Origin of the sequence: Nocardiopsis sp. JB363, from assembly GCF_900143625.1 — a bacterium.
Classification (GTDB): domain Bacteria; phylum Actinomycetota; class Actinomycetes; order Streptosporangiales; family Streptosporangiaceae; genus Nocardiopsis.
The window spans coordinates 1-57,671 of sequence record NZ_FRFF01000126.1 but is presented as its reverse complement, the minus strand read 5'-3'; the positions used below and the strand labels follow the sequence as shown (position 1 = coordinate 57,671).

Annotated in this window: 51 protein-coding genes, 4 pseudogenes and 1 other annotated feature; of the genes and pseudogenes, 33 read left to right on the top strand and 22 right to left on the bottom strand. The window is 65.6% G+C overall.

Annotated elements, in window-relative coordinates; all coding sequences use genetic code 11:
• The first annotated feature begins 115 nt into the window (after positions 1–115).
• The 3 genes and pseudogenes from BQ8420_RS32360 to BQ8420_RS31505 all read left to right on the top strand — a co-directional run bounded on the left by BQ8420_RS32360 (position 116) and on the right by BQ8420_RS31505 (position 2,442).
• A complete protein-coding gene (locus tag BQ8420_RS32360) occupies positions 116–535 on the top strand; it encodes a transposase (protein WP_087100483.1) in 420 nt (139 codons plus the stop codon).
• Between the two features lie 26 nt (positions 536–561).
• Positions 562–1,572, top strand: a pseudogene (locus BQ8420_RS19020) (IS3 family transposase); the annotation flags it as partial.
• A 117-nt stretch (positions 1,573–1,689) separates the two neighbouring features.
• Positions 1,690–2,442 (top strand): hypothetical protein, encoded by a 753-nt coding sequence (locus BQ8420_RS31505; protein ID WP_160049357.1) that lies wholly within the window; start codon positions 1,690–1,692, stop codon positions 2,440–2,442.
• A gap of 165 nt (positions 2,443–2,607) precedes the next feature.
• On the opposite strand, the gene BQ8420_RS19010 is transcribed toward BQ8420_RS31505, so the two are convergent.
• The 3 genes and pseudogenes from BQ8420_RS19010 to BQ8420_RS32840 form a co-directional block, all read right to left on the bottom strand.
• Complete coding sequence (locus BQ8420_RS19010) at positions 2,608–3,633, bottom strand: protein NO VEIN domain-containing protein (RefSeq protein WP_143847404.1); 1,026 nt, start codon at positions 3,631–3,633, stop codon at positions 2,608–2,610.
• Between the two features lie 587 nt (positions 3,634–4,220).
• Positions 4,221–5,402, bottom strand: a complete 1,182-nt coding sequence (locus BQ8420_RS32845; RefSeq protein WP_235006363.1) for a hypothetical protein — start codon at positions 5,400–5,402, stop codon at positions 4,221–4,223.
• 241 nt (positions 5,403–5,643) lie between these two features.
• Positions 5,644–6,447 (bottom strand): annotated as a pseudogene (locus BQ8420_RS32840) (thiopeptide-type bacteriocin biosynthesis protein); the annotation flags it as partial.
• Positions 6,448–6,985: 538 nt separating this feature from the next.
• On the opposite strand from BQ8420_RS32840, the gene BQ8420_RS18995 reads away from it, so the two are divergent.
• From BQ8420_RS18995 to BQ8420_RS18985, 3 genes are read left to right on the top strand one after another with little or no spacing between them, the layout of a single operon-like run.
• Positions 6,986–8,563, top strand: a complete 1,578-nt coding sequence (locus tag BQ8420_RS18995; RefSeq protein ID WP_087100478.1) for a type I restriction-modification system subunit M — start codon at positions 6,986–6,988, stop codon at positions 8,561–8,563.
• Positions 8,556–9,743: a restriction endonuclease subunit S gene (locus BQ8420_RS18990; RefSeq protein WP_087100477.1), complete on the top strand. Its 1,188-nt coding sequence runs from the start codon at positions 8,556–8,558 to the stop codon at positions 9,741–9,743. The genes BQ8420_RS18995 and BQ8420_RS18990 overlap by 8 nt, the downstream gene beginning before the upstream one ends.
• Positions 9,744–9,746: 3 nt before the next feature.
• A complete protein-coding gene (locus BQ8420_RS18985; RefSeq protein WP_087100476.1) occupies positions 9,747–12,824 on the top strand; it encodes a type I restriction endonuclease subunit R in 3,078 nt (1,025 codons plus the stop codon).
• A 23-nt stretch (positions 12,825–12,847) separates the two neighbouring features.
• Here BQ8420_RS18985 and BQ8420_RS18980 read toward each other — a convergent pair whose 3' ends face one another.
• Together BQ8420_RS18980 and fxlM (BQ8420_RS18975) are read right to left on the bottom strand one after the other, a co-directional pair.
• Positions 12,848–13,177 (bottom strand): hypothetical protein, encoded by a 330-nt coding sequence (locus BQ8420_RS18980; RefSeq protein WP_087100475.1) that lies wholly within the window; start codon positions 13,175–13,177, stop codon positions 12,848–12,850.
• Positions 13,174–14,433, bottom strand: a complete 1,260-nt coding sequence (fxlM, locus tag BQ8420_RS18975) for a methyltransferase, FxLD system (RefSeq protein WP_235006361.1) — start codon at positions 14,431–14,433, stop codon at positions 13,174–13,176. Before fxlM (BQ8420_RS18975) ends, BQ8420_RS18980 begins: the two co-directional genes overlap by 4 nt.
• A gap of 435 nt (positions 14,434–14,868) precedes the next feature.
• Between fxlM (BQ8420_RS18975) and hisG the strand changes: the two genes are divergently transcribed.
• From hisG to BQ8420_RS18920, 11 genes are all read left to right on the top strand, one after another.
• A complete protein-coding gene (gene hisG, locus BQ8420_RS18970; RefSeq protein WP_235006360.1) occupies positions 14,869–15,726 on the top strand; it encodes an ATP phosphoribosyltransferase in 858 nt (285 codons plus the stop codon).
• A gap of 176 nt (positions 15,727–15,902) precedes the next feature.
• Entirely contained in the window at positions 15,903–16,847 is a 945-nt protein-coding gene (locus BQ8420_RS18965) for a phosphotransferase (RefSeq protein WP_087100473.1), read from the top strand.
• Positions 16,848–17,200: 353 nt separating this feature from the next.
• Complete coding sequence (locus BQ8420_RS18960; protein WP_087100472.1) at positions 17,201–17,764, top strand: AAA family ATPase; 564 nt, start codon at positions 17,201–17,203, stop codon at positions 17,762–17,764.
• A 107-nt stretch (positions 17,765–17,871) separates the two neighbouring features.
• Complete coding sequence (gene hemC, locus BQ8420_RS18955; RefSeq protein WP_160049355.1) at positions 17,872–18,735, top strand: hydroxymethylbilane synthase; 864 nt, start codon at positions 17,872–17,874, stop codon at positions 18,733–18,735.
• Positions 18,736–18,897: 162 nt separating this feature from the next.
• A complete protein-coding gene (locus BQ8420_RS18950) occupies positions 18,898–19,551 on the top strand; it encodes an HAD-IA family hydrolase (protein ID WP_087100471.1) in 654 nt (217 codons plus the stop codon).
• 176 nt (positions 19,552–19,727) lie between these two features.
• Complete coding sequence (locus tag BQ8420_RS18945; RefSeq protein WP_087100470.1) at positions 19,728–20,213, top strand: hypothetical protein; 486 nt, start codon at positions 19,728–19,730, stop codon at positions 20,211–20,213.
• A gap of 46 nt (positions 20,214–20,259) precedes the next feature.
• Entirely contained in the window at positions 20,260–20,913 is a 654-nt protein-coding gene (locus BQ8420_RS18940; protein WP_087100469.1) for a C39 family peptidase, read from the top strand.
• A 95-nt stretch (positions 20,914–21,008) separates the two neighbouring features.
• The gene (locus BQ8420_RS18935) at positions 21,009–21,899 is read left to right on the top strand and encodes an aminoglycoside phosphotransferase family protein (protein ID WP_087100468.1); all 891 of its coding nucleotides are present in this window, start codon (positions 21,009–21,011) and stop codon (positions 21,897–21,899) included.
• 328 nt (positions 21,900–22,227) lie between these two features.
• Complete coding sequence (locus BQ8420_RS31500) at positions 22,228–22,560, top strand: hypothetical protein (protein WP_143847400.1); 333 nt, start codon at positions 22,228–22,230, stop codon at positions 22,558–22,560.
• 1,094 nt (positions 22,561–23,654) lie between these two features.
• Complete coding sequence (locus BQ8420_RS18925) at positions 23,655–23,975, top strand: MazG nucleotide pyrophosphohydrolase domain-containing protein (protein WP_200815988.1); 321 nt, start codon at positions 23,655–23,657, stop codon at positions 23,973–23,975.
• A gap of 323 nt (positions 23,976–24,298) precedes the next feature.
• Positions 24,299–24,811 (top strand): hypothetical protein, encoded by a 513-nt coding sequence (locus BQ8420_RS18920; protein WP_235006358.1) that lies wholly within the window; start codon positions 24,299–24,301, stop codon positions 24,809–24,811.
• A gap of 121 nt (positions 24,812–24,932) precedes the next feature.
• Here BQ8420_RS18920 and BQ8420_RS18915 read toward each other — a convergent pair whose 3' ends face one another.
• Positions 24,933–26,150, bottom strand: a complete 1,218-nt coding sequence (locus tag BQ8420_RS18915; RefSeq protein ID WP_087100465.1) for an RNA-guided endonuclease TnpB family protein — start codon at positions 26,148–26,150, stop codon at positions 24,933–24,935.
• The gene (gene tnpA, locus BQ8420_RS18910) at positions 26,147–26,569 is read right to left on the bottom strand and encodes an IS200/IS605 family transposase (protein ID WP_143847398.1); all 423 of its coding nucleotides are present in this window, start codon (positions 26,567–26,569) and stop codon (positions 26,147–26,149) included. The genes BQ8420_RS18915 and tnpA overlap by 4 nt, the downstream gene beginning before the upstream one ends.
• Positions 26,570–26,724: 155 nt before the next feature.
• Between tnpA and BQ8420_RS18905 the strand changes: the two genes are divergently transcribed.
• Positions 26,725–27,504 carry a hypothetical protein gene (locus tag BQ8420_RS18905; RefSeq protein ID WP_087100463.1) on the top strand — a complete coding sequence of 260 codons (780 nt, stop codon included), beginning with the start codon at positions 26,725–26,727 and terminating at the stop codon, positions 27,502–27,504.
• A 72-nt stretch (positions 27,505–27,576) separates the two neighbouring features.
• Here BQ8420_RS18905 and BQ8420_RS32005 read toward each other — a convergent pair whose 3' ends face one another.
• Positions 27,577–27,759 (bottom strand): hypothetical protein, encoded by a 183-nt coding sequence (locus BQ8420_RS32005; RefSeq protein WP_087100462.1) that lies wholly within the window; start codon positions 27,757–27,759, stop codon positions 27,577–27,579.
• Between the two features lie 264 nt (positions 27,760–28,023).
• Between BQ8420_RS32005 and trpD the strand changes: the two genes are divergently transcribed.
• The gene (gene trpD / locus BQ8420_RS18895) at positions 28,024–29,079 is read left to right on the top strand and encodes an anthranilate phosphoribosyltransferase (protein WP_235006357.1); all 1,056 of its coding nucleotides are present in this window, start codon (positions 28,024–28,026) and stop codon (positions 29,077–29,079) included.
• 566 nt (positions 29,080–29,645) lie between these two features.
• Here trpD and BQ8420_RS18890 read toward each other — a convergent pair.
• Positions 29,646–30,134, bottom strand: a complete 489-nt coding sequence (locus tag BQ8420_RS18890) for an NUDIX domain-containing protein (protein ID WP_087100491.1) — start codon at positions 30,132–30,134, stop codon at positions 29,646–29,648.
• Positions 30,135–30,684: 550 nt separating this feature from the next.
• On the opposite strand from BQ8420_RS18890, the gene fxlM (BQ8420_RS18885) reads away from it, so the two are divergent.
• From fxlM (BQ8420_RS18885) to BQ8420_RS18860, 5 genes are all read left to right on the top strand, one after another.
• Positions 30,685–31,959 (top strand): methyltransferase, FxLD system, encoded by a 1,275-nt coding sequence (fxlM, locus tag BQ8420_RS18885; protein WP_087100460.1) that lies wholly within the window; start codon positions 30,685–30,687, stop codon positions 31,957–31,959.
• Positions 31,960–32,265: 306 nt separating this feature from the next.
• Positions 32,266–33,108, top strand: coding sequence for a 5'-3' exonuclease H3TH domain-containing protein (locus BQ8420_RS18880; RefSeq protein ID WP_200815987.1), 843 nt, complete (start codon positions 32,266–32,268; stop codon positions 33,106–33,108).
• Between the two features lie 497 nt (positions 33,109–33,605).
• Positions 33,606–34,355, top strand: a complete 750-nt coding sequence (locus BQ8420_RS18875; RefSeq protein ID WP_160049353.1) for a bifunctional 2-polyprenyl-6-hydroxyphenol methylase/3-demethylubiquinol 3-O-methyltransferase UbiG — start codon at positions 33,606–33,608, stop codon at positions 34,353–34,355.
• Between the two features lie 665 nt (positions 34,356–35,020).
• Positions 35,021–36,022: a hydroxymethylbilane synthase gene (hemC, locus tag BQ8420_RS18865; protein ID WP_235006356.1), complete on the top strand. Its 1,002-nt coding sequence runs from the start codon at positions 35,021–35,023 to the stop codon at positions 36,020–36,022.
• A 125-nt stretch (positions 36,023–36,147) separates the two neighbouring features.
• Positions 36,148–36,828 carry an HAD-IA family hydrolase gene (locus BQ8420_RS18860; protein ID WP_087100488.1) on the top strand — a complete coding sequence of 227 codons (681 nt, stop codon included), beginning with the start codon at positions 36,148–36,150 and terminating at the stop codon, positions 36,826–36,828.
• 214 nt (positions 36,829–37,042) lie between these two features.
• Here the strand turns inward: BQ8420_RS18860 and BQ8420_RS18855 are convergent, their stop codons facing one another.
• From BQ8420_RS18855 to BQ8420_RS32000, 4 genes are all read right to left on the bottom strand, one after another.
• Positions 37,043–37,669, bottom strand: a complete 627-nt coding sequence (locus BQ8420_RS18855) for a PolC-type DNA polymerase III (protein WP_235006355.1) — start codon at positions 37,667–37,669, stop codon at positions 37,043–37,045.
• A gap of 282 nt (positions 37,670–37,951) precedes the next feature.
• Positions 37,952–38,752, bottom strand: a complete 801-nt coding sequence (locus BQ8420_RS18850; protein ID WP_160049351.1) for a class I SAM-dependent methyltransferase — start codon at positions 38,750–38,752, stop codon at positions 37,952–37,954.
• A gap of 68 nt (positions 38,753–38,820) precedes the next feature.
• Positions 38,821–40,014 (bottom strand): helix-turn-helix domain-containing protein, encoded by a 1,194-nt coding sequence (locus tag BQ8420_RS18845; RefSeq protein ID WP_087100455.1) that lies wholly within the window; start codon positions 40,012–40,014, stop codon positions 38,821–38,823.
• Between the two features lie 338 nt (positions 40,015–40,352).
• On the bottom strand, positions 40,353–40,526 hold the full coding sequence (locus BQ8420_RS32000; protein WP_160049349.1) for a hypothetical protein: 174 nt from the start codon (positions 40,524–40,526) through the stop codon (positions 40,353–40,355).
• Between BQ8420_RS32000 and fxlM (BQ8420_RS18840) the strand changes: the two genes are divergently transcribed.
• The 8 genes from fxlM (BQ8420_RS18840) (at position 40,525) to BQ8420_RS18805 (ending at position 48,976) form a co-directional block, all read left to right on the top strand.
• Entirely contained in the window at positions 40,525–41,742 is a 1,218-nt protein-coding gene (fxlM, locus tag BQ8420_RS18840; RefSeq protein WP_235006354.1) for a methyltransferase, FxLD system, read from the top strand. The two genes, BQ8420_RS32000 and fxlM (BQ8420_RS18840), sit on opposite strands and share 2 nt — an antisense overlap.
• A 50-nt stretch (positions 41,743–41,792) precedes the next feature.
• Complete coding sequence (locus BQ8420_RS18835) at positions 41,793–41,936, top strand: FxLD family lanthipeptide (RefSeq protein ID WP_087100453.1); 144 nt, start codon at positions 41,793–41,795, stop codon at positions 41,934–41,936.
• Positions 41,937–42,013: 77 nt separating this feature from the next.
• Positions 42,014–45,025: a lantibiotic dehydratase gene (locus BQ8420_RS18830; protein WP_087100452.1), complete on the top strand. Its 3,012-nt coding sequence runs from the start codon at positions 42,014–42,016 to the stop codon at positions 45,023–45,025.
• Complete coding sequence (locus BQ8420_RS18825; protein ID WP_087100451.1) at positions 45,022–46,266, top strand: lanthionine synthetase C family protein; 1,245 nt, start codon at positions 45,022–45,024, stop codon at positions 46,264–46,266. Before BQ8420_RS18830 ends, BQ8420_RS18825 begins: the two co-directional genes overlap by 4 nt.
• A 29-nt stretch (positions 46,267–46,295) precedes the next feature.
• The gene (locus BQ8420_RS18820; RefSeq protein ID WP_235006353.1) at positions 46,296–47,114 is read left to right on the top strand and encodes a thiopeptide-type bacteriocin biosynthesis protein; all 819 of its coding nucleotides are present in this window, start codon (positions 46,296–46,298) and stop codon (positions 47,112–47,114) included.
• Positions 47,111–48,226 (top strand): hypothetical protein, encoded by a 1,116-nt coding sequence (locus BQ8420_RS18815; protein ID WP_235006352.1) that lies wholly within the window; start codon positions 47,111–47,113, stop codon positions 48,224–48,226. Before BQ8420_RS18820 ends, BQ8420_RS18815 begins: the two co-directional genes overlap by 4 nt.
• Positions 48,227–48,330: 104 nt before the next feature.
• Entirely contained in the window at positions 48,331–48,582 is a 252-nt protein-coding gene (locus tag BQ8420_RS18810) for a hypothetical protein (protein WP_087100450.1), read from the top strand.
• 214 nt (positions 48,583–48,796) lie between these two features.
• Complete coding sequence (locus BQ8420_RS18805) at positions 48,797–48,976, top strand: hypothetical protein (protein ID WP_087100449.1); 180 nt, start codon at positions 48,797–48,799, stop codon at positions 48,974–48,976.
• A gap of 268 nt (positions 48,977–49,244) precedes the next feature.
• On the opposite strand, the gene BQ8420_RS18800 is transcribed toward BQ8420_RS18805, so the two are convergent.
• The 9 genes and pseudogenes from BQ8420_RS18800 to BQ8420_RS18760 all read right to left on the bottom strand — a co-directional run bounded on the left by BQ8420_RS18800 (position 49,245) and on the right by BQ8420_RS18760 (position 56,784).
• On the bottom strand, positions 49,245–50,042 hold the full coding sequence (locus tag BQ8420_RS18800; RefSeq protein ID WP_087100448.1) for a class I SAM-dependent methyltransferase: 798 nt from the start codon (positions 50,040–50,042) through the stop codon (positions 49,245–49,247).
• A gap of 738 nt (positions 50,043–50,780) precedes the next feature.
• Positions 50,781–51,101, bottom strand: a pseudogene (locus BQ8420_RS32835) (IS30 family transposase); the annotation flags it as partial.
• A pseudogene (locus BQ8420_RS18790) lies at positions 51,017–51,349 on the bottom strand (DDE-type integrase/transposase/recombinase); the annotation flags it as partial. The pseudogenes BQ8420_RS32835 and BQ8420_RS18790, both read right to left, overlap by 85 nt.
• Positions 51,350–51,455: 106 nt before the next feature.
• Positions 51,456–52,934, bottom strand: coding sequence for a group II intron reverse transcriptase/maturase (gene ltrA / locus BQ8420_RS18785; RefSeq protein WP_200815986.1), 1,479 nt, complete (start codon positions 52,932–52,934; stop codon positions 51,456–51,458).
• A gap of 512 nt (positions 52,935–53,446) precedes the next feature.
• Positions 53,447–53,806 carry an IS3 family transposase gene (locus BQ8420_RS18780; RefSeq protein ID WP_369825519.1) on the bottom strand — a complete coding sequence of 120 codons (360 nt, stop codon included), beginning with the start codon at positions 53,804–53,806 and terminating at the stop codon, positions 53,447–53,449.
• A 36-nt stretch (positions 53,807–53,842) separates the two neighbouring features.
• Positions 53,843–53,949 (bottom strand) — a sequence feature (AL1L pseudoknot).
• A gap of 20 nt (positions 53,950–53,969) precedes the next feature.
• Positions 53,970–55,064 (bottom strand): IS110 family transposase, encoded by a 1,095-nt coding sequence (locus tag BQ8420_RS18775; protein WP_200815985.1) that lies wholly within the window; start codon positions 55,062–55,064, stop codon positions 53,970–53,972.
• Positions 55,065–55,267: 203 nt separating this feature from the next.
• Positions 55,268–55,573 carry a transposase gene (locus BQ8420_RS18770; protein ID WP_160049346.1) on the bottom strand — a complete coding sequence of 102 codons (306 nt, stop codon included), beginning with the start codon at positions 55,571–55,573 and terminating at the stop codon, positions 55,268–55,270.
• A gap of 138 nt (positions 55,574–55,711) precedes the next feature.
• Positions 55,712–55,906 (bottom strand): DUF397 domain-containing protein, encoded by a 195-nt coding sequence (locus BQ8420_RS18765; protein WP_369825518.1) that lies wholly within the window; start codon positions 55,904–55,906, stop codon positions 55,712–55,714.
• Positions 55,903–56,784, bottom strand: coding sequence for a helix-turn-helix transcriptional regulator (locus tag BQ8420_RS18760; protein WP_087100443.1), 882 nt, complete (start codon positions 56,782–56,784; stop codon positions 55,903–55,905). The genes BQ8420_RS18765 and BQ8420_RS18760 overlap by 4 nt, the downstream gene beginning before the upstream one ends.
• Positions 56,785–56,995: 211 nt before the next feature.
• On the opposite strand from BQ8420_RS18760, the gene BQ8420_RS18755 reads away from it, so the two are divergent.
• Positions 56,996–57,671 (top strand): ATP-binding protein (locus BQ8420_RS18755; RefSeq protein WP_235006351.1); only part of this gene is annotated, 676 nt, incomplete at its 3' end.

Below are 57,671 nucleotides of genomic sequence, written 5' to 3'. Positions count from 1 at the left end.
ACCCTCACCCAGGCCCGTGCCGGTACCCTCTGTGTCAGGGTCAAGTGGGACACCAGGGGATAAACTCCACTAACTGACACAAGCAGGGCGAGGACAGGCAGTAGCGACGGTGACGATGACCAACCACGACCTCCAGGCCACCGACCAGAAGCCCCGAGCCGACCGGCCCAAACGCCGGACCTTCACCTCCGCCTACAAGCTGCGGATCGTGGAGGAATACGACAGCGCCCCCACCGGAGAAAAGGGCGCACTTCTGCGCCGGGAAGGGCTCTACGGCTCCAGCGTCCAACTGTGGCGCAAACAGCGCCAGACCGGTGAACTGAACACCTCCCAGACAGCCAACACCACCACGAATAAGAAAAAACCGGAACAGGCCGAGCTGGAACAGTTGCGCAAGGAAAAAGCGCGACTGGAGCGCGCCAATACTCGGATGTCCAAGAAGTTGCAGCAGACCGAGGCCGCCATGGAGGTGCTGGGAAAAGCACACGCGCTCTTGGAAATGGTGTCCGAGAGCGCGGACTCGGAGAACTCGTAACCCAGACCCGCCAGGATGTTCGCGCACAGCTCGAACCCTTGGTCGGGATCAAGACCTCCTGTCGCCTGTCGGGAATCAACCGCTCGACCTACTACCGACACCGCGACCCGTCGCCGAAAGCGCCACGGGAAGTATCCACGGCCGCGCCGCCGAACCGTTTGTCGCCCGCTGAGTGCCACCACATCATCACGGTGCTCAACAGCGCAAGGTTCCGTGACAAGGCGCCCCGGCAGGTGTGGGCCGCGCTGCTGGACGAGGGCGTCTACCTGTGCTCGGTCTCCACGATGTACCGGCTGCTGCGTGCTCAGGGCCAGACCCGGGAGCGGCGTGCTCAGGCCCGTCACCCGGCCAAGATCAAGCCGCAGCTGATGGCCCAGGTCCCGAACCAGGTGTGGAGTTGGGACATCACGAAATTGCGCGGTCCCGGGCCGGGACGGTTCTTCGATCTGTACGTCATGATCGATATCTATTCTCGGTATGTGGTGCACTGGGAGGTGCATTCCAGCGAGTCTGGGGAAATCGCCAGACAGTTTATGCAGAACTGTATCCGAGCCAACAGCGGGATCGCTGCCGAGGTGATCCATTCCGACCGGGGTACGGCGATGACTTCACAGTCGGTGGCCGATTTGCTATCCATGCTCGGGATCACCAAGTCGCACTCTCGACCGAAGGTCAGTAACGATAACCCTTACAGCGAAGCTCACTTCAATACATTAAAGTACTGCCCGGTGTTTCCTGGCAGGTTCGGGTCCATTCAGGATTCCCGGCAGTTCTGCCGCAGGTTCTTCGAGTACTACAACCACGAGCATTACCATTCCGGGATCGGGCTGCACACACCTTTCGCGGTCCATATCGGTACCGCGCACGCGATCCAGGACAAGCGAGCTCAGACGATCGAGACGTTCCGGGCGACCAACCCGTGGCGGTTCACCCGCCGGCCGACGTTGCCCGGACTGCCTCAGGCCGCGTGGATCAACGAGCCCAGCGAGCTCGGCGCCGCCGAGCGGCAGGCTCCTGACCAGCGCAAAGCATCCTAAAGATCACTGGTCCGTGTCCGATTGGACTTGACACATCCCGGTATCGGCCGCGGATCCTCCCTCCACGGCCTGGACCACTGCACGCCCACCCAACGCGCTCTGCGTGCCCTGATTGCCATGGGAGTGTTCAACGACGGCTACCGGGGTGCACCTCCCCGGGGGTGGGGCGCCCACCGGCTCATCGTCTACGGGTTCCACCTTTCCCCGCGCTACGACGACCTGGTCATCTTCACAGACTCACCGGACAACGTCGCACGCTGCTTCGCGTCTTGGCGTGCGAAGCGGCCGGCCTTCCCCGGCTGGCGCGCGGTGTGCGTGACTACACATGTGCGGCTGGTGCACCTGCCCACGGGTGCGGTCCTGGGCGTCGAAGCCGTCGACAGCGATCGACGACGCTCGCAATGTGCCAGCCCTTGTCCGGGGAGTCGCCACGCTAAGTACATGGCAACCGATGCACCCCTCACCGAGGAGGAGGACACGGAGCTGGGTGCGGTGCCGCCCATGAGCGCGAGCGCGAGCATGCTACTGGCCGGGTTGTTCGCCCGCATGACGCTCACGGCCGCAGACGGGTCCTGGGCCACGGGCGGCTGGTTCTCGTGCCCGCCCGAGGTCAGCGCGCGCCGCTCCTTCGTTCCCGAGACCGGGCGGGTGCTGTGGGGCTCTCACGACCGGTGGTCGTTGAGCTGGGGCGGCTTTCCCGACGCGGAGTTCGTCGCGGCGGCCCTGACCGATCCACACGTGGGGTTGGCCGGGGCAGCAGCTCACGATGACGGCCGTGCGATCGTCGTCAGGTACGGCACTGCATCTCTGACCTTGGCCGAGGACTTCCGCGTCTCTCCTCCGATATCGCTAAGCACGACACCGGACTAAGCCTGATTGCACGGGGAGCCGCTGTGTGTGATGCTCCTGGCACGGTGTCTGAGGGCGCCGCGGCTCCCCTGCACTGCCCGACGGATGGGGCATGAGACCCAGACGGCGGAACCGCCTACCCTCTCAACGACCAGCTACACGTTCGGCCGGGCTCTACCCCTCAGATCAGGCAGGTGGGAGCCGGTATTGGTATTCGGTAGGCGTGAGGTCTTCCTCCTGTGGTGTCCAGTTCTCGTACACGCTGAAGGCACCCCCGCTGGCTTCGTAGACGTTGGAGACCCGGATACCGTGCACCACGAACAAGTCGATGTTCGCGAAGGCCCGAGCGTGGCGCCTCTCGTTAACCGTGAGACGAACGTTCACCGGAGGCCCGGACAGCCCCTTCACCTCGACATGTTTGGTTTCATCCCCCCGGACGCAGAGCAGGTCATAGGGTCTGCCCGGTCGGCCTCTTTCCACCACACGCCACCCCTGTGCCTGGTAGTAGGCGATAGCGACATCCTCGGCGTGTAGCTCCACTGCTCGTCGTCTCCGGGGGTCTGGCTGCCGTGGAAGCCCTCCTCCCCTACTCTTTTCGGCGCCATCCAGCTGCTCGGGAAGATCGTGCTTCTTCTGGAGCGGTGCCTCCGGTCCGAAGGTGGACGGCAGCACCATGCTGTCCGCGGGCCCGATGCGGAACCCCGGCCGGCGCTCAGGTGGGTCCTCCTGGAAGTTCAGGCGGGGATGCTTCGACAGGTATCTGGCGTGGTCGAGGACCAGAGCACACTCTTCTACGGGTAAAGAAGCGTCCAAGTGCGCAAAGTAGCCGACCCCGGTCTCGTTGGCCTCATGCCAGAACAGATCGGCGGCCTGGAGGTCCAGAACATCTAGGTGCTCCAGCCTCCGGTCCACGTCGATCGTTCGCCCCTTGATCGTCTGCCCGTGGGCCATGGCGAGTTCACCCATCACCGAGCGAAGGACCTGCGGGCCCCACACGACCAGACAGGAGTATCTGATCTTGCGGCCCCTGAGTTCCGTGTGCGAGGAGGCGCTGGTGACGAGTGTGCTGTGGTGGTATATGAGCAGGGATTGAACGGTGGCGGCCCAGCGTGTGAAGGTGCCATCACCTGGTTCGTGCTGGTCGGCACAGGGCCAGGGTTCCCGGGCGTCGACAGGGGTTCCGTAGGCGGAGAAAACCTTGTCGAATAGCACGCGGCCGTCCCCACGGGTAATCGCCAAGCGTTGGAGGCGTCCGCAGCACTGCGCTGTCCGGCCGGCCACGACCACGGCGGGGCACTGGGAATGGACCACCTCTTCTCGGATGTCGAGAGCCAGTTCGTCGGGGCCGCGGAATAAGCGGGGTCGTTCCCTCTCCGGCTCGGTACGGGCACGGGACGTGCGGTACAGCGGTGTGAGTGCCCGGCCGCCCCAAGCAGTGGGGTCGTGCTCCAGGTACGCGTCAGGTCCCACACTCTCGGTGTTGGGGACAAGGACATAGCTGCGACCCGCTTGGGAGAGTTCGGCGTAGGTCGCCAAGCCCTCGGGAACAGACTCGTCCGCGTACGTCGGAGTTGACAGCAGGCGGCGAAGGGGAATGGTCGGCGGCACCGGACCAGCCTAAGGTCCTGCGGCGCAGGCAGTGCCGGTCCAGGCCTGGGATCCTGCGAGCGGCCGGAATGGACCGGCTTTTTGCCCGGTTCGGCGCACATCGCGCCGGGAGTCCTCCATGCTCCCAGCCAGCCCACACCCGCGGAGGCCTGACTTGGGGCGGGATCCCAGTCGCGGCACATGTGCACGGGTCAGCAGGCAGGGTGCACCACGAAGTCGACCCCCCTGACCCGGACGACTTCGCGCCCGTCGTAGAAAACCGCCGTGTCCTCGATATCCGCTGGCCACAGCCCTGGGTAGGTGCGGGAGAAGGCCAACTTACGCAGATGCTCCAAGTACCCGAAAGCGGTCGTGGGCGGATACAGGTCCCACCCGCCCTGAGCTCGACGCGTGACGCGGAGTTCTTCTGTGGTGAACTGTCCGTACTCGCCGGTGAGGGCATCGATGACCTGGACCAGGACTCTGGAGTCCTCCTCGTGGGCTGGACGCAGGACGGGTGGGCGGTGAGGGCCGCGGTCCGGGATCGCAACCTCACCAGGCAGCGCGAGGTCCTCCAAGGGGTTGTGGCGCAACAGGATCTGGTTGCCCAAGGCGGTGTGGAGACGCACCCACCCCGTGGTGGGGTGGACCTGTGTGCGTTGGCGCAGGTGTGCGGGAAGGGCGATCGCTGACCGTGCGTCGGTCAGCATCCGGGCGAGCTCCTGCGCGTCTGGGTGACTCCCCCATTCCAAGTGCATCAAGCGCGATCCGTCCGAACGCGTATAGCGGGGGTTGGACCACAGCTTGTAGAAGGGCCAACAGCCTTTTACGGGTGTGCCACGTAGCAGTCCCAGACGTCGTAGGAACGCTGATCCCAGCTGGGCGGCTTCGGCCGCCACCGGTCCTGGACGCGCCGGTGCGCGCCAGGCGAGGGCGTCGTGTTCGATGGGCAGCAGGTTCTTGGGGTTCTCCGCCCAGGGCCACACGGTGCCCGTGGGGCTGCCGGTTCGCAGCCACGTGTGTGCCCACATCCACTGTTGTTGGGAAGCCTCGATCAGGATCCGTCCCGCCAGGTTCAGGTGGTGCAGCACGAGGTAGCGACCGCTCCTGTGCACTCTCAGGCCCGGGATTCCCATGAAGTCCTGATCGGGGACCGCGCAGGGCAGGCAGGCGTTCAAGACCTGGGTCAGATGGGGTCGGGCGATATGCACGATGAGCGCATCGTGGCCGGGGGTGCATCGCTCGATCGCGAAGGGCGGGTCCTCATGGTGCTCGACCTTGTGCAGGTGGTCGAGGCTGCTGAGGAACAGGCTCTCCAGGCGGGCCTGGCCATCGGTAGCTTCGGGGATCACCTGGTTGCACAGGGAGAGCGTGGCGATGGCGCGGCGGGCCACGCTGTGGGGTTCGCGCGTCGCGGTTGTTCGAAGCTTGGCCAGCAACTTGTGACGGGACATGGCTTCTCCAGCGTCCCGGCCACGCTCGAAGATCAGTCCTGTCGAAGGCATCACTGGAAGTGGGGAGGGTGGGCGAGGCCGGTTGCCGACATCCAGCATCAGCCAACCGTCCCTGGTAGTCAGCATGCTCCAGGCGCTCGATGCCCGGGGCGGCCACACGATCCTGGAGGCCGGGCTCGGCGCCCAGTTGCTCCAGCTGCGTGGCCACGATCGAGGGAGCGGAGATGCAGGAGATCATCTCGCCTGTCTCGTCATGCTTGATGGGTACGGCGTCCTCAACGTAGGTCTTCTGGAGCTCGACGCCGGGGAGGAAGCGGTGGCGTTCGATGCTCTGGAAGGCGTCGATGATCTCGGGGGTGCGCAGGGTGTTGTTGTCGGCGAGGCGACCCACGAGCGTGTGGCGCAGGTCGGCGGGGGCGGTGGTGGAAATCAGGGTGTTCTCCATTCGGGTCACGTTAGAGGCTGAGAGGGCTGGGCGGTGGGTGGACACGGCAACGTCCTCGGTGTTGGCGAAGGCGACATAGTGGCCCAGCCAGGCCGCCGCTGCCTGTTCGTCGGGGGGCACCCCGGCGCGGTTGAAAGCGAAGATAGCGTGGTGGACCAGGACCGCGCTCAGACCCCGCGTGAGGTGCCCGCGGGCGGAGAGGTCGCGTAGCTGGTGACCGGCGTCGGTGAAAGCCTCCACGCGCTCGGCCCAGCCGGGTTCGGTGTCGGGTCGTTGGGCGGCGTCGACGTTCATCAGGCGGCGCATGGCTGAGAGTTTGACCCACACGTCGCCGACCTCGAAGGGGTCCATCCCGGTGGCTCGGATCATGGTGGCGATCAGCAGGATGCTGCGCTCTCTGCCGCCGGATTGGCCGGTCTCGGTGAGGGCTGCTCGGCTGTCGGCGCAGAACAGTTCGTGGGCGAGATCCATGCCCGCTGTGCCGCCGAAGGCCTCGGTCTCCGGCTCGTAGACGCCCCCGGTCCAGCCGGTGATGGTTCCTTCGGTGACGAGGCAGCCAAAACATCAGACACGGATTGTTCCGTGCGCAGACGCAGTCCCCCGTCCTTGCGCAGGAAGTGGAACCGTTGATCACCCAGCGTCTGGGCCATCGCCTGAGCGACCTGAGGGCTGATCCCGGATACTGTCGCCTGGGCCGAGGTCTTCCACGTGTGAGGGCCTGCTGTTGACCTTGAGTATCTGCGGGTAGGAGCTTCCAGCCTGGGCGGGGACCGCCGCAGTGTGTGCTTAGTCGAGGAGTTCCACGACGTAGCCCAGGCGAGCAGGCCCCTGGAGTGAGAAGAGGCTCTACACAGGGGGTGTCGGTCACAGCCGTGGATCCGTTGTTGCCATCTTTTGTGACTCTGGGGAGGGATACCGTTGGATAGTCGCCCTCACAGGTGATGCGGCACCCCGCTTACTCACCCAGCAGGACACCGCCCAGGTTGTATATGCCGGGCACGCCCGAAATTAGGGTCGCCAGAAGGAACACCACGGACTTCAGGTCGCCCCCTTTGACAAGCAAGGACACCCTCAACTGATGGCAGTGACACAACAGGAAATCGAGAGCCGGTTGTGGGACGCCGCCGATGAGCTGCGCGTGGCGATGCCCGAAGCGCAGTACTCCTCGGTCGTCTTCCCGCTCATGTTCTGGAAGTACCTGTCGGACACCTGGGAGCACAAACACCAGGAGTTCCTGAAAGACAATGCCGAGGTCTTGAGCGCTCTCTCCGCTGAGGAGTCCCAGGAGATCGAGTACCGCGACTACCAATCGTTCGAGATCCCGTTCATCCATCCTGGCGCCGTTCGGGAACGTCGCGCCTCATGGGCGTCCATCCTGGCCACCATCACCCAGCCCGGCCTCGGGCAGCGTGTTCGCGCCTCACTGCAGGCCATCGAGTCCGCCAACCCTGACAAGTTCTCCCGACTGTTCGGGTCCATGACCTGGACCTCTGAAGAAGTGCTATCAGGAGATGTGTTGGCCTCGGTCATGCAGGCGATGGACCGCGCCCCGAAGATGCATGAGGGCAACATGTCCCACGACGTGCTCGGCGGGGCGTACGAGTATCTCCTGAAGCGGTTCTCCGATGGATCAGGAACTCGCGCGGGCCAGTTCTTCACCCCGCGCGAAGTCGTCGAGCTGATCATCGAGGTCCTGGACCCCAAGGGCTACGAGTCGGTGTACGATCCCACCTGCGGGTCAGGCGGCATGCTTATCGCCTCGGCGAACCTCCTGAAAGCGCGCGGTGGCCGCGGCTACACCCTCCGCCTGCACGGGCAGGAGGCCGTACCGGACACCGCCGGTGTAGCACGCATGAACCTCTTCATGCACAACCTGACCCAGTTCCAGGTCGAGGTCGGCGACACTCTGAAGGACCCGCGCTTCAAGAAGCCGGATGGATCCATGGCGCAGTTCGACGTGATCGTCGCCAACCCGCCCTACAGCCTCAAGTGGAAGCCCTGGGCCAAGGACCCGCGCGCCATCGGCGGAGTCGCCCCGCAGTCATCGGCGGACTGGGCGTTCGTCCAGCACATGATCGCCAGCATGAACCCGAAGAAGGGCCGCGCCGGTGTCGTCCTACCCCACGGCGTTCTGTTCCGCAGCGGCCAGGAAGCAACCATCCGCCAGCGTGTCCTGGATGACGACCTCCTGGAAGCCGTCATCGGGCTGCCCTCCAACCTTTTCTACAGCACCACCATCCCCACAGTGATCCTGGTGTTCCGAGCGCCCGGTACCAAGGCCCCGGAGCGACAGGACGGTGTGCTGTTCGTCGACGCCTCCAAACGGTTCACCAAGGCCAAGAAGCGCAACGTCCTGACTGACACTGACATCGTAGATACGGCAAAGACCTACCATTCGGCTTTCGATGCCGCTGGCAACCCGGCAGACCCGGATGGTCACGGTGGCCTCTCCGCACGCTTCGTTCCCACCTCAGAGATCATGGCGAACGAGTATGACCTCAGCATCGGCCGCTACATCAAGCAGGCCGTTACTGAGGCCGAAGACCTCAGCACCATGATCGAGGCGTACAACCTCGCCCGAGCGGAGCGCCAGAAGACAGAGCAGCGGATGCTCGACGTACTCGACGCAGCTGGGGTCGGGGGATTCGATGAGTGAATGGGAGCAGACCACTCTTGGGGCAATCGCGGACCTCTCGATTGGCCGTACGCCCGACCGTAAGAACCCAGATTACTGGACAACAGACACAACGTACCCGTTCTGCACCATCGCAGACATGCCTGAGCGGTCATGGACGGTGAACCCAACGCGCGAAGGGGTCACTAGTGCCGCAATCACGGACGGCAAGGCCAAGCTGGCCCCTGCTGGCTCATTGCTGATGAGCTTCAAGCTCACCATCGGCCGTGTCGGCTTCGCTGAGCGGGACGTCTATCCGAACGAGGCCATCGTTCGCATTGATCCACGTGACCGTTCCACAGTCTATGACCGGTATCTTGCGGCCTGGCTGGAGTCCCATGACCTCATGGAGAACGCACCTCGCGCGGTCAAGGGCAAGACGTTGAACTCCAAGAGCCTCGCGCTCATCTCGGTGGTCCTGCCGCCGTTGCTGGCGCAGGAGCAGATCGTCGAGGTCATTGGCACGGTAGAAGACCAAATCACTGCATTGGACACAGAGGCCGCCGCGCTGGAAGGCGTCTACCTGGCAGCAACATCCCTGCTCTGGCTTACTTCTCAAGGCGACGAGGCCGAGACCAGAGCCCTCGGTGACGTGATGCACCACGATGTCGTTCGGACGCCAATGGAATCGGGAACTACCTACCATCTCGCCGGAGTGCTCAATTCTGGCAAGGGTCTCGTAGACAAGGACGTGTTCGACGGGGCAGATACCGAGTACACCGCAATGAATGTCCTTCGGGCGAACCAGGTGGTAATGCGAAAGTTGACTGCTTGGGAGGGACCGATCACCGTGGTTCCCGCAGAGTTCGACGGCTTCGTAGCAAGCAACGAGTTCCCGACCTTCACCCTTGCCGATGACATCGCCCCAAAGTGGATGAAGCACGCCTGCCGAACACCTCGGCTGTGGGCGGAGATGCAGAGCAGGGTCGTCGGAACCGTGCAGCGCCGTAAGCGGCTCAACCCCGACCAGCTACTGTCGGTGGCGCTTCCCGTCCCATCTCGGCCTGAGCAGGAGCAGGCGGCGGAGGCACTGGACGCGATGGAGGCGCAGGCCACTACGATCCGCGCCGAAGCCGACCGGCTCCGCAACGTCCGTGCCAGGCTCCTGTCGGGGCTGCTGGACCGCACCATCGACATCAAGTCCGCTGAATTGGAGTTCTGATCTGTGGCGAAGGGCATTCAGGAGCGTGAATTTCAGAATCTGATGATCCAGTGGTCTCTCCCCATGAGCTGGGAGTTCACTGCGGGCAGGTCGCTGGCCCGTGAGACCACTCAGACGGTGGTCTCCGGGCCTCTTCGGGAAGCCCTCATCCGACTCAACCCCGGAGTGATCGCCGGATTCGCTGTGGACACCGTGGTCGAGGAGATCGTCGCTACGGTCAACGCCGTCGAAGGCGGGTTGGTACGGGCCAACGAGCAGGTGCTGCACCTGCTGCGTGGGCACAAGGAGTTTCGAGACTCCGAGGGTACGTGGCACGCCCTGAAGGTCATCGACTTCGAGCACCCGACCGCCAACACCCTCATCGTCTCGGACGAGGTGTCCATCTCCGTGCCCGGCAAGCCCTCCCGCCGGTTCGACCTCGTGTACTGGATTAACGGCCTGCCCCTGGTCGTAGTCGAGGTGAAGTCCCCGACCGCGAAGTCCGCGTGGGCCGATGCCGCACGCGAGATCAACAACGTGTACGCCACCGAGTACCCCTGGTTCTTCACCCCCAACGTTTTCGCCATCGCCTCGGACGGGCTGAAGCTGCGGTTCGGTGCCGCCGGGGCGCCCACGAACCTGTGGCAGCCCTTCCGCTCCACTTCCGACGACGAGAACCTGTCCGGGCAGGCCGACGTGCAACGCTCGGTCGAGTTGTTGCTCAATCCGGCCACGATCCTGGACATGCTCGCCAACTTCGCCCTTTTCGACACCTCCGGTGGTGGGGCGGATAAGAAGTACCTGCCCCGCTACCCGCAGTTGGAAGCCGCCCACTTGATCCACGAGCGGGTCCTCGCTGGCGGCCGGAAAGGGTTGATCTGGCACCACCAAGGCAGCGGGAAGACGCTGCTGATGGTGTTCACTGCCTCCCTTTTGTTGGCCGATGCCCGCACTGACTCGCCCACGATCATCCTGCTCTCAGACCGGCTCCAACTCGTCCGGCAGACCTCCGGAGTCTTCACCTCCGCGATGGGAGACGCCTACTTCCACCAGCCCTCGACCGGTCGGGAGTTGCGTTCGCTGTTGTCCGACGATGTGCGCGGTGTCATCTCCACGACTGTCCACAAGTTCGCCGATGCCGGTAAGAATCTGTCGAGGCGGGGTAACATCATCGTGTTGGTGGACGAGGCCCACCGCACCCAGTCCACCCGGGATGCGTCCCTGGCCGGGCGGATGCGCGCGGCACTGCCAAACGCGAAGTTCTTCGGCATGACCGGCAGCCCTGTCAAGAACTTGTCCACCGACACTTTCGCCCTGTTTGGTGACCAGGAGGACCCGGGGCGGGTGCTGCACCGGTACTCGGTGTCCCGGTCTTTGTTGGACGAGGCGACCGTCCCGGTCATGCTGGATCCGCACCCGGTCCTGTTCGAGATGAACGACCAGGAGTTGCAGGCCGAGTTTGATCAGTTCGCCGACGACTTCGATCTCGACGATCCTGATCGTGAGGCATTGTCCCGCAAGTTTGGTCGTCTGACCTCGGTGTTCGCCAACCCCGATCGTATCGGCGCGGTTTGTCAGGACATCATGGACCACTACTTGGCCGGCGCCTACCGCAACGGCCTCAAAGCGCAGGTTGTCGCGTACAACCGTGAGATGGCCGTGGCGTACACGGACAAGATCAACGAGCTGCTAGCCGGCTTCGAGGCCTCTCAGGTACTCGCTGAGGTCAGCAAGCATGACCGGATCACCGCTGAGGTGAACATCTCCGTCTCCGATGCCAAGAGCGAAGACCCCGCGATGCGGAAGTTCCAGCTCTCAGAGGCCGAGGAAGAGGAGCAAAAGCGGCGTTTCCTCGCCCCGGACGACCCCCTGTGCTTCCTGGTGGTGACCGCCAAGTTGATGACGGGGTTTGACGCTCCCAACGAGGGTGTCCTGTACCTGGACAAGCCGCTGAAGGCCCACAACCTGTTCCAGACCATCACCCGACCCAACCGCACCTGGGTCTCCCCGACCGGGTATGTGAAGACCTCTGGCGTGGTCGTGGACTACATCGGCCTGGCCGAAGAGGTCCAGCGAGCCGTCGTCGATCCCACCGCGAACGGCGGCAGCAAGGGCGGTGGGTTCGTCACCGCCCTGTCCGAGCTGGTTTCCGAGTTCCGCACCACGTTCGCCCGCATCGAAGACCTCCTCGCTGACGTGGAGGACCTGGACCTCACAGTCCACGGCTACGAGTCCGTGCGCGCCATCAACACCTTCCTGGACCGCAACGAAGGCGCAGTCGAGGTGTTCAGTAAGGACTTCCGGCTCCTGGCCCGCTTGTATCCGCTCATCAGCACTGACAAGCGCATCGCCAAGTATCGGGACGGCTTCGGGCTGTTCGGTTCGGTGTACACGACCCTGTTCAAGAAGTCCTCCGGCGAGGAAAGGAAGGAACGATTGGGCGCGCTGGGGCCGATGGTCCTGGGGATCATCAACACCCACGTCCACTCCTTCTCTGTGGCCGCATCTCAGGAGGAATCCCTGGTGCTGGACGCCCAGGGCATCGCCATTCTGAAGGAGTTGCTGACTCTCGTCCATCCCAAACCCGGCAAGGACGACGGCGAGGACAAGACGCCGCCGTCCGCAGCGGAGATCCTGGACCGTATCAAGGCCGCCCTCGACAAGGGCGTCGAACCAGGGTCAGCGAAGTACACCGCCCTGGCGGAGCGGATCAGGCTGCTGCGGGAGCGGATCATCCAGAACTCCCAGGACGCGTTGGCGTTCTTGTCCGAAGCACTTCGTGTCGCCAAGGCCGTCGTAGATGCCGAGAAGCACCCCAACGAAGCCGTCGTTGTCCTGGACGATGACCACGTGGGCGTGTTGTCACGGATCATCCATGACCACGCACCGTCCGGCCTCACCGTCACCGAACGGAACCTGGCCGAGGAGATCGACAAAGTCGTCACCCGCACCCTCAGCCAGTCATGGGACAACGCCGACGAACGCAACCGAGGCGTCCGCCGTGCCACCGCCGCAGTCTTCCGCAAATACGCCTTGAAGCCCGTGGGCGAACCATACAACTCCACCGTCGCCTACATCAAAGCCCACTACCTCGTCGACTAACGACACACAGACCCGACACTTGACTAGCGATCCACATGGAAAGCTACAAATTTCCAGAGTGTGGGGGGCGGTACCCCAGGTGTGTGCGGCCAGTAGTCGGGGCCGGGGGATGTGCGGGGCAGGAGTTCCTCGGCGAGCCGGTTGCCCTCCCACATCCGTCCGCCCGGCTTGGTTGCGGACTCCACCCGCAGCCATGCCGGGGAGCCGTCGGGGCGGGTGACCGGTCCGCTCAGGGTTCGGCCGCTCACTCCGCGGTGCCGTTCCCCCACCGGCAGGGTGGTCAGGTCCAGGGCGGTGACCGCGTGCCCCCAGGCGTGGTCCAGGTCGGGTGCCTGGGGTGGGGGTGTGCTCATGCGTCCCGGTCGGCTTCCCAGTCCACCTGGGGGCTCTCGCGCTGATCCCACAGGGGGAGAAGGCGGGTGTGCCGCGTGCGGATTACTTCGGGTGCGTCGGGGAGAGCGGGGTTGGCGAGGAATCGGGGGCCGGGGCCGTGGCGATGTTCGCGGTCCCACCGGCGGACGTGCTCGACCAAGCGGTGGACCAGTTCGGTGGCGTTGGGGCCGTGGCCGCGGGCGAGGAACTCCCACTGGTCGGGGTCGGTCGATGTTTGGGGCAGTACCAGGTAGGCCAGGCCGGTGCCATCCCAGACCGCTGGACTCTGGTGCACGCCAATGGTGGCGTGGCCCAGGGCCTCGGCATCACCGGACAGGGTGGCGAAGCCGGGCAGGGTGGTGGCCAGCCACAGCTGCAGACCTCCGAAGTATTCGTTGCGGCCTATCCGTACCCCGGAGCGCTCCTCGTAGGCGGGCTCGGCGAATACCTCAGGCAACCGGCCAGGGGAAGGGACGGGGTCGGCGTCGGTGGTCAGCGCCACCTGGTCCGTGAGCGACACGATGGTAGGCGCTGGCGCGCCCAGCCCTTGCATGGGTACGAACCCGGTGTGGTCGCCGGTCTCCCCTACCAGCAGGTCCTGTCCGTGGTGGGTGAAGGCGTAGACGCGCTGAAACCCCCGCACGCCCAAGGGCAGGACCAGGCGTCCGCCCTCGATGAGCTGTTCGGTCCAGGCCGGGGGCAGGTCGGTGGCGGCGACCGTGACGATGATCCGATCGTAGGGGGCGCCGGCGGGGTGTCCGTGTTCGGCGTCGCCGAGCACCACCTCCACTCGGTCGGCGTACCCGCTCTGGGCCAGGCGGCTGCGGGCCCGGTCGACGACCTCGGGGTCGATGTCGATCGAGGTCACCTGTCCGTCGGGGCCGACGACCTCGGCGATCAGGGCGGCGTTGTAGCCGCCACTGCCGATCTCCAGCACCCGCATCCCCGGCCGAAGGTCGGCGCGCTCCAGCATCAGGGTCTGGATCCAGGTGGCCGAGATGGAGCTGGTGGCTTCCCCGTTGCCGTCGAACTTGGTCCGCAGCACGGCCTGGGGATCGTAGACCTCCTCCAGCGGAAAGTCAGGTACGAAAAAGTGGCGCGGTACCGCGCGCACGGCGACGGCTACCGGTTCCGACCGTAGAGCGTTGACGGCCCACAGCCGCTCGATCATCCGCTCACGCAGAGCGTCGACGTGGTCGGTGCTGCGGTGGGCGGGGGTGGTCTCAGAGGTTGTCACACCGGCAGGTTAGCCGGGCAGGATGTGGCAGGTGGTGTTCTTCCCGAAAGCAGTGAGCAAAGGCCCTGTGGGCGGCTCGCCTGCTGGTGGCGTGTGTCTCAGGTGTGAGGTCTTCCCCGCCGTCGGTCGCATGTTCACCACGGAGGCTGGTCGTCTAGGTGAGGCTTCGTGGTGCTCACTGCGCCACCGCCCTGGTGACGGTCGTCGCCGCGCAGGATCAGCCGATGGCGGCACTGTCCGACTGCAACAGCGCGCTCGGGCTTTCGACCGCCTCAGCGCCCGGACCCGATCCGAAAAGGGGGGTCGGTGCTGGGCGCAGATCTGGCGAGGGCAACAGCCCGGCCCTGGCTCGTGGGTGGCCTCAGCGAAGAGCCAACACGGGCCTGGCTGGTTTGAGACCATGAGGGCACCGCGCTTCCACACGAGAGGTCACCCATGTCGTCCCTGCTCCGTGTCGCTGTACCCAACAAGGGGTCCTTGAACGCCGAGGCGGTCGCGTTGCTGCATGCGGCCGGGTACCAGCAGCGCACCGACTCCAAGGAACTCGTGGTCACCGACGAGACCAACGGGATCGAGTTCTTCTACCTGCGCCCCCGCGACATCGCCACCTACGTGGGCTCGGGGCAGCTGAACATGGGTATCACCGGCCGCGATCTCCTCATCGACTCCATAGCCCCGGCCCAGGAGATCCTCGCCCTGGGGTTTGCCCGCTCCACCTTCCACTTCGCGGGCCACCCCGAAACCGCTCAGAGCGTGCAGGACCTGGACGGTAAGACCATCGCGACCTCCTACCCCGCGGTAGTGGCCAAGCACCTGGCCGACCTCGGCGTTGAGCCAGCCGGGATCGTGCGCCTGGAGGGTGCGGTCGAAACCGCGCTACGCCTGGGCGTAGCGGACGTGATCGCGGACGTGGTGGAAACCGGTGCGACTCTGGCGCACCTGGGGCTGGAAGTCATCGGTGAGCCCATCATGCGTTCAGAAGCCATCGTCATCCGAGGGCAGTGCGACCCCAGCACCGACACCTCGCAACGCTTCCTGCGGCGTCTGAGCGGCGTTTTGGTGGCTCGTGACTACGTGCTGCTCGACTACGACATCGAGGCCGCTCACCTGGACCGGGCCCTGGCGGTCAGCTCCGGCAAGGAGGGCCCGACCATCTCACCGCTGCACCGCAAGGGCTGGTCGGCTGTGCGGGTCATGGTGCCTGCCGCGCGAGCGCACACGATCATGGATCAGTTGGAACAGGCAGGTGCCCGGGCCCTCTTGGTCACCAAGATCCAAGCGTGTCGGGTATAGCCCCGCCCGCGGGGCGATCGTGACATTGCGAAGGAGGCCCGGACCAGGCCTGCACCAGGGGCGGGCCTCCGGCGTCGGTGACCAGCAACCCGACCTCTGCTTCAGATAGCCCGGCGCGCTTCCTTCCTTTTTGCCGTTCACCGGACCAGGTTCAGACCGCACCTAAGGATCACGCGATGGCCAACTCTGCTCATCGGCTCGGCTGGGGTGAGCTGCCCGACCACCTCACCACCGCTTTCATCGACGTGTTCGGCGCTGCCGTGGTCGACGAACAGCGCCAGGTCGGGGGGTTCAGTCCGGGGCTGGCGTCCCGGTTGGTCCTGGCGGACGGGCAGCGGGTGTTCGCCAAGGCCATCCACTCCAGGCGCGATCCGCACGCTCCGGGCCTGTACCGGCGCGAGATCCAGGTGAACCAGACGCTTCCCCTGCAGGCCCCTGCGCCCCGTCTACGCTGGTCTTTTGACGACGATCACTGGGTGATGCTCGTCTTCGACGACGTCGCCGGGCACACCCCGGCCCAGCCCTGGCAGCAACACGAGCTGGAGCGGGTCGTGGCCACTCTCGCTGATATGGCCGATGCCCTCACCCCCGCCCCCGTCGGCACGGTGCCAGCCTCCGAGGACCTGGCCGTTGCCTACTCCTCATGGAGCCGGTTGAGCTCCGGTGCAAGCTCAGCGCACGTTGAGGCACTCCCGGCCTGGGCCAGGGAGAACCTGGGGCTGCTCACCGACCTGGAGAAGGACTGGGCAACCGCGGCCACCGGCGACACGCTCGCCCACACCGACCTGCGCGCGGACAACATGCTCCTGACCCCAGAGCGGGTGGTGCTCGTGGACTGGCCCTATGCGGTGGCGGCGGCGCCGTGGCTGGACCTGCTGATGCTGTTGCCGTCCGTGGCCGCTTCCAGCCCCCAGGTCGACCCCGAGCAGGTATGGCACCACTACCCCCACGCCTGCGGGGTGGAGGCAGGTGCCGTCAACGCGGTGCTCGCCGCGCTCGCCGGGGACTATCTCACCCAGTGCCAGCAGCCCGCCCCGCCCAACATCCCCACTCTGCGCGCCCACCAGCACGCCAAAGGAGAAGCGGTTCTTCGGTGGCTGCGCGCACGGCTGAAGTGCTGACCCATCGGCCAGTACTGGAGTGTCGCCTACGGTTGCGCCAGCTTGATGAGGGCGGTCTCGAGAGCCGGGCCAGGTCCCGCCTCACGTGCCCACCCAGCAGGTCCGGACCCTGGTTTGCGTGACAAAGTCCAGGCCTCGGGACCCACCGGTTCGCTCCTGCTTCGAACGCAGCGCGCGGACTGACCGCAGCTGGACCAGCAACACCCCACCACCAGGGGCGGCGTAGGAGGTTGTCGCACCGGCAGGGTAGCCGGGCAGGGCCCAGTGCGTGGAAGGTTCAAGTGTGCAGCGAAGGTAAGGAGCCTGTCCGTTTCGGCCTGCGAGCGGATGTGGTCTCGATTAGAGTCGTGCCCATGACCTCGTTGGAACGCCACGATCAGGTCCAGCCCGGCTCCCCTTCCGCACCGCGATTGGTCGTGTTGAGGGGTAACTCCGCCTCAGGCAAGTCCACCGTGGCCCAGACCCTACGGACGGAGTACGGGCGGGGACTCGCGATCATCGGCCAGGACGTAGTACGCCGCGAGATCCTCAGGGAGCGGGACCGCCCAGGCGCCGCCAACGTCGAACTCATCGACCTCATGGCCCGCCACGCCCTGATCCACGGATTCCACGTGGTGCTGGAGGGCATCTTCTACGTGGCCCACTACGGGGACATGCTCACCCGCCTGATCCGCGACCGCCCGGGGGTGGCCCACTGCTACTACTTCGACATCCCCTTCCCCACCACCCTGGAGCGCCACGCGACAAAACCCATCGCAGATAAGGTCGGTGAGACCGTGCTGCGTCAGTGGTGGCGGCCCCGTGACCTGCTCCCCGGCGGGGTGGAGGAGGTCATCGACGAACACAGCAGCCTCGATCAGAGCGTGGCGCGAATCCTGAAGGACAGCGGCCTGGCGCCCCGGGAAAGTCAGGTCTGAGGGCCCCTTCGCCTCTGAGAGCCGGTGGGCTCGCCGCCGTGTCCTGGTTGTCACCTCAGCTCCCTAAAATGCCTGCCTACCAGCACCAATGCAGGCGGGAGGGCCCCATGCCCCTGACCCCGACACAGGGAACGATTCTGGCTGCGATCCACGCCCTGACCGCCGAACACAAGTACGCGCCGACGCTGCGGGAGATCGCCGACCGTGCGGGCATGGCCAGCCCCTCTGCTGTCTCCCGTCAGATCGACCGCCTGGTCGAACTGGGCTATGTGGACCGTCAGCCCGGAACCCCTCGCAGTATCCGCCTGGCCCACGGTCTCACTCGCGCAGCAGTACCGACCCGCCCCGAAGAGGCGGTCGGGGCCGTGCGCGATGCCCTGTGCGGCACCACCCTGGGTGCGCTGACCGTCGGGCAGCGGGTGAGCACCAGCGCGCCCCGCCGGGTGGGTCAACTCCACCACGCCTGCCCCGGGGTGGAGGCGGTCCCGATCCGAGGCAACGTCCCCCCACGGCTACGGCAGATGCGCGAGCGGGGCTTGTCCGGGGTGGTGCTGGCCGCAGCCGGGCTGCACCGGCTGAGTCTGCAGGAGAACATCACCCAGTACCTGGACCCCACCCAGTGGCCGCCTTCCCCGGCCCAAGGGGCGATCGCGGTGCAGGTGCGCTCCGCCGACACCGCGCTGGCGCGGGTGGTAGCCGCAGTGCACGACGCGGAAGCTGCGGCCACCACACAGGCCGAACGTGCGCTCATGCAGATCTTGGGGGGCGGCTGTCACGTACCCACCGGCGCCTACGCCAGCATCCACGCCGGGCAGCTGCACCTGCTCGCCCAGGTGACCTCAACCGATGGCCGTGCCACCATCCGCGCCGAGGCCACCGGCGAGACCGATCACCCGGAGATGGTGGGTGAGCGCGTGGCCCAACTGCTCCTTGAGAAGGGGGTAGAGGCCGTCCTGGCTTCCAACACCTGAAGCACAGGCCGTGGACAGGGCCCACACCCGATGGTGTGAGTGCGGCGGGGCTGTTCGGGCGGTGTAAAAGCGGGCGAGCAGGGAAATCACTGTTCTGGCTGAAGACTCGCCGCAGCCCGACAACCCGGCCGTGTTCTCCCCCTCCACGAACGGACAGACCCCATGTACTCCGCCCCTGTTTCCCCCCGGTTTCGCGGGCTCATCCTCGACTTCGTCGGCGTCCTGACCACCGAGGTGGGCCCCTCATTGCGGCGCTGGTGCGTGAGCCAAGGCCTGCCCGCCCACGCCTGGAGCCACACCCTGGGGCGCCATCCCGAAGGGCGCCGCCTGTACCAGGAGCTGGAGGCCGGGCGTTTGGCCCAGGCCGAATGGAACCGGCTGACGGCCCCGCTGCTGCAGGTCGAGGATCACGACAACCTCATGGGCCGTGTCTGGGCGCAGGCGCAACCGGCTGCGGAGATGATCGAGCTGGCGCGCGCAGCACGTCGCGCCGGCCTGCGCACGGCGGTGCTGTCCAACAGTTTCGGCCGCGACCCCTATGACCCCTACCAGGTGCTCGGTGTGAGTGGGCTGTGTGAGGTGACGGTGCTCTCGGAGGTGGAAGGTATCGCCAAGCCCGACCCTCTGATCTACCAACGCACGGTGGAGCGGCTGGGCCTGGACAGCACCGAGTGCGTGTTCGTCGACGACCACCCCGACAACCTCACCCCCGCTCAGGAGCTGGGGATCACGACCGTGCACGCCGACGGCAGCCCAGGGCTGGCTCAGCGGGTCGCGAAACTGCTAGGCCTGGGCCCCACCCAGGAGAGCACCTGAGGGTTCACCCCTGCCCGGAGCGCCAGCTACCGCGGTACGGGGAGAGCTTGCAGAACGCGCCAACCCGGACCTGCTCTCTGACCGGAGTCGGTCGGCGCTGCCCGAACGACTCCGCGGGCTCAGCGGTCTTGCTGCTCATCTGGTGCGGTGCCTAGCCCTTCGACACCATGGTGCCCATGAACTCCCGACACCCCTCGTCACCACAGGTTGGTTCCTCCACCACCCTCACCTACGGATCCTTCACCATCGAGGTGACCCCGGGCGTGCTCACCGCGCCGACGGTCGCCTGGTTCCAGCAGGGGGCATGCCCTCTCATGGCCTGGGCCCTGGCCCACCAGGCCGCCCAGCACGGCCACGAATGGGAGTTGGCCATCATCGGAGATGCCCTCAACTGGGGCGATTGGTGGCACATGGGCGCTGTGACCGAGGACCAGCGCTACTTCGTTGACGCCGGTGGGGCTACGGACGTCGAGCAGGTATGCGAACAGTGGCAACAGCAACACCACCAACGCCGTCACCCTGAACGCGACACCGCGCTGCGAGCGGTCCAGGCCTCCTTCTTCCATCTGATCTGGCACGACCCGCGCACGGTCGACCCGCCTACCCGCAAGGTGACGCTGGGGTTCGCCGATCACATCCTGACCACCGAAGGGTTTGTCTGACGCCTGCCCTCGGAAGGCCGCGAAACCGCACACGAAGGAGAGGCCGATGCATTCACGATGCGGCGCCTGCACGGGCCTGGCCACACTGCATGACCCCGTACCTGCGATCACCCAGTACGCCTCGCCCGGCTTGATCGAAAGAATCGCCTACCAGGGGTACGCCCCGGGAGAGGATCCGGCCTGGAAGGTCTCAGGGGCGGCTTCACGTGGGGAGTATGCCCGGTGGTGTCGGCACGCCTGCGGGATGGCGAGTTTGCGTATGGTGCTGGTGCACCGTGACGGGCACGCCCCGCCCCTCATGGAACTCCTGCACGAAGTCCGTCGGGCCGGCGGGTACCTGGAGCAGGCTGACGGATCAGTCAAGGGCCTGGTGTACGCGCCGTTCGTGGAGTACGTGCGTGGCCATCACGGTCTGGACGCGCAGGTCCGCACAGACCTGGACACCACAGCGATGCGCGCGGAGTTGGACCGCGGGCGGATGGTGTTGGTCTCGGTCCACAAGGAGATCCGCCGCCCTCACCTTCCTCCACCAGGAAAAGGCGGGCACTTGGTGTTGGTGATCGGCCACCGAAACGGGCGCTTCCACATCCGTAACCCGTCCGGGCACACCCCTGATGCGGTCTCGGCCGTGCTTTCTGCCTCAGAGATCTCCCAGTTCTCCACTGAGCGGGGCATCGTCGTTGACCCCACCGGATCCTGATACGGGCTGTGCCTGGCGTGCGGGCTGCCAGCCCTCCGCGGCCCCGAATACCCGTTCCGGTGTTGTCGACAGCTTTGAGAGGAGCCCGTGAAGGCATGCCGAGGACCTCGAACGCTTTGCCTTGCGAACTCGCCCTGTGGGTCAGGGCCCGATTCGGTCCGCTGCACGTGGTCGCTGACGTGTCCTGGCCCCGGGCCGACTCCCGGGTCTGGCATGTGAAGACCAGCACGCAAGCGGTCTACGTCAAGCTCAGCCCCGATATTGCTGACCATGCACGCGAGCGTGCTGGCCTGGCCTTCGCGGCCCAAGCTCTGGACCCTCATCAGGCGCCGCGGGTGCTGGCCGCCGACGAGTCCTTGTTGGCGCTGGCGACCTCTCCTGTGCCCGGGAGCATCGTGCGAGGGCTGAGGCTGTCCGCCGGCGAGGAGCAGCGTGTCTATGCCCGCGCTGGCGCACTCGTGCGCCGTTGGCATGAGCGCTCTCCTGAGCCCACGAGCGTCGATCGCGCGAGGATTTCCACCTCGATCGCCGAGCAGGCTGGCGAAGCCGACCAGATCTTGGCCCTGATCACGGAAGCCACCACCGCCGCCCAGCGGGCTCTGGTCAGGGACGCGGCTCTGGAACTGTCCCGGTGCGCTCCCGCAACGCCCGTGGTCTATCGCCACGGCGACTACGCCACCCGCAACTGGCTCTGGGATCCCCGCCGTGGGCTCGGGGTCATCGACTTCGCCAAGGCAGCCCCGGGGCCGTTGGTGGAGGAGTTCGTGTGGCTTCATGGGGCGGTGTGGCTGCAACGCCCTGATCTGCGGGCTGCGTTCTTCGACGGCTACGGGCGCGAGCTGTCACAGGCCGAGGAACGCGCTCTGCAGCTGCTGACCGTGCGCCTGGCTGCCTCCTACCTGGCCACCGGTCTTACTCAAGGTGATGCGGCGCTGGTCGAACGTGGTCGCCACGGGCTGGACCGGTTGGTACGAGCCTCCAGATGAAGAGCACTATCGGAGGGCCCCTGCAGTGCGCTCTCTGCGGCGCGCGCGGTTGCTACCCAGGAACCACCAACTGCATACTGTGACAGATTAAAACTCTAGGTAATGAGAGGGTGGGGTTCAGTTGCCCAACTTATCTGAGGCGACCAACGACGATCCCAGCCACGAGTTGACTATGGAATAAACTCGCCTGTTTCAGGGCACACTCGATAAACTCTGCCGAAATTATCAAAGGGAACTGCAACAGTTCAAGAACGCACAAGCCAACCTGGGGCGGTCGCGTGAACAGTCTCGGGACGCGAAGTTCAATGTGTGGCTGTTGCGTAAGCGAATGACCGACATCGAAGACCTTTACTCAAAACTCCACTTCTACATGCTTTCAGGGGCGGTGTTGAATCCCCGCTCTGGAGAGCTGCTGCGCCCCGGGCCGCGGACCAAGCGCATCCTTGATCTGTTGGAGAACTCAGCACCTGAATGGTGGACGGCGCGCATGATCGTTGAGGCGTTGGCCCGCGATTACACCCTTAACCAGACCCGCACCACGTTGGATTACTTGGTGCGTCAAGGACGCGTGCGTAAAGAGCGCCGTGCGGAGGGGGTGTCCTACTCGGCCCACCTCGCTGTTCCTCACCACAAAGAGGAAGCAGGACCGGCCCTTTCCTAGCGGCGAGGGACCACACGAGGACAACATGGCCCGAGCCAGCGCTGCGCACGCTGGCTCCGCGAGTACGGATTCGCCCGTTTGCCCACCTACGTGGGTGCTGCGCTGGTAGCGTCGCACTCGGACGCTCCCGGGGCAGGCTAATGACCAAGACCCACCTGATCGCTGACTCCCGCCGCAGGGCCCTGGACATCGTGGCCCGCGCGAGCCGCGGATCCGGCACCGTTTGCTGACGCTCGCCCCCACACCCTGCGCCAGCTCGCCGCCCCTACTGACACGCCCCCGTCCTGTGATACCTCAACCATGAGAATGGGAAGCTGTGACGATCCCAACCCGAATCGTTTGGGTGGTCGCACCCCGCCCTGAGATTCCTTGGGCCTACGAGTCGCGCGCCGTCCAGGTCTTGGACACCTGCCCCCTCTGTGGAGAGCGCCGAGGCCGAGTCCTTCCTTCGGACCCGACACAAGGTGCGGTCGACCGCTGGGAAAACCTGTGCGGCCACAAAGAAGCATCCTGCCATCTCCTCTCGGAAGCCAGCGCCTTACCAGCCGCCCTCGAAGTGTTCGACGCGCTGGGGGTGGACCTCGGAATCCCCGATCTCACCCGTGACCGGATCTACCTGCTCCCCGGCCTTAGTCCCGGCGGCGACAGGCGCCCGGGAGCCTTATACAACTCCCAGAGGAATCGCAACACGCAAGTGTCCGTCCTCAGCCACCTTTACCTGGAAGGAGTCTGGGAGGCGGTTGTGTACCAGGGCGACGGCCAGGGTGAGGTGACCGCGCTGTTCCGCGAAACCTATGCCGGGTCGAAAGCAGAACCCCCGGTTGCAGCGATCCGCGCAGGCGTTCGTGCCGCTCTCTCGCCCCCACGCTGACAGTCGGCCACTGCTGACCACACCAAAACGGAGCATCATGTCTGAACACACCCTGCGATCGCTAGAATCCCATTGCCCACGACCGCGCCGCCCGGTTTGTGCATAGCCCGAGCAAGGGCTGCGCACGCTGGCTCCGCGAATACGGATTCGCCCGTTTGCCCACCTACGTGGGTGCTGCGCTGGTAGCGTCCGTGCTCTCGCCCCCTCCACGAAGGTGCCTTGCATGAAACCGCTACCCCCCGGACCGCTCACTCTGGCGCAGATCCAGGAGTACGTGTCCAAGATGGAGCTGGAGCGCGGGTTCGCCGACAGCACCACTGTGGATCAGGCCCTGAAGCTCGCGGAGGAGACTGGGGAGGTGTGCAAGGCGGTGCGCAAGAGCGCTTCGCTCAGCATGGACCCCAACAGCAGGGTCGGGGAACTCGGCGCGGAACTGGCCGATGTGCTGATCTATGTCGCCTCGATCGCGAACCGGGAAGACATCGACCTGGGTCAGGCCCTGCGGGACAAAGAGCTCGTGAACGAACAACGCACCTGGCATTGACCCCTCCCCTAGCAGCGACCCCAGGTGATCAAGCCGGGGACGCTCGCGGGTGGTTCTCGCCGCCCCAGCCACGACTGGTATCTGGCCCAGACCGCCCCGTGGATCCCCACCCCTGACGATGCCCCTGCCCATGAGCGTGTCGTGCACTCCCCCGTCCCCGGAGCAGTCCAGCTCCTGCAGGTGTGAACCTCTCACCCGGGCCCCGACCCCCTCCTCTCGGGGACGGGCCAGCCCAAGGGGAGAGGTTCGGGAAAGTAGCGGTGCGCCGGGGCGCTGGTGGTTACGCTGTCCCCGACCTGCCCCCTGGTACATGAGGAGCCCTGGTGGACCAACTGGACCAGTCCTCGCTCAAGGCCTGCACCTGTGGTCCGGTGCCGGTGGTGATGAACCTGGACCCCCCGTGGTACGAGCTGATGTGGACCGGTCAGAAGACCCACGAGTTCCGACGCCGCTTTCTCACCGGGTCCCCGGCGCAGTGGTTCGTGTACCTGACCGAGCCGGAGAATCGGCTGTGTGCGGTGATCGACCTGGACGTCGCGATCGAGGACACCCCTGAGCAGATCGCGCAGATCGCCGAGCGGATGCAGGCGGGCAGCGCTGCCACCGTGGATCCCTACCTGGCCCGCGGGGGCCGTTCGGTGGGCTACGCCATGCCGATCCAGCGCGTACGCCAGTACACGGGGTTCACCGCAGCCGAGTTGGAGCGGATGCTCAACGAGGTCTGTCCCCCGCAGGGCTACATCCGCCTCGACCAGCACCCCGGGTGGCGGTCGGTGTGCGACACGCTGCTGACCACCCCGCTGGAGCGCGAAACCACGATCAGCCCCGCACCTTGACCCCCTGCCCGCGTTGGAGGGGCGCTGGACGATGAACCACAGACCCGTTTGTTGGCTACCCCCAGAAACCGAGGACGTGACTCCTCCCACCGCTGAAGCGGTGGGCTTCTCCTGCCTCCATTCAGAGGACGGGAAGGACCAGCCCGGCCCTGATGCCAACGTTGACCGCTCCCACCCGGTCGGCGTGCTCTGTATAGCCGCACTGGAGGCAACGGAACTTCTCCTGTGCGGGGCGGTTGTTCGCACTGGTGTGCCCGCACGATTGGCGCGGGCAGGTGCGCGACGTGTTGCGGGCATCGACCGGGATCAACTCACGACCGGCGCTCTCAGCCTTGTGCGCGAGGATTCCCAGGAACACCCCCCAACCCGCATCCTGGATGCTCTTGTTCAGCCCGGCCTTAGCGGCGGCGTTGTTCGCAAGGAACACGCCTCGCTGCTCGGGGTCGGTCTTGGGTGCGGGCTTCCTGGTCATACCCGCGATGTTCAGGCGTTCGTGCGCGATCGCCTCGAACGAACGGATGAGGTCAAGGGCGACCTTGTGGTGGTGATCGAGGCGTTGGCGCCGCACCTTCGCGTGAAAGCTGTTGACCCGGGCCTGTGCCGCACGGTGCTTACGCGTGCGCTTGTGCGCCTTGACCCGCTGGGGGAAGGCGGACAGGTTGCGCTGTGCGAGGGCCAGTTTGTGAGCCGAACGCGCGAGGAACCGGGGGTTGTCCACGTGCTCACCCTCGCTTGTGGTGAGGAAGGAGGCCACACCCATGTCGATACCGGCCACACGCCCGGTCGGCTCCAAGGGTTGGGCCGGTACCTGGTCGCAGGCCAAAACCAGGAACCACCGGCCGCCCTCGCGCTTGACGCTGACCATCTTCACACGCCCCTTGACCGGGCGGTGCTGGTGGACACGCACATGCCCCACACCCTGGAACCGCACACGGGTCACCGCATCTTGGGGTGTGGAGTCCCACCGGCAGCCGTCCCCGTCCTTGGGAAAGACCACCGTGTCGAACCGGCCCACTCCACGGAACCGGGGATACCCGGGCTTTTGACCGGCCCTCACCCGCCTGAAGAACGCCTGAAAGGCCTTGTCCAGGCGCCGCAACGTGGCTTGCTGGCAGGAGAAGGACCAACGCCCCTGCCGCTCGGGATCAAACGCCCGGATCTCTTTGAGCTGTGCCGACTGGTCGCCGTACCTGATCTTCGTCTTCGAAGGGTGGGCGTAGGCGTCGCGGCGTTCCTGCAATGCTCCGTTGTACAAAGAGCAGTGGTCGCGCAGCATCTGCGTGAGGGATGCCTCTTGGCGCTTGGTAGGGCGAAGAAGGAACTTGTACGCGCGGATCACGTACCCTCTCCCTTTTTCCACGGGCGTTCCCGCTGGGTGTCGATGTACCGCTGCACCGTGTCAGCGCTGACGGCTCCCACGGACGCGGCGAAGTACGACGAGGACCACAGGGTGGGAAGCTTCGACCTCAAATGGGGAAACTCCTCACGCAGAACGCGCGATGTGTACCCCTTGAACTGGTTGGCGACGTATGACGCCGATGCCTTGGGGTCGTGCTTGACGAACAAATGCACCTGGTCGGGCATCACCTCGACTGCGATGATCTGCCAACCGCGCTCATCGGCCTTGGACCTGAGCAGTTCCTCCAGGCGCTGTGCCACGCCTCCACCGAGTACCGGGCGGCGGTACTTCGAACACCACACGACGTGGAGTCCGAGGTCGTACACGCCACCGGAGAACCGGCGAACCTTGCGAGTCACAGACACGAGAGAAGTATACAAGCGCCACAGGTCTACTTTCTGTGCCCTGTAGTGGACGCCGGACCGCCTACCGGCGGCTCGGCTGCCCTTGTCCCGCTACGCGGGAAACCCGATCCCCCACCGACTAAAGCCGCTTGTCCCCTCAGGAGGATTTGATGGGCCCCGAGCTCACCGAACTCATCACCTCTCACACCGGGCGCATCACCGACGTGAGCCCTCTCGCCGAGGGCAGTGACTACTCGACCACTGCCGTGGTCACCAGCGAGCAAGGGCGCGTGTTCCTCAAGGCAGTCCCCGATCGCCCTGGGGGCGTGCTGTCCGAGGTGGAGCGTGAGGGTCAGATCAATCCGCATTTGAACGGGCTGGCCCCCGCCTTGCTGTGGCAGGCCCGCGGGGCCGGATGGTTCGCGCTGGGCTTCGAGGTGATCAAGGGTAGGTCGGCCGACTTCACCCCGGGATCACCAGACTTGCCCCGCGTGGTGCAGGCGGTGGGCCAGATCACCGCTCTCCCTCTCCCGGAGGTGGCCCGCCTCTGGGTGGAGACCCGGTGGGACCGTGCCCTGCCCGGAGAGATGGTCAAGGTCGTCCGGGGGAACCACCTGACCCATGCGGACCTGCACCCGCGCAACATCCTCATCGACCACACCGACCGGGTGTGGGTGGTGGACTGGGCGTGGCCCACCGTGGCGTCGGCGCTCGTGGCACCCTCGTGCCTGGCCGTGCAGCTGGTGTCCTCGGGCCATGACGCGGCCGATGTGGAAAAGCTCCTGTCGGCGTCCGCGATGTGGGGGCGGCTTGATCCGGACGCGTTGGCGGTGTTCGCGCGGGCTGATGTTCGGATGAACCGGCACTACGCGAGGATTCGCCCCGGGCAAGAGTGGCGGACGGCCTTGGCCGACGCCTCACAGAGGTGGGCCGAGCACTGGGCCGAATAGCCATACGCCGCAGCCGCTCGCTCCTGACTCATTCCTTGACCGGCGGGTGTTCCCGGGTGGTGAGACCAGTGTCTAGGGCTGAGCCTGCCCGAGAGCGAGCTCGGCGCATCGCCACGACAGTTTTCGGGCGTAGTCGATGTGCCCGACGGCCGCCGTCTCGACGTCTCGCACATCCTGGAGTGTGACGGCGGGCAGAGCACGTCGGGCTCGCTCGGTGTTGATGGCCTCCAGGAGCAGAGCCCGTTCAGCGAACACCCAGGCTGGGGCTGTCTCCTCCCCCTGTGTGCGAAAATCCGGGCGCGCGTCTTGTCGGGCAGTCTCACGGCGCAGCACACCATGCTCTGTGAGGAACACTGCGTTGCCCTTCATTTGGTTCGACACCAAGTACTCCTGAGCCTCAGTGCGCGCCCAAGCACATCAACGAGGCGGGGCCTCATCGGCTGCCCCAAACGGGCAGTAGAGCAGAGGCAGGATGGTTACTGTGCTGAGGGAATGTCGGCACGTCCCCCGGAGATCCCCGTGAGCGCCACTACCACTCGATCCTGGCGAGAGCTGCTGGCCGCGCTATTGCGAGGCCAGGACCTGAGCGAGGCCGAGACCCAGTGGGCGATGAGCCAGGTCATGGATAACGCCGCCGACCCCGCCGAACTGGCCGGGTTCCTCGTTGCTTTGCGAGCCAAGGGTGAGTCACCCCCTGAGATGGCGGGTCTGCTCAACGCCCTCATGGCACGCGTCGTGCCCCTGCAGGTCGACGGCGCCACCGTGGTCGACATCGTCGGAACCGGCGGCGATGGTGCCCACACCGTGAACGTGTCCACCATGGCCGCGATCGTGCTCGCCGCGACCGGAACCCGCGTGGTCAAACACGGCGGCCGCTCTGTCTCCTCTCAAGCGGGCTCCGCAGATGTGCTCGAAGCGGTAGGCATCCCCTTGGATCTGGACCCCGCACAGGTCACCCAATGCGTCCAGACGCTCGGCATCGGGTTCACTTTCGCTCCCGTGTTCCACCAAGGCCTGCGCCACGCAGCACCGGTACGCAGAAAGCTGGGCGTGCCCACGGCCATCAACTACCTGGCCCCGCTCACCAACCCGGCCTTTCCCGCCACGTCCCTGGTGGGCTGTTCCAACACCGCGCTGGCCCCCGTGCTGGCCCAAGTCCTGGCCGACCGGGGTGCCACCGCTTTAGTGGTGCGCGGTGACGATGGACTGGACGAGATCACCACCGCAGCGACCACCCAGGTATGGGCGGTCACCGAGGGACGGGTCGAGCAAAATCAACTCGACACCGCCGAGCACGGGCTGCCACGTAGCGGCCCCGACGCCCTGCGGGGAGGAGACGCCACCTTCAACGCCAGCGTGATGCACCGGGTCGTGGAGGGAGAGCGCGGGCCGATCAGGGACGCGGTTCTGGCCAACGCCGCCGGCGCCTTGGCCGCCTACCAGGGATGGACGAACGGGCTGGACACGGCGTTCGCAAACACTCTGGAAACCGTTTCCGCAGCCGTGGACTCCGGTTCCGCCCACACCCTGCTGCAGGACTGGATCAAGCTGTCCCGATCCCTGTCCTTGTCCTAGAAGCACGGTGTGAGGGGCACTCGGTGAATACACCCCTGGTGGCGAGCCCTACGAGACTCAACAGAATGGATCTCGGGACCTGTGGGACGAGGTCGCAGCTGCGGGGGATGAGTGGGCCCGATGCGGGTCCCTGGGCCGAGACCGGTTGGGGATGACCGTGGACGAGAGCGGGACTCATCTGTGGGTGGATGCTCCGGCTGCAGTAATGCATTCACAACAGAGGCAACCGCGCCCAGGACTCGGGACCAGGCGTCCTCGGCGGGAAACAATTCCTTAACCGCGCAGCCTTAGCGAGACGCATGTGTCATCTGCGGCCGAGGAGCCCAACCCGGCCGGGAGTTCGATCTTGTGCACGGGCGGCGTGGCGGGAGAACAGCGTCCCGGTCAGTTCCTCCGTCGTTGGGGTGGTGAACCGCCAGGTGCTGTATCCCTCTCCCACAGCTCACGCCCACGGACCCGGATCATTCCGGTGAACGGGCGGTCGCAGAAGTCACCCAGTTGTCGGCCAGTGCGCAGCTGCGTCGATTCGCCGCTGTTGTCCGGTCCGTTGAGGCTGACGAATCCGGTCACGAAACCTCGTCTTCCATATACGCCTCGCCGGCAGGGGCCAGCAGCGCCACAAGGCTATGGACGTTCGCTTGGGCGAACTCGGCAAGCTGAGTCGGCAGCAGGTTGATCTCCGAAAGGGCAGCGCGTGTGGCGGGAACGCTGGCCACCTCGTAGGTGCCGCGCCCGGGGTCGATGAACTCGGCTCCAGTACGGCGAGCCAAATCCATGGAGCACAACCGAGCGGCGAAGATGTGTTGAAGACCCACGCCTTTGGCGAGGTGGTCCGTGATGAGGAAGACCTGGCGGACCTGGTCGATCTTTCCCCCGAGCTCCTCCAAGACCTCCCGGCGCAACGTGGCCTCGATGTCAGCATCTTCCGGCTCCAGTCCGCCGCCCACCGTGACCCAGTAGGGCTCCCGCCCTGGCCTGGTGCGCTTGATGAGCACCAGCCGCCGTTCTGTGTCGAACAGGAGTGCGCGAGCACTCTGCTTGACGATCTCGGCCATGTCCACTCGTGCGCGGTCAATCTCCTGCGGTGTGACGGTGTGGGCGGCCGCGCCCAAGCCAGCGAACGAGCGCATCCAGTGCGGTGAGACGGAGCCGGTCTCGTCGACCTGCCACGACCACATCAGGCGACCGCCACACTTCAGCTCCCGATCCAAAGTCTCAACCGTGGCTCGGGTGGGTCTTACATGCCCCTGCTCCCAACAGCTGACCGTGGCGCCAGCCCGATGCACTATCCGCCCCAGGTGTGCCTGGGTCATCTCAGCCGAGGAGCGAACCTCGTGAAGCATGTCACCGAACGTTTGCGCGGTCATGCACGGACCGTACGCAGATTTGCCGATATACGTCGCCCTGTTGATGTACATCGAAGCCTTCATGTGACCTGGAGCGCATGAACATCGAAACTGGCTCCGGGCCTGCTCCTTCATCGGGGGAACGTCCGACCCGCCAGAGGGCTTGCCCGGTCTTGGCGCCACCATCGAGGCCCACCGTCAGGGCAGCGACCATCCGAATCCGCTGCGAGTCCAGGAAGGCCCGTGTCACGATCTTGAGATGAACAGCAATGAGACTGACCCCATCCTCAGCGCTGCCGAAGTGTCCCCGAGCCTCGACGCCGAGGCGCTGCACGCGGCGATGGTCGAGCGCATCAAAGACCGCCAGCGCAAACTCGGTGCCCCGCTCCCGCCAAGGGTGGAACGCGCTCTGAGTGCGGTTCCACGACACCTGTTCACACCCGGCGCGGAGTTGGAAGCCGCCTACGCCGACGAGTCGGTGATCACCAAGACCGACGAGGGCGGCGTCAACCTCAGCGCGGTCTCCGCACCATCGACCATCGCCGGGATGCTCGCCCAACTCGGTGTGGAACCCGGCCACCGGGTGCTCGAAATTGGCAGCGGGGGCTACAACGCGGCTCTGCTGGCCGAACTGGTCGGGCCGGAGGGTGAGGTGACCACGATGGACATCGACGCCGAGGTGGTGGACCGGGCACGGCACTGCCTGGACCAAGCAGGGTATGGCCGAGTGCGGACCGTGTGCGGTGACGGCGCGTTCGGCGTTCCCGATTTCGCTGCCTACGACCGGCTGATCGTCACCGTGGGCACCGAGGACATCCCGGCGGCCTGGGTCGACCAGTTGGCCCCGACCGGCCGGATGGTGGTACCGTTGCGCACCCGGGCTCTGATGCGGTCCTGGGCTCTGGACCGCGATGGCGATCGGCTGATCAGCCGATCCCACATGATGTGCGGGTTCGTACCGATGCAAGGTGCAGGCCGCCACCAGCGCAACCGGATCGACCTGCAGGGCGGAGCCGTCACCCTGTGGGTCGACGAGGGCCCCGATATCGACGCCGCGGCGATGGAGAAGGCGTTGTCATCTCCACGCGCCCAGGCATGGTCGGGTGTGACCCGCAAACGCGGAGAGCCTTTCAGTGATCAGGACCTGTGGTTGGCGATCACTCTGGAAGGCGGATGCGTGCTCACCGCCACCCAGGACGCGGTGGAGCAGGACGTGGTCGCCCCCTCCTGGCGTCTGGGAACCCCGGCGTTGGTGGACGGAGCGAACCTGGTCTACCGGGCCAAACTGCGTCCCCTTGGAGAGGCCGGCGACACCTTCGAGTTCGGTGCCTTTGCCCACGGCCCCGATGCTCAACGACTGGCCGACCAGTTGACCGAGCGGTTCCGCGTGTGGGACACCCATGTGCGTAGCCGACTCCAACCACAGATGGTGGTCTATCCGGTCGGCACCGACGCTGTCGACCTTCTTGACGGTTACCTGGTGGACAAGCTGCACACCCGCATCGTGCTGTCCTGGCACGCACCGACCAGCTGACCCCTTGGCCCGCCCAGTGGTCGAAGAGCAAACCCATGGGTTACGCCCTCACAAGGACGAAGATGAGGTCCTACAGGTTGACGTGAGCTTCGTGGCCACCGGCGTCCCTTCTCGAAGAGTGGAGACCAAGGACTGCATCAGCGACGGCTGCGGCGCAGGAGGAGCACACCGTTGGCCAGTTGGAAGAGCCCATGTGCTAACTGCGGGTCCGGTAACGTACCGTGCCAGAGCACAGGCTGCGTACTACCGCGCGCGGGACTTCCGGCCGTCCACCGTCGCTGAGTCATGTCTGAAAGCGGTACCCCGATGACGAACACGCCCCTGCTCCTGGTCGATGGCCACAACCTTTTGTGGCGCGCGGCCTTCGGCTTCCCCGCGGAGATCCGCTCCCGCGACAAGACGCGCGACCTGACCGCCGTCTTCGGGTTCTTCGCCCTGCTGCGTGTGGCGATCCGCGACGAGTTCTCCGAACCGCCCGAGGTCCTAGTGGTGTTCGACGGCGAGCACGGCAGCGACGACCGTAAACAGGACGACGCCGATTACAAGGCCAACCGCCCCGCCGACGGTGACGCCCTCAAACCGATCCTTGCCCTGCCACAGGTCAAGCAGGGCCTGGACCTACACAAGGTTGCGTGGATCGAGATCGAGGACGCCGAGGCCGACGACGTCATCGCCACCCTGGTCCACCTGGATCCGCAGCGTCCGACTCGCATCTTCTCCACCGACCGCGACTACTACCAGTTGCTCACCGACCAGATTCACGTCCTCAACACGTGCATGCACCCGGGCAAACGCCACATCGGCCCCGCCCAGGTGATCGAGCGCTACGACATCACCCCGGCGCAGTGGTCCTCCTTCCGGGCCCTGAGCGGGGACAAGAGCGACAACATCCCCGGCGTCACCGGCATCGGAGACAAGACCGCCGCCCGGCTCCTGGCCAACGGCGCCCAGGTCCATGACCTGACCGCTGCTGAGCGGCTCACCGGCCGGGCCGGGGAGCGTGTCCGCGCCCAGTGGGATCAGGTACTCACTTGGCACCGGATGATCACCATGGACACCTCCGTCCCCCTCCCGGCCAAACCCTCCAACATCCCCTCTCCCCCGCTGCCCGCGCCCGCTACGGTCGTGGAAGGGCTGAGGCTGTGGTGAGGCCACCGACGCCGGGTCGGTAGTGCTCGGTGAGGAGAGATGAGTGGCTGAGCTATCTAAGGTGGTCACCACCCATGCACGCCATAAATAGAGCGCTCAACCCAAGCCCGGATCCCTTCAGCCGGGTATTCGATGATGGTGTGTGGGAGTTCCCTCGGATCGGCCCAGCTCGGGCCAGCGCATGGATCGTGGCCGTGGGGCGGGGCAGCTCTTGATAGCGGACAGCAGCGCTTTTGCCCCCGTCGTGGTGAGGACCTCACGAATGCCTGGCCATTATGGGATCGATCCATTCCCAAACGGTGCGACGTACTACGCGCCGCCTTGACACCAGCCATCCACGGCCACGGTCGTGTACCTGGCGCTCATCCTCTACTTCAACGGCCTGCTTATCCCCGACCCTCGACCAGCGACCAGCCGACCACCTGAGCTCCCCCAGACCCACGCACCCGAAAGAAACCAGCTGCACCGCACCCGAAGAACTGCAAGGCTCACCCGGTATGGAACCCACCACCTCTGAGCCCCGGATCGGTGACGCGTTCGGGCGCACGCTCCAACGCTGCTGGGCGGCCGGCATGGCGCCGGGCGCTGCCTTTGAGATCACCGAACGCGATGACGGCTACATCAGCACCGCCGATGCCCTCCGCTACTTCACCCCCCTCGACGACCTCTCCGACTTGGACCAGACTGCGGTAGCGCTGGCTCGGGGCCGCATCCTGGATGTGGGCACGGGGGCCGGACGCCACGCCCTAGCCCTCCAACAGCAAGGCAAGGACGTGGTAGGACTCGACCCGTCCCCCGGTGCCGTCGAGGTTGCCTGCCAACGCGGGGTCGCCGCCGAACTCGGGTCCATTGCCCACCCACCCGAAGGGATCGGCACTTTCGACACCCTGCTACTTCTGGGTAACAACCTCGGACTCCTCCAAGGAGCACAAGCGGCCCCTGGGGTGTTGCGTCAGCTGGCGTCGCTGGCCCGCCCCGGGGCCCTGCTGATCGGTACCGGCATGGATCCTGCTGGTAGCGACCCCGATCACGCCGCCTACCAGGATCGCAACAGGATTCGGGGACGAATGCCCGGCCAGATACGCATGCGTGTCAGGGGCGGGGCCGTGGCCACCGAATGGTTCGACTACCTGCTGCTGAACCCGCACGAACTCGACCGGCTCATCCAGCCCTCCCCGTGGCGTTGGGAAACCATCCACGAGCAGGGGCCCAAGTACCTGGCGGTGCTACACCTGAATCCCAGCTGAGGGTCAGGGGTGGGCCTGGTTCATCGCCTCGTTGGTCGGGCAGGGCGCGCCGTGGTGGTATCGGCAGTGGCCGCACGCCCTCGGTGAGCGGGCACCATGAGCGGTGCACCGCCACGAGTTCGGCTCCAGGCCCCAGTTGATGGCGGTTGGTGTCGATGTCGACGTTACGGCCGCATTCGATGCGCTCCCAGTCGGGGTCCTGTGCCTCCAGCTGGGCTCGGGGGTGCTCGGGCACCGTCTGGCGCAGAGCACGCACCGCCCTCACTTCGGCTTTCCAGCGGGCCCTACGCTGACGGGACCGGCCGATCTCGGACTGCGCGGCGGAGACTGCCTTGGCGAACACCACCCGCCCGTCGGCCAGGCCGCGGCGTGAGGCCATGCCGGGCGAGTAACCGCCCGTTTGGGAGTGGTCTGCGATGACGCGCGCCCATGGCTGTTTCGATCAACGACCGTAGGTTCGGGGGTAGATGACCCCAACGAAGTCGTGGCACATACGGATGCAACCACGATCAAGACGCGCGGAGGACCGGTTTTTCACACACGGCCCCTTTGCCTCGCTGGCACGGTACTTGCTTCGGCACTCGGGTTCCTTGTGTGATCAAGGATGTGTAAGTCCGCTCCGGTGTTGGTGATGTAACAGTTCCCGTAAGTCACGGACCAGGAGCTTGCAGAGCCAGTACTCTCCCCGCTACATCATCCGCACCACCAGGGAGAGCATGCTCATGGCGCAGCAGTCTCGAATCCGGATCGGATCTCGCGGTAGCCGCTTGGCACAAGCCATGGTCGACGAAGTCCTTCGTGGCCTGTCCTCTGCTCACCCAGGTGTGTCTTGGGCACGGCACACGATCATGACCGCCGGTGATCGGGACCGCACCAGCAGCCTGCAAGACCTTTCCGCCTCCTCCGGGGTCGGAGTGTTCGCTTCTGCTGTGGAGAAGGCTCTTCTGGGCGGTGAGATCGACATCGCCGTGCACAGCCTCAAAGATCTGCCCACCACACCGACCCCCGGGACACTGATCGCCGCGATCCCACAGCGCCACGACGCGCGGGACGCGCTGTGTGGCACTGCTGTGCACGATCTACGGCCTGGTCAGAAAGTCGGCACCAGCGCGCCGCGACGCATTGGGCAACTCCGTCGTACCTGCCCACAGGTGATGACGGTGCCGATCCGCGGCAATGTTCCCCCGCGTCTGCGGCAAATGCGTGAGCGCGGTCTTGTTGGAGTGTTGTTGGCCGCCACGGGACTTCACCGGCTGGGTATGGGTGCGCACATCACCCAAACTTTGGACCCCGTCCAGTGGCCGCCCTCTCCTGCTCAAGGGGCCATCGCTCTCCAAGTCCGGGACGAGGACACCTCGATCGCCCAAATGTTGGCAGTGATCCACGATATGCAGAGCGAGGCCACGACCCGAGCAGAGCGGGCTCTGATGGCTGCCCTGAATGGAGGCTGCTATGTCCCCATTGGTGCCTACGCATCCGAAGAGGACGGAAAGTTGCGCCTGGTCGCCCAGGTGACCTCTCTCGATGGGCTCCAGCAGGTGCGTGTAGAACGGTCGGGGCCTGCGGATTCCCCTGAAGAGTTGGGTGCCAAGAGCGCTGAAGAGTTGTCGGTTCACGGGGCGGGCCGGATCCTTGACGGTCTCGACTCCGTTGACCCGGTGGAGTGATCCCCAGTTCTGCAGCATGACCGCGCCACGCCCGCCAAGGAGTGGTGCTCCGGTTACAGGGATCCTGCGAGTGGAAGGTAGTGAGGGTGGATTCCCTCTTCTCCCCCCATCGGAAAGGCCCCACCATGGCTTTCTCCTCCCCACTCGACTCGCCTGGCCGGTACCAGGCGCTGATCCTCGACTTTGTCGGTGTCCTCACCGAAGGCGTCCGTGAAGCCCTTCAGGGCTGGTGTCTCGACCAAGGGCTCCATGAGCGGGCTTGGGGCACCACGCTGAACCAGCACCCTGAGGGGCGCCGCCTGTACCTTGCGTTGGAAGCCGGGCGGCTCACCCAACAGGAATGGAATCGCCGCACGGCTCCACTACTCGGCATCGATGACCATGAGAACCTCATGGGCCGAGCCTGGTCTAAGGTTCGCCCCGCCCAGGACATGATCGAGTTGGCGCACGCCGCCCGCCGGGCCGGGCTGAGGACCGCGCTGCTGTCTAATAGCTTCGGTTTGGATCCCTACGACCCTTACCGGACGTTGGGTGTGAGCGGGTTGTGTGAGGTCACGGTGCTTTCCGAAGTGGAAGGCGTCGCCAAGCCGGACTTGGAGATCTACCAGCGCACGCTGGAAAGGCTGGGGGTGCCGGGTGAGAAGTGCTTGTTTGTCGACGACAATCCCGCCAACCTCCCCCCGGCGCACGCGCTGGGGATCACCACGGTCCTCGCTGACGGTCGGCCGGGTCTGGCCACACATATCAGGGAACTGTTGGGGATTCATGACAGGGTCGAGGAGAGCCGAACCTCCCCTCTCCGGTGAAAAGGGGGGTGGGGGAAACAACCCCGGCCCGCAAGGTGGTGCAGACAGCTCTGTCCCAGGCTGAGCGACAGCGCCTGGACACACCGAGCAACTACGCGCTTTCCTCTATTCGGCGCTCAAGGTCCAGGGAGTGTGCCGGGAATCCCGCATAGTCGGGCATGGCGATACCGGCCGTGGTCTTCTTGCCACGGTGGGTCATGATCGTGTTCACCGGTCATGGCTCGAAGAGGTGTTGTTGGGTGGGCTGGTTGGCCTTGGCGGTGCGTCCGGCGATCGTGACCAGCTCGGTAAGGCCACCGATAGCTCTACCGCGGTCAGCGATATTGATGAGGTCGGTGAACACCTGGGCGGTGACCGCGACATCGGCGGTGGCGCGGTGGCGGTCCGCCGGATGGGCGATGGAGAGTTGGGCCAACAGTGTGTCGAGCTTGTAGTTGGCCAGGCCCGGGAAAATGTGCTTGGCCAGCGGGATGGTATCGATCAGGTCGATACGGGCCAGCGTCGGGCAGTGTTCGCGTTGGTGGTGGATGATGTTGGCCTCGGTCGTGGCGTGCTGGGCCACCAGCAGGTAACGGCTTTGGCCGGTGAAACGTCGGTCGAGGGCTCCTAGTGCCTCGGCTGGGGTTGGTGCGGTCGTGAAGTGTCCTGGGGTCAGGCCACTTTGGGCGGTGTTGGCCCAGGTCACGGGTGCGAATGCGGGTGGTTGGATGAGGGAGGTGCTCCGGCCGGACTCGGCCCACCCGTCGTTGGTGTAGCGCAGTGCCAGAGCGGCGACCTCGATGGGCTGGGGTGGATGACCAACGGGGGTTGTGGCCTCGAAATCAATGATTACGAAAGTCATCTGCTGTCGCACAAGATCGTCATGCAGATTACCCATGAGGGCTCATCTTCAACAGCTCGTGACGGCTGTGGCTGGCCACAGACCTGGCCCGGAGGGCAGAAGCCTCTTCCAGATCTCCCATACGTTCTTCACCGTCCTGTTGCAGGGGCTCTGCCATCCGCGTGGTTCCGGCATGGTCACAGTCCGCGGTTCGCCCACGGCAACCAATCAGCCATACAACCCTGGCACTGCCCCGGGCCGACGAGCACATGGTGAAACCGGTGCTGGGACCTACGTTTTGCTTCACCCACCCGAACCCTCTGCCAGAGTCTGGGTCGGCCTGGAGTGGTGGGCGATGACCATTTTTTGGTGCGTCGTAATGCGCAGCGGCCCATCCTCAAGCTCTTGCCGCAACAGGTGCTCAACTCTGCTCAGGGTCTGCTCGAACGGCACGTGCACCTGATGTGACCAGGCCCGGTAGGAGGCGTAGTGCTTCAGGATCGGGGCCGGCGTGTCGACCTCGATGGTTCCGTCCAAGTCGATCTCCTTCACCTCAGCAAAGTGGGTGGCCACACGGTCGGCGGCTTCTTCTGCAGGAAAGGACGCGGAAAGCTTCACCCGTCGTGGACCCACAGCAGTCCCGAGCACATCCGCGGCCGCCCGCGCCCACCACCCGTCGAGTTCGGCCTTGTCACTGCGGGCGTTGGTGGAGACGACCAAGACCCCTTCGGGTTCCAGGACACGGGCCATCCCCGCAAGGGCTTGGTCGGGATCTGCCAGGTGGTAGAGCATATGCATCCCCAACACCACCTGCACACTGCCGGTGTGCACCGGCAGGCGAGCAGCATCGGCGCACACCGCTGGCCGGACGGGGGTGGTGAGCATGGTCGTGGACAGGTCCAGGCCCACCGCTCGCGCCTGTGGCCGTTCGGCGCGAATCCGGTGTAGGTACTTGCCGTTACCGCATCCCACGTCCAACCACACTCCTTCCCGATCACCGACCTGGTCCAGGACCATGCCGGGCAGATCGTAGCGGGGTCTTTGGTGGTCATAGAGCCGTTGACGGGCAAGCAGTGGCCGATCGTCATGGTAAGCGCGGGTCACAACTGCGCGATCGGTGGAGGCTAGAAAACGTGCGGGAGATTCGTTGTGGAGAGGCATACGGTGCATCCTCACGCGTTGGTCTTCGGGGTGGGGCCGGGGGTGCGGGTGAACTCGATCAGTAGTTCGCGGGCCCAACGGGCCGGAGCTGTGTCGTGATGGACCAGGAGAGGGATCAGACGGTGCGCACGTGTACTGATGCTCGCGGTGCGGTGCCCGGCCGGGACCGTGGTGATGAGTCGGACCTGTTCCAGGGTCCCCTCCGGGTTGCGGTCGAAGAGGTGAGCTGTGGCCAGGTCCAGGCGTGCGGCCAAGAGGTCACCGACGGAACGGTCGGTACCTGTGGCGTACATCGTGATGGCCTGTTCGGTGTGGGAGAAGCTGCGCCGGCGATCAGAGGCAGGCCCGAGTGCGAGTAAGGAAGTCCCGGCGTAGGTATGGATCTTCGCGGTGGGAAACCCCAGGATTCCTGGGAGCACCGGCAGATTGCAGTGGTCTTCGGCTGCGGTGATGGCCGCCCGGGTCACCGTGACATCGCCTTGGGCCGCGGCTGCGCGAGCCCGTAGGGCATGGAGTCGGGCCAGGTTGCTGTCGGCGGTGTGGTGGGTGAGTCCGGCCTCGGCCGCGCGTTGGGCCTCGGGGAATCGGTTGTCCCAGTAAGCGATCAAGCTGTGCAGGGAGCACACCCAGGCTTGTAGGGCCGAATCGCCGGTGCGCTCTGCCAGATCACGGGCAGCGTCGGCATGGATCAGGGCGGTGGTGTAGGAGCCCACGTCCATGGCCACATGTGCGTGCAGGCCCACCAGGCGGGTGGCGGCGATGTGGGCTCGGCGGGCTTGGTCGGGGTGGGTCAGGCTGTCGAGTAAGGCCAATGCGTCGCGGCGACGGGCGCTGATCTGTGGGTAGAGGCTGCTCAGAGGGGTGTGGACGTAGGCGCGGCACAGGTGGTCGACACCGGCTTCCAGCGTATCCAGGACGGTCTTGGGTGCTGCCTGGTCTTGGAGGGAGCGGATCCGGGTGACGGTGTCAGCCGCGGCCTCATTCAGTTGCTGTTCCCATCCCCGGTCCACGTTCTGGAGGGCCGCGATGGGCTCGGTGGAAGGTAGGTGGGGTGCGCCCAGGCGAGTGAGCACCCGGGCGATGACGTCCGGTCGGGTCAGTCCACGACCGTTCACCGCGCGGGTGATGGTGCTCTGCGTGACCCCGCACATGATCGCGAGCGCTTCGTGGGTCAGGGAAGTGGAGCGGAGAAGCAGGCGCAACAAGGTAGGGACGTCGCGCGCTTGGAGTGCCTCGCGTACTTCGGGTCGCCTCCAGTAGTCGCTGGGCACACAGGTGCAGCGGGGCCCGTCTTCAGCACGACTACCCCCACAAAAGTCACATATCAAGATGAACACCACTCAATGTGACAAGAAGGATGAATGTTCTTTTCATTGGGGTTTTTCTTTCCTCGCACCAGGTCTTTTAATGCCATCAGGGCAGTTCACAGGGCGTGATTCGAACAGGGCGCATGAAAATTCCAACACATGGCCGATCGTGCATGGTCACCCTGTTGAGTTCTCGACGATAATGCGCCCTGGGCTTGGGAGCACCATGTCGGCTCTCAGTAGCTGCAAAAACCACGGCCAAAGCAGTGGGATCTCTCCCGGAGCTCTTGGAGCTCTTGGACCTTCTGCGCGTACCAGAAGCGGAACACCCCTTTTACCCGCAGTTCCATACCGATACCGGTGGCCGTCGTGCTCACGACGGCGATGACGATCACGAAGAGGACATCCATGCCCGCTACAGCGCCGACGAGCCCCGATCAGGCTCGTCAGGACATGGTCGACACCCTGCTCCGGCTCCAACAGGAGTGGGGTATGACCCCGATCTCGGTTCAGGTGGAAGACGTGCTCAGGGCGGTCCCTCGGCACGTGTTCGTGCCCGAGGTGGCGTTGGAAAAGGCCTACGCGACCGACTACGCCCCACCGATCCGGCGGGCCGAGGACGGACTCATCACCAGTTCGCTGTCGGCGGTGAGGGTACAGGCCATGATGCTCGACCAGGCCGGGCTCGAACCCGGTATGCGGGTGCTGGAAATAGGTTCCGGTGGCTACAACGCGGCCCTGATCTCCGAGCTCGTCGGTGCCGAGGGTGAGGTGACCACCATCGACATCGACCCTGAGGTCACCGAGCGGGCCCGCCGCTATCTGGACGAGGCCGGGTACAAGAAGGTGCGTGTGGTGACCGGGGACGCCGAGTTCGGTGTGGCCGAGGGGGCGCCCTATGACCGCATCATCGTCACCGTCCGGGCCTGGGATCTGCCCCCGGCCTGGCTGGCGCAGCTTACCGAGAACGGTCGCCTGGTCACCCCCATGCGGTTGCGTGGTGTGAGCCGCACCGTGGGGCTGGACCGTATCCACGATCACCTGGTCAGTCGCCCCGACCACCACCTCACCGTTTTCGTGCCCATGCAAGGCGCTGGAGCACACGAGGAGCGCGGCATTGCTGTGCAGGGGGAGGAGATCGCCCTGTACGGCGTGGAAGAGGTGGTGGACACTACCGCGTTGCGCCAAGCGCTGCACGGGCCCCGCACGGAGTTCTGGCCGGGGGTGGAGTTTACCCACCCCGACCGTCAACACCTGTGGATCGCGGGCCACACCGACCGGTACGCGATGTTGCACGTGGCCGAAGACGTCCTCGAACACGGCCCGGCCGGGCGCCTGGCCCGTCAGCCGGTGCCGGTGGTGCTCGCCGATGGGGGCAGCGTGGCGGTGCGCACGAAACGCCCCTTGAGCGAGGGCAGGTTCGAGGTCGGGGTGTTCGGCTACGGGCCTCACGGTGAGACCGCAGCCCAGAACTACGTCGACGTTCTCCGGGCCTGGGACCAACATGACGGTTCCATGGCCCGCATCGAGGTCTGGCCCGGCCCCACCCCCGACTCTGAGCTTCCCACCGACCGGGTCCGGGTTCTGGACAAGCCGCACACGCGCACGGTCCTGGCCTGGTCCTGAACACACCCCACCCCCGGGGTGTGGCCCTCCGATCCGAAAGGAAGAAGAACATGCAGGAAAACCAGCTCGACGTTGACGGGTTCGACTTGGACGTGGAGGTCGTGGAGAGCGGCCCTCGTCTGGACGCCCTGCTCAACCTGACCGGTGACAACTGTGGTGGCACGTGCGCCAGCGCCTGCACCAGCTGCCCGTAACTTCCCGGTCCCTGGTTGCGGCCCCGGCACCGCCAGCGGTGGTGCCGGGGCACCCCCCGCTTTGAAGGAGCACCTCTGTGCGGCCTCGCTTCACCGCTCACCCCACCGGAGTGCTACGCGCCTCCGCGCTTTCAGGCATCCGTGACCTCCCGTCCTGGCCCAGCGGACCCGTCGAGGACCCCGAGCACCACGGTGCGTGGATCACGTGGCTGGGCCAAGTGCGCGATCACCCCTTGTTGGGTGCGGCGATCAGCGACGCCAGCCCCTCGCTCATGCAGCGCATCGATCGGATCTGCCATGTTGGCGGCAACAGGCGTGAGGTGAGCCGGGTGGTGCACTCCTGTATCCGGTATGTGCTGCGCGCCCAAAGCCGGGCCACACCGTTCGGGCTGTTCGCCGCGGTGACCACGACGCATTTCACTTCCACCGTGTCCGGCCGTATCGGAGACCACCACCGACCGGTGACGCGAGTGAGCACAGCATGGATCCGGGCCGCCGTGGAACGCCTGGAAGCCTGTGAGGCGCAGTTCACCGCCCGTTTGTTGGTCCTCAGCAATAACTTGGCTGTGCTGCGGGGCGGACGGATCATCGTCGAACACCAACCTGAACCAGGGGCCGACCGCGGCAGGCGTTCGTCACTGCGTTTGACTGCTCCCGCACATGCGGCCTTGGAAGCGGCTCGCACCCCCACTCCTTGGGCCGAGGTGGAAGCGACACTGAACGCCACGTTCCCTGACCGGGAAGACAGCGTTCATACCTTGGTGGAAACCCTGGTGCGTCACCGTGTGCTGCTCACCTGCCTGCACCCGCCGTTGGACAGCCCTGACCAGCTCGGACACCTCATCGCAGCCGCACACAGCGCAGGCGCCGGCCGCTACCCGCGCGCCGCGAAGATTCTCGCCTATTTGGAGAACGCCCACCAGGCCCTGCGCGAGCACGACACCTCACCCTCGCCCACGAAGCGGGCCGCCCTGATGGTTCGTGCCCGCACCATGCTCACCGATGTGGCGCCTGCGGACACACCGACCGGTGTGGACCTGCGTTTGGAGAGCGACCTGGAGCTGCCACGCGCTATCGCCTGGCAGGTCCAGGGCGCCACCGCGGTTCTGGCACGCCTATCCCCCCTGGGCGAGGGCACCTCGAACTGGCGTGACTACCACCGGCGGTTCTGTGAACGGTACGGGATCGGGGCGCTTGTGCCGGTGGATGAGCTGACCGATCCCGGCCAAGGGCTCGGCCTACCCTCCGGCTTTGTGGGAACACGACTGCCCGATCCTCCAGCCGAGGCTCTGTCCGAACGCGACACCATCCTGCTCGACCTGGCCCAACGAGCCACTTTGGAGGGGACCGGCGAGATCGTGGTCGACGACACCCTTTTGGGTCGCCTAGGCACCGATCAATCCGACCTGGTGTGGCCGCACACCGAAGTGCGCGTGCGTGTGCACGCCAGTAGCCGTGAGGCGCTGAACACCGGCGACTTCGACGTTCGCGTCGCCGGAGTCTCCCGTGGGGCGGGCACTACCGTGGGCCGTTTCCTCGACCTGCTGCCCTCCCCCGGTCGGGAGGCTCTACATGAGCTGTACCGGCGCCTGCCCACCCTGCGTCAGGACGCGGTCCTGGCTCAACTCACCTGCCCCTCAGCGTCCGCCCGGGGAGATCAGGTCTCACGCGTTCCCGCGGTATTGCCGACCCACCTGAGTTTGGGGCAGCACCATCGGGCCGGTGCCCGCACCCTGAGTATGGCCGACCTGGCCGTCACCGCTGACTCGCACCGCCTGCACCTGGTCACACGCCGCGGGCTCAAGCCGGTGGAACCGGTGGTTTTCAACGCGATCGAGTTCACCCGTGCCGCCCACCCACTGTTGCGGTTCCTCGCCGAGTTGCCGTGGAACCGCACAGCCGTGCCCGTCCCCTTCGATTGGGGAGTCGCCACCCACCTGCCCTACTTGCCCCGGGTGCGGTGGCAACAGTGTGTTCTGGCCCCCGCCCGCTGGCGACTGGATGCCCACTCCCTTCCTGGCCCTGAAGCATCGTGGCGGGAGTGGGTCGACCACCTGAATCAGTGGCGTACCACCCAGCGGGTACCGGTGCAGGTGGAGTTGGGGGAGAACGACCAACGCCTCCGGGTGGATCTGGATCGGCCCGCGCACCAAGACCTGGTGCGCGCCGAACTAGGCCGCCAGGGCCGGATCTTCCTACGTGAGACCTCCACTGACCAGAACCTGGGTTGGGTGGATGGGCGCGTCCACGAAATCGTGACCACCCTGACCGCGGAGCAAGAACCGATCCCGGTCCGGCTCCGACCTGGGTCGGCGCACCCTCGCATGGGCGAGCATCTTCCTGGCGGCTCCGGTTGGTGTTCGGTGAAGCTGTACGGTCACCCCGACCACGCCATTGGTCTGATCACCCACGAACTCCCCCACCTCTCCCTCGCCTGGTGGTTCCTGCGCTACCAAGATCCCGAACCCCACCTGCGCCTGCGGGTTCGCATCACCGGCCCCGACCAGATCAAGATCGTCCACGACTGGACAAGCGCCCTGCGTCATCGGGGCCTAGTCGCGTCCCTCATCCACGACACCTACACCCCTGAGTCGGGCAGGTTCGGCCCTCATCCCGCGATGGAAGCCGCTGAAGAGTTGTTCGTCGCTGACTCCCACGCGGTAGCGACCCAACTCACTACCGACTCAGGAGAGAGCGGCATGCGGGTATGGGCGGCCGTGAGCATGACCGACCTGGTTCATGCCCTGCTCGGAAACGCGCCGGCGGCCCGGCGATGGCTTATCGACCATGCGCCCTCGGCCCCCACCGACCGGGCCGAAGCAGCACGGACCAGGACGCTCACCGCCCCCGATCCCGGCCCCCACCCTGTCCCGATCCGAAAGGCCTGGGAGCAGCGCGCCGAAGCAGCCCGCACTTACGCCAAGGCCCTCGCCGGCTTCGGTTCCACAGCCGAAGAGGTACTGCCGGACCTGCTGCACTTGCACGCGGCCCGGTTGTTCGGCCCCGATCCGGATGCTGAACGGGCGTGCCTGGCGCTGGCACGGACGGCCGCTGTGAGCTGGAACGCCCGAATGCAGGAGCCCCGATGAACATCACCACCGTTACAGCACAGGCCCACGCTATGGCCCGCACGATCCTAAACGACCTGGCCGCCCCCGATCGGGTGCAGTTCCTGCCCGACAAACCGGCCCTGCGCCAACGCCCCTCCTCGATGGGCGGTGGTGCCGCAGGGGTGGCGCTGGCCCACGTCGAAGCCGCACGCACCGGCCACGGCCCCTGGGAAAGAGCCCACACGTGGATCACCCGCGCACTGACCGGCCCGGTGAACGGGAGCGAGACCGCCACCTTGTGGTCCGGTGCCCCGGCCCTGGGCCTTCTCACCGCCATCGCGGCGTCCTCGCCCACCCATCTGAGCCGAGCACGCGCCCGCTTGGACGAGGTCACCACACGCCTGACCCTGCACCGATTGGCCCAGGCCCACACCCGGATCGACCAAGGCCAGCGTCCAGAGCTGGCCGATTTCGACCTCATCCAAGGGCTGGTGGGTTTGGCTTCCTACCATCTGCACATTCACCCCGAGGCCACGATCACCCGCCAGGTGTTGGCCTACCTGGTGCGAATAAGCCTGCCGCTCCCTGATGGGAAGCCGGGTTGGTGGAGTGACCAGTCACCGCATGGCAGCCTCGACCCGGCCTTCCCCGACGGGCACCTCAATCTCGGTGTGGCTCACGGCATCGGTGCTCCTCTGGCCGTGTTGTCGCTGGCGGTGCTGCGCGGCGTCACCGTCAGCGGACACACCGACGCCATCGCCCGAATATGCGAGGTCCTGGATACTTACCGCCATCACTCACCTTCTGGGGTGTGGTGGCCCTACTACCTCACCCCTCACCGGTGGGAGAGTGGCCCAACGGTGGAGGCATTTACCAAGCAACGCCCCTCCTGGTGCTACGGCACCCCCGGCCTGGCCCGCGCCCAGCAACTCGCCGGGCTCGCCCTCAACGACCCACACCGGCAGGCGATGGCCGAACAGAGCATGGCCGACTGTCTACGCGACACCTTTCAACTCAACACCCTCGATGACCTGGGCCTGTGCCATGGATGGGCGGGGTTGATGCACTGCGCTTGGCGTATCAACAACGACGCCCCCGGCGCGCCGCTGGCCTACGCCCTGGACCAGATCGCCGCCACTCTCCTTGAGAAGCTCGAACACACCCCGGTCCTGGACCCGGAGTTCCTCGACGGGCGCACCGGTATCGCGTTGGCCCTGCTCACCTACGCCACCGGCACCGCTCCCGGCCTCCCGTGGGACGTCCACCTGGCCTTGGCCTGACCATCGCTCCCTTGCGGAAAGAGCCGACCGTGCCCTACATCCCCACCGACACCCTGTGGTGGCAGGTCAACATCGACTTCCCCGACCCGACCACCACTGAACACACGGGTATCCACCACGTGGCCCCGGCCCTGGAACGCGCCGGTCACCCGTGGTTCCTGATGCGTAAGAAGGGTGCCTGGCGGTGCCGGATCCATCTCCCGAGCACCCCGCAGGAGCAAGCCTTCGCCCAGGAGAAGATAGGTGCGGTCCTGAACAGTCTCGTCCGCGAGGAGATCATCGCGGGGTGGACACCGCTGGTGTACGAACCCGAGGTTCGGGCCTTCGGCGGCTCAGAGGCGATGGAGGCGGCCCACTCTCTGTGGTGTGCCGATACCCATCACCTGATCCGGTTTCTGGCCGCCACCTCACCGGACCGTCGACGGGAAGTGTCGCTGTTGCTGTGTCACACCCTCATGCGCGCCGCCGACCTGGACCACTTCGAGCAAGGAGATGTGTGGGATCGTGTGGCCGCCCTCCGGCCGCTGCCTTCCAAGGCCCCTTTGCCGGATCGGGTCTACGGACAGGTGCACCGGATGTTGAGCGTGGACCCCGGCCCCCACGCCCCACACTTCTCCGCGGGTGGGGCGTTCGACGGCTTCGCCCGTTGGGCGGGTGCTTTCCGATGTGGTGGGGCGACGCTGGCCTCTTTGAACGCCCGAGGCCGACTGCAGCGTGGGCTGCGCGGTGTGCTGGCGCATCTGGTCATCTTCCACTGGAACCGGCTAGGTCTGACCCCCTCGGAACAGGCGGTGCTCTCCCATGCCGCGACCCGAACCATCTTCGACCCCGAAACGGTGGGACTATGACCGCGACCGTGCTTCCTGCCACGCTTCGGTACCTGCCGTTGGTACCGCGCCCCCGCCCTGCGGCGCTCCCTCTCCCACAACGGCTCACCGAACTCCACGACCTTCTCCATCAGGCAGAGCACATCCCTGGCACGGAGGAAGGGATCACGCGTGCGTGCGAGTCGATGAACAAAGCGGCACTCATCGCCAGCGACATCGGTAACCCGGATCTGGCCGCTGCACTGTGTTGGCAGCAGTACGAGACCTTCCTGCCCACGACACCTTTAACGGCAAAGGTAGCGATTTTTGCCCTGCAACCACTGGTGAACCTGGCCCGCCTGGCCATCCGTACCGGGGATCCTTCTGGCGCGTACAGCATGTTGAAGGCCTTGTTCGCCGCCACCGACCACAGCGAACCGGTACAGATACTCGGACGTGTGTGCGTTGTGGGTGCACTCGTCACCTCTGATGAGGAACGCGCCGAGCTACGCCGTTTCCTTTGGGCGATCCTGCTCGCCGACGGCACCCGAGCTCTGTGCGCGGCCAATCGGTGGCCGGACGTGGCACACCACCTTCACCGCTACAACGGCATCGGTGCCCGGCTGCTGGATGGCCGCCAAGTCGCCGTGTTGGCCGCCTTGCACCGCAAGGACCCCGAAACCGCTACCCAAATGCTTGCTCGAACCGACTGTGTACGGCTCTGGGAGCATGCTGTGGCCGCCTGCCTTGTCACCGCGACCAAGCTGGTGTCCGGACAAGACCCGACCAAGGCCGCCACAGACATGGCCGACACCATCCTGCGCCTGCCGACCGAGTCCGGCGGGTCGGTATTCACCATGCGTCTAGGGGCCCTCGCGTGTGAGCTGGCTCCCGAACATGGTCCTTTAGCAAGCCATGTCGTGAGCGAGGTCGTGCGGGTGGATGACGCACATGCCGTCTCCACGGTCCTGGCCACACCGGTCATCGAGTCGAGGTTGAACGCAGGCCAAAGACAGCGCCTGCGAGAGCGGGTCGCACGAGCACAACCGGATGGGACCGAAGACACCTCTGCGGTGGAGGCGCGTGTGAAGCACACCTGTAACCAGGCGAGCAGGCTTCTCCACTCATACTTGCGAGGAATGGAAACAAAGTGAACTCGGGGTAGGACTTCATCCCACGTGCACACCGAGATCGTTGACGAACTCATCGCTGACAGACAGGGAACCGGTGGTTCACCCTCGCGATCTGCGCGGTCGGGGTGGGCAGCATCGCCGCCCACCGCCCCCAGGTCAGCACCGCCCCTCAGAACTTCGCCACCGCTGTGCAGACGCTGATCACCGTCGACACCGCTCCCGGGACCGAGTGGCGTGCTACTGGTCCCCTCACCTACGCCGATGAGTGGTTCACCGCGTTCGAGCGCACAGGCCGCACGCTTCGCCGCCTCGCAGACGCGGGTGAGCTCACCCGCGGCATCCGCGCCGTCATCACCCATCACGCTCTCTTCCACTGAAACCGCATAGGGCTGTCCGCCTCTGATCAAGCTGGGCTCGCCCGCGCTGCCGCACGCATGTCCTTCGCCGACCCACGAACACTCATCTCGGGCCCTGATCTGCCGTGAGGCGACCCGCAGCTAAGTGCGAACTAAATCGGGACTGTGATGAACGAGGTGTGTTCCAGAACGTGCGAGCCTGAGAACGCGTAGTGTCCGGTACTACGCTGGCCTCATGACCGCGCACGAGTTCGATATCAGTTTGTCGATGACCCCTGAGCAGGAAGCCCAGTTCCGCATCGAACAAGGCCTGCCCGACGATGAGGATCTGGGGCCACACGTCGCGCGGGAAGCGCAAACACGGCTCCGACAGGCGGGGCTGTTCCGCGGGGTCGATGTGGACCTGCAGGAGTGACCATAGAATGCTCCTGGCCATCCAGCTGGGGATGTGGCGTCTCCATCAGCCTTGGCTGAGCCCTTTCCCCACACGGTTTACCCATGCGACAACCGACCTGACAGACAGGGCGCCGTCGCCGTCGCCGTCGTTGGCCTGGGTCGTGGACACTGGCTGAGCACACCCCGCCCGGTGGCCCGGACAAGGTTGAACAGGTTGGGCGGGGCCGATCGGTGAAGCCTCTTGTGACCCCCGCCAGCACAGTGGAAAGGTTTCCTGGTGAGGGTGCTCAGGGTCGTGTGGCAACGATGGTTTCGGTACGCACATGCTCGTGGAACACACCGTCCGGAGTGTGCTCGGCGAGGGCAGCGCGTAGATCAGAGTCAAAGGCTGCCTGATCTGGGCCCAATTGGGCGGGGCTGGAGTAGCTGTAGGAGTACTGGAGATTCACGACTTCGTCCAGGGTGCGGGTGACGATGCGGTCCCATGTGTGCTTCTCCACGGTGGAGAAGGGAGAGCGATCCAGAACCTGCTCGTGCCGCTCCTTGGGGTGGATGTAGGTACTGCTTCCAGCGCGCCGCTGTGGTCCGAGGTAGCGGATGCGAACCTCGTCGACCACTGTTTTCCAGTTCGGGGGGTCGATGTCTCCAGGCGACCCTCCTGAGGCCAGTGCGACACCACCGTCAGGTTCCACCAGAGTGTTGAGGTCCTGGAGGATCTGGTCGCGATCCATCCAGTGGAAGGCCGCGCCCATCACCACAAGACGTACGGGCTCCAGCTCCATGTGGGGCATGGTGGTGGAGTCGCCCTGGATCCAGGTGATGTTGGACAGTCCGCGGCGTTCGGCAGCGGATCGGCCTTCGGCGATCATCCCTGGTTCGGGATCGATCGCAATGACTTGTCCGGCTCGTTCGGCCAAGGGCAGAGCAAGGACCCCGATGCCAGTGCCCAGGTCCAGCACCCGGGTATCGGCGCCTAGGGCGAAGCGATCGGTGAGCAGTTCATAGAAGTTGGGGTCGTATCCGGCCCGGTAGTGGTAATAGGGCGCAGTCGAGGCGAAGAGTGCCGCAGGGTCGTGGTGGCTCATGGTGTCTAGTGTTCCTGGTCAAGATCGTGCAGGAGCTCAGTTTGAGCTGATCAGGGTTGGTTGTTGGCCCACAGTTCCAGGGCGTGGGCTCCGCTGGCTTCCGAGGCGATGGATCCGTCATCGTTACGGTCACGATGGCCGCATAGGAGTTGCTGTTCGACAGGGGTCGATGGTGTCAATTCGTTGAAGGAACACCCTTGTCTCGACCCTGCAATAGCTGCTTGTGGAACACCTCTTGCGGCGTGTAGAACCCCAAGCACGCCCGAGGACGGGTCAATGAGACACACGAACGCCCGCCGCTGATAACGGCGGGCGCATGAACAATCTGCAGGACTCGCTAGGCGACTCCCCCACCAGGCGCGAGGGGGCGACCCAGATCACCGCCCAAGCAATCGCAGAAAGCGCCACATAAGGGGCGCTCTTGTGTATAGAGTTGAGCTTCATTGTATTCCTTGCTTGGCCCCAGATGTTCTCTTGGTTGGAGTGCTGGAGCCTGGTGGTTTGGAGCAATGAAAAGGGGTGCCGTGGGCACATGCCCACGGCACCCCAACTCACTACTGAGGGGTCCGTGCAGGGCCCGGAGTTCTCGCGGTTTATTGGGGAGGGAAGGAACGCCAGGTCTGACTGGCTCGCGAGGGTATAACCGGATTCTGACATGTGAAAACGGGCCCGGACCCAAAGGATCATGGAGTTGTCGAGACACCACTATCCGCAAGGCTCCATACCCTCTGTGTCGCACCCTTGGGCGCGCAGCAGCGCGATCTCCTCACGCTCGGCGAACGACAAGTACCGGCCCGTGGGCTCATCCAGGCTGATCGGCGGCATTCCGCCAGCGTGACGGAACCAGCGGGCCCCGACCGGCCAAGACACACCAACCGCCTGCGCGGCCTCTACCGTGGTCACACCCGACGCGATCCGCCGCCAGAAGTCCCGCTGGACCGCACGCGAGGGTTCCGGGCGACCGGGTGAGCGCATCAGTGGCCGTAGGGCTCGATCTGCTGCCCACTGTCGTCGCGCTCGCGCAGGCGCCTGGGGTGTCTGCTTCTTCTTGCGTCCCATCGCACACCTTTGCAATCAAGGTGTTGCGACGACCAGTTGAATCCGCCCTGCACGCCGCGGTCGGAGTGGTGGATCAACCCGTCGATCCGCCGGCCGACGTGCTGACGGTTCCACACTGCCATTTCCAACGCGTCCAAGGCCAGGCTGGTGTGCAGCGACCGTGAGACCTGCCAGCCCACCACGCGGCGGGAGTGCACATCGATGACGAACGCGGCGTAGACCCACCCGGCCCAGGTGCGGATGTAGGTGTGAGGTCGGCCAGCGGCGCCCTGTCCCGGTTTCCCGGAATGGGTTTCCGCTGGCCGCCTCCCGAACCGGACGTGCCCATTCCTGAGCATCCGGCTCTCCACGTGGTCATGCCGCTGCGGTCGCTGCGCTGGTCCAGGGCGTGGGGATCTTCGCTCCTCGGTAGCGGTATCGGGTCACGGGGACCTTCCACGCACGGAAGAACTCGATCCCACCGTCACGAATCTGCCATCCGGGCAGGTGACGACGGACCAAGGTGTGCATGTTCAGCCGGGGATGACGCTTCTTCAACCAACCGACGATCCGCCAGAAAGCGAATCGATCCAGGTAGGAGAACGTCGCCTTGGAGACCCCGTGCTGAAAGTAGGCACACCAGCCCCGCAGCGCCGGGTTCAACCGGCGCAGCAGGTCAGCGAGAGTGCGATGCGATGCCCGGCGGGTCAGACGGCGGACCTTGTCCCTGATCCTGGCCAATGACGCAGCCGAGGGATAGGTGTAGACCGCCGTCCTGCCGCCACGACCTCTCATCCGGCGGCGCTGGATGTGCCACCCGAGGAAGTCGAGCCCATCATCGATGTGGACGACCCTTGTCTTCTCGACCGACAGGGATAACCCCATCGGCGCGAGCACCGCTGCCACTTCGTCCCAGAGCGCTTCTGCGTGGTGACGTTGCCCGTGGACCATGACCACGAAATCGTCCGCGTAACGGATCACTTTCATGACCGGCCCACCGGCCCGCCGGTGCTTGACGCGCGTCCATTCCGGGCCCAGCGCCGCCCACTTGGCGGCGAAGTACTCATCCAGGACGGACAGGGCGATGTTGGCCAGCAACGGTGACAAGATGCCACCCTGCGGGGTGCCGGTGATCGTCTCACGGCGGGATCCGTCCTCGGACAAAACCCCAGCTTTGAGGAACCCCCGGACCATACGCAGGACCTTCTTGTCCTTGATCCTCATCCTCACCCGGGCCATCAGCGCAGCGTGATCGATCATGTCGAAGCACTTGCTGATGTCGGCCTCGAACACCCAGGAGTAGTCGCGGGTGCCCGAGGCGAGGTAGTGGATCTCGGCGATCGCGTCCTGCGCACGGCCTCTGGGCCGAAACCCATAAGAGGACGGCTTGAAGTCCGCCTCGAAAATCGGTTCCAGCACCAGCTTCAAGGACGCCTGCACGATCCGGTCCGCCGTCGTCGGGATCCCCAGCGTCCGGGCTTTGCCGTTCGCCTTGGGAATCGACTTCGCGCGCACCAGCTGCGGGCTGAACGTCCCGGTCCGGATCTGCTCACGCAGTCGGGTCAGGCCGATCAGCACCCGCTCGCCGGGAACATCGCGCGGCGCCAGGCCGTCGACCCCGGCGGTGCGGGCGCCCCTGTTGTCCCGCACCCGCGTCCAGGCAGCCACCAAGAACGCGGGATCGTGGACAAGGTTGAACACATCATCGAAACGACGTCCAGGATCGGACCTCGCCCAACGGTGCAACCGCGTCTGCATTGTCAGTACCCGCGCCCATGCCTGGGAAGGCTCGGGCCACGGAGCGTCGGTGTTCACCGGCGCTTCTCCCTTCGTGCTCGTGCGATTGCTGATCACGCTGGACCCCTTCGCCATGTGGACGGCTTTCCCGCCCTCGGACTACTACGGGTCCTCCGCCCCGCCCTGGCCCGCTCGGCAGACCATGTGCCCAGCCGGGGCTCCTGCCGCTGGTCGCGGCATGTTCCCGGCGAGACCAGGACGGTTCCTACGTTCACTGCGAAACCCTTCGACGGGATCGGCACCCAGTTATGCCCCAGCACCATCGCCACGATTACGCCGCAGTCCTTCACCGTGGCCTCCCAACCGGCGACATCACCCAGCCCAGGAGTTGCCCGACGTCGTCGCCGAAGCTCCAACGCGGGTGCGCAGTGCAACCCGACCCATACCCGCCAGGCTCGGGGTCGGTGGATTCGTCTTGTGGGGCTTTCAGCCACTGGTTCCTTGCGTATGCCTCTCCGTCTCGCTAGCCGGACCCGCCCCATCTGGCAGTGCTGGGACGTCCCGTCGTTGTCGAGGACCGCTCCGCCACCGAGCTCCATGCCGGGCTCAGCGGCCGTCCTCCAGCTTCCTCAGCCCGCTGCGACAGGCCAAGAGCGGTGTCCTTCCATCACCGCAGGGTTCAGCAGCGCATCGCAGCGCTCGATGTCAGCGACCCACAACTGGTTGGGTGCATCGGCGGTGAATGCTCGTTCCACCAGGTCGGGGCGCATGTCCGGGGCTGTGGATCCCATCGTGGTGCGCGGTCCCTTGGTCCGGCTGATCCCGCGTAGTCCGGCCCGTTTCATGAGCCGTTGGACCGTGCAGCGGGCCACCCGGTGCCCTTGGCGGTTCAGCTCGGCGTGGACCTTACGCGCCCCGTACACGTCGTAGTTGTCAGCGTGCACCTGGTGGATCTTGGCGGTGGTGACCTCATCGGTGCGTGAGCGCAGCGACGGGGCCCGACTCTTGGCTGCGTAGTAGGTGGACGGGGCGACCTGCAGCGTGCGGCAGATCGGCTCGACCCCGAACTGGTGCTGGTGGATGTCGATGAACGCTCTTACCTGATGTGTGGGCGGTCGAGCTCCGCGATGCTCCTATGTCAACCCGGCCCCATCAGGCAGCCGAGCGGAGCTCAGCCACGATCGGTCCTGTGACGTTGTCCTCCGACCCCGCTCTGTTCACCACAGCGTTGGTGTCGTGGCGTTCGTCAACACGCATCGCGGAGAACACCCGATCGGACAGCCGCCGTCGCAGCAGTCGTATGGCCTCGGTCTTCGTCTTGCCTCGGGCGATGAGCTTGTCGTAGTAGGCAGAGCCTTCCTTGCCCAGTCGGATCTGGGTGACCGCGGCCATGTGCAGGGCGGTGTTGATCCTGCGGTTGCCTCCGCGAGAGAGCCGCACGCGGACCTTGTTGCCCGACCAGACAGGGATCGGAGCGGTGCCGTTGAACCGTGCGTAGGCATCCTTGTTCGTGAATCGGCCAGCACCGGCGGTCTCTCCGATGATCATCGAGGCCCCGAGCGCCCCGAGCCCGGGAACCTCCAAAAGCGCGGAGTGTGAAGCCCGCACGAGTTTGTCCAGGCGCCGTTCGATGTCGTTGATCCGCCGAGTGAGCGAAGTGATGTCCTCAAGCAGGTCACGGGCGATCTCGACGATCACGCCCTGGCGCTCAGCGAGGAACCCGAGCAGCTCTTCGAGGAGCTGGTACCGGCGCAGGCCGCGGGAGGGCACGTGCAGGTCAGGGTCGATTTCGTGGAGGAACCAGCGGACTTTGGCCTGCAGCGCGGTGCGGCGGGCAACCAGGGAGCGACGATGATCGGACAGCAGTTTCATATCCCGCGTCGGGCCGGGGAGCTCGGCTGTGGGAAGGTCGTCCTCGCGCAGGGCGACCCGGGCCACGGCCTCGGCATCGATCGGGTCGGACTTGCCCGGCTGGCGGCCGCTTCTGCGCATGCCGGCCATCAAGCGGGTGTGGACCCGCACGACCTTGTGCCCGGCGTCCAACAGGTCCGCTTCGAGGCGGCGCGTTAGGTGCCGGCAGTCCTCGACCGCGACCTGGACGTCGGCGAACTGGGTAAGCCAGGTGAGGATCTTCTGGTGCCCCTTGGCCCGGGCGGGGACGGTCAGCTCTGCCAGCCTCTTGCCGACTTCGTCGACCGCGACGAGCGTGTGCCAGTCCTTGTGCGCGTCGATCCCGACCACCGTCATCGTTAGCTTCCCACCTGTCGCTTCCTGGCTAGAGCGACGGGACTCGCAGGCGGGCACGCCTCAGTCGGGCAGGTTGAGCAGGCAGGCTCCTATCAGGCCACGCCCGCGAACCCCGAAGCAGAGCCCGGCAGGGTGGCACATCGCGGAAAAGCCACCGCAAAGCGGAGCAGCAAAAAAACGAGCCAACCCCGCCGGGTCTATCCTCATTGTGGTACTGACGCGAAAAAAGCCGACGCTGACTTGAGGATCGCATTGGCTCGGCGCAGTTCGTGCACCTCGCGTTCCAGCTCGGCCAGGCGTTTGGCCTGGTCGGTGGTGGTTCCGGGGCGGTCTCCGAAGTCGACCTCGGCCTGGACCACCCAGTTGCGCAGGGTCTCGCGGTTGATGCCCAGCTGATCTCCGATACGGGCGATGGCCCCGGAATGACTGGCCGGGTCACGGCGGGCGTCCACGGCCATGCGGGTAGCGCGTTGTCGCAGCTCATCGGGGTATTTCCTCGGTGCTGGCATGTCTCTCATCCTTCCCAGGTTTGAGAGCCTCCATCACACCCGGCACGAAACAGTGGTTCGATGTGGTGTGACACCACGTTCGTGCATGCTGGGATCGTTGCCGTCCCCGCCGATTCGGCCAGCGGGGACGACAACGCCTCAGTGTCCCTTCACGGCACCCAGCATCGCGTTCCACTCGCCAGCGGGCACCTCCAGTGTCCCCAATGATCGATGAGCAGTGTCACGTATCGCGCACCTCTGCCCCTCTCTGGCCTCCACGCAGTTGCCCCCAGAACTGCCGCTGTAGCTGCTCTTGTGCCAGGTCGACAGGTCATTGGACTCAGGTCTGTTCACGCATCACTCCTCATATAGCGCTCATCCATCACACGTTGGATGAGGTGGGCCGATTCTGCGGGGTCGAGTGCCTGCTGGCGCAGGTTCTCGTGGACCTCGCTGAATTCGGTGGCGGCTTCCTCTTCGAGGTAGACGGCGCCGAGCTTGTACTCGATATAGCAGACGTCGCGCACTTGGACCCCCTGCAAGGGGCTGGGGAACCGCATGAGGGTGAAGGCGGTTTCGCTGCTGATGTGTACACCGGCGTCGAACGGCAGGACCCGTAGGTCGATGTTGTCGCGTGCCGACCATTCGATGAGGGCGGCGAGCTGGGCGCGCATGGTCTGAGCGTCGCCGCCGGGACGGTGCAGGGCGGCCTCGCCCAGGACAACATGGAGATGAAGGGGTTCGTCAGCTGCCAGGCGGGCTTGTCGTTGGATGCGCACGTCCACCTGGGCGGTGATCTCTTCGGGTGTACCTGCCCGCAGATCAGCCCCAAGGAGTGCCCTGGCGTACTCCGGTGTTTGCAGCAGGCCCGGGACGACCCCGTCTTCGAAGGTCAAGATGAGCCCCGCCTCATACTCGAAGGCGACGTAGCTGGCGAACCACGCGGGGATCTGCTGGTTGTTCTGCCACCACCCGAGAGCCTTGCGCCCGGCGAGCTCCACGAGCTGGTCACGTGCGGCCGGGTCCATCTCGTAGTAGTCGGCGAGCCGGTAGACGATCGCCTTCGGGAAGGGGTTCTCGGCCTTCTCGTACTTGGTGAGGGTGCCTTGGGCCAGACCTGCGATCGCGGCTGATTCGGTGACCGTCTTGCCAGCTCGTTTGCGCGCGTCGCGCATGGCGTAGGCGACGACGCGACGGGGGACGGACGCGACCGTTCCGCTGTTGCGGCTCATGGATGGGGACCTTCCGGTGGTGGACGCCTCTAGTGTGTCCCATTCCCCCGGCTCGATCCAACTTGTCGCATACTTTCTTAGAGAATTATTCTCTAAGAGTCTTGCGTGAAGTGATGATTCCGATGCAGACTCTAATCCTAGCGGGCACCCTTCCGGAATACCGGTGGTTCAGCATCATTCCGTCACTCGTCAACCCAAGCAGGTGACTGTCATGCCTCCCTCACGACACCAGCTCCTGGCGCTGCCCGGTTGTGCTGCGTTGCGGTGCGTTGCCGGATCTGTGGCGGTGAGCCGTCTGTACACCGCCCGACACGTCCCCCCGGACGCCCCCCAGACAGTGGGTGATGACGCTGTGCTCGTGGTCAGCGAGCTGGTGTCCAACGCGGTCCGTGAAGGCACCAACTCCCCTGGGTTGGTCGGCTTGAGCGCCGACCTGGTCGAGGACGGCCTGATGACCCTCACCATGGAAGTCACCAACCCCCACGACGAGACGGTCGCCCCCCACCAAGAACAGGCCCCGGACCCGGACGCCGAGCACGGGCGCGGCCTGCTGCTCGTCGACGCGTTCACCGACACCTGGGGGGCCCGACTCGACTCCGAGGGCCGCCTGGTGGTGTGGGCGTCCTGGTCCTGGCTCTCTCCCACCCTGCTCGACCGGGGGTGGCTGGCCGGATGGGAGCCGACCCGCGACACGGCCGCGAGGGTCCTGGCCCACCACGGCGAGGAGGCCCTGACCCTGCGCGGCGGCGAGACGCTCGCGTCCCTGCACCGGCCCATCGCCTCCGTCAACCAGGTCCTCGCCCTGCGGACGCACTACCCGGAGTGGGAGATCACCTACGACCGCACCGAGACCGGGCCCATCTGGTTCACGGCCCGCCGCCGCATCC

Bases quoted from the DNA above. Each gene is read 5' to 3' on its own strand.
- BQ8420_RS18980 (WP_087100475.1), bottom strand. From the start codon at position 13,177: ATGAGCACACCCCCACCCCAGGCACCCGACCTGGACCACGCCTGGGGG.
- BQ8420_RS18890 (WP_087100491.1), bottom strand. From the start codon at position 30,134: ATGGCCGAGATCGTCAAGCAGAGTGCTCGCGCACTCCTGTTCGACACA.
- BQ8420_RS31500 (WP_143847400.1), top strand. From the start codon at position 22,228: ATGACCGACATCGAAGACCTTTACTCAAAACTCCACTTCTACATGCTT.
- BQ8420_RS18935 (WP_087100468.1), top strand. From the start codon at position 21,009: ATGCCGAGGACCTCGAACGCTTTGCCTTGCGAACTCGCCCTGTGGGTC.
- BQ8420_RS18965 (WP_087100473.1), top strand. From the start codon at position 15,903: ATGGCCAACTCTGCTCATCGGCTCGGCTGGGGTGAGCTGCCCGACCAC.
- BQ8420_RS18945 (WP_087100470.1), top strand. From the start codon at position 19,728: ATGAACTCCCGACACCCCTCGTCACCACAGGTTGGTTCCTCCACCACC.
- BQ8420_RS18860 (WP_087100488.1), top strand. From the start codon at position 36,148: ATGGCTTTCTCCTCCCCACTCGACTCGCCTGGCCGGTACCAGGCGCTG.
- BQ8420_RS18775 (WP_200815985.1), bottom strand. From the start codon at position 55,064: ATGACGGTGGTCGGGATCGACGCGCACAAGGACTGGCACACGCTCGTC.
- BQ8420_RS18995 (WP_087100478.1), top strand. From the start codon at position 6,986: ATGGCAGTGACACAACAGGAAATCGAGAGCCGGTTGTGGGACGCCGCC.
- BQ8420_RS18875 (WP_160049353.1), top strand. From the start codon at position 33,606: ATGGAACCCACCACCTCTGAGCCCCGGATCGGTGACGCGTTCGGGCGC.
- BQ8420_RS18770 (WP_160049346.1), bottom strand. From the start codon at position 55,573: ATGCCAGCACCGAGGAAATACCCCGATGAGCTGCGACAACGCGCTACC.
- hemC (WP_160049355.1), top strand. From the start codon at position 17,872: ATGCCCCTGACCCCGACACAGGGAACGATTCTGGCTGCGATCCACGCC.
- BQ8420_RS18905 (WP_087100463.1), top strand. From the start codon at position 26,725: ATGGGCCCCGAGCTCACCGAACTCATCACCTCTCACACCGGGCGCATC.
- BQ8420_RS32000 (WP_160049349.1), bottom strand. From the start codon at position 40,526: ATGGATGTCCTCTTCGTGATCGTCATCGCCGTCGTGAGCACGACGGCC.
- hisG (WP_235006360.1), top strand. From the start codon at position 14,869: ATGTCGTCCCTGCTCCGTGTCGCTGTACCCAACAAGGGGTCCTTGAAC.
- BQ8420_RS18835 (WP_087100453.1), top strand. From the start codon at position 41,793: ATGCAGGAAAACCAGCTCGACGTTGACGGGTTCGACTTGGACGTGGAG.
- BQ8420_RS31505 (WP_160049357.1), top strand. From the start codon at position 1,690: ATGGGAGTGTTCAACGACGGCTACCGGGGTGCACCTCCCCGGGGGTGG.
- BQ8420_RS18990 (WP_087100477.1), top strand. From the start codon at position 8,556: ATGAGTGAATGGGAGCAGACCACTCTTGGGGCAATCGCGGACCTCTCG.
- BQ8420_RS18925 (WP_200815988.1), top strand. From the start codon at position 23,655: ATGAAACCGCTACCCCCCGGACCGCTCACTCTGGCGCAGATCCAGGAG.
- BQ8420_RS18800 (WP_087100448.1), bottom strand. From the start codon at position 50,042: ATGAGCCACCACGACCCTGCGGCACTCTTCGCCTCGACTGCGCCCTAT.
- BQ8420_RS18950 (WP_087100471.1), top strand. From the start codon at position 18,898: ATGTACTCCGCCCCTGTTTCCCCCCGGTTTCGCGGGCTCATCCTCGAC.
- BQ8420_RS18960 (WP_087100472.1), top strand. From the start codon at position 17,201: ATGACCTCGTTGGAACGCCACGATCAGGTCCAGCCCGGCTCCCCTTCC.
- BQ8420_RS18805 (WP_087100449.1), top strand. From the start codon at position 48,797: ATGACCGCGCACGAGTTCGATATCAGTTTGTCGATGACCCCTGAGCAG.
- BQ8420_RS18825 (WP_087100451.1), top strand. From the start codon at position 45,022: ATGAACATCACCACCGTTACAGCACAGGCCCACGCTATGGCCCGCACG.
- fxlM (WP_087100460.1), top strand. From the start codon at position 30,685: ATGAACAGCAATGAGACTGACCCCATCCTCAGCGCTGCCGAAGTGTCC.
- BQ8420_RS18855 (WP_235006355.1), bottom strand. From the start codon at position 37,669: ATGACTTTCGTAATCATTGATTTCGAGGCCACAACCCCCGTTGGTCAT.
- BQ8420_RS18760 (WP_087100443.1), bottom strand. From the start codon at position 56,784: ATGAGCCGCAACAGCGGAACGGTCGCGTCCGTCCCCCGTCGCGTCGTC.
- BQ8420_RS32360 (WP_087100483.1), top strand. From the start codon at position 116: ATGACCAACCACGACCTCCAGGCCACCGACCAGAAGCCCCGAGCCGAC.
- BQ8420_RS18940 (WP_087100469.1), top strand. From the start codon at position 20,260: ATGCATTCACGATGCGGCGCCTGCACGGGCCTGGCCACACTGCATGAC.
- BQ8420_RS18880 (WP_200815987.1), top strand. From the start codon at position 32,266: ATGACGAACACGCCCCTGCTCCTGGTCGATGGCCACAACCTTTTGTGG.
- BQ8420_RS18815 (WP_235006352.1), top strand. From the start codon at position 47,111: ATGACCGCGACCGTGCTTCCTGCCACGCTTCGGTACCTGCCGTTGGTA.
- fxlM (WP_235006354.1), top strand. From the start codon at position 40,525: ATGCCCGCTACAGCGCCGACGAGCCCCGATCAGGCTCGTCAGGACATG.